This is a genomic window from uncultured Desulfovibrio sp. (assembly GCF_944324935.1).
Classification (GTDB): domain Bacteria; phylum Desulfobacterota; class Desulfovibrionia; order Desulfovibrionales; family Desulfovibrionaceae; genus Desulfovibrio.
The window spans coordinates 1-47,672 of sequence record NZ_CALUYG010000021.1; the positions used below are offsets into that span (position 1 = coordinate 1).

General features: G+C 63.6%; 42 protein-coding genes, 1 tRNA gene and 1 pseudogene. 18 read left to right on the forward strand and 26 right to left on the reverse strand.

Annotated elements, in window-relative coordinates; translation table 11 throughout:
* Positions 1-301: 301 nt before the first annotated feature.
* The 4 genes from Q0J54_RS06310 to Q0J54_RS06325 form a co-directional block, all read right to left on the reverse strand.
* Complete coding sequence (locus tag Q0J54_RS06310) at positions 302-2,833, reverse strand: flagellar hook-basal body complex protein (RefSeq protein ID WP_296304616.1); 2,532 nt, start codon at positions 2,831-2,833, stop codon at positions 302-304.
* Positions 2,834-2,909: 76 nt separating this feature from the next.
* Positions 2,910-3,794, reverse strand: coding sequence for a flagellar hook assembly protein FlgD (locus Q0J54_RS06315; RefSeq protein WP_296304617.1), 885 nt, complete (start codon positions 3,792-3,794; stop codon positions 2,910-2,912).
* Between the two features lie 24 nt (positions 3,795-3,818).
* The gene (locus Q0J54_RS06320) at positions 3,819-5,834 is read right to left on the reverse strand and encodes a flagellar hook-length control protein FliK (RefSeq protein WP_296304618.1); all 2,016 of its coding nucleotides are present in this window, start codon (positions 5,832-5,834) and stop codon (positions 3,819-3,821) included.
* A 146-nt stretch (positions 5,835-5,980) separates the two neighbouring features.
* Positions 5,981-7,372: a sensor domain-containing diguanylate cyclase gene (locus Q0J54_RS06325; RefSeq protein WP_296304619.1), complete on the reverse strand. Its 1,392-nt coding sequence runs from the start codon at positions 7,370-7,372 to the stop codon at positions 5,981-5,983.
* 432 nt (positions 7,373-7,804) lie between these two features.
* Between Q0J54_RS06325 and Q0J54_RS06330 the strand changes: the two genes are divergently transcribed.
* Positions 7,805-8,110 carry an Ada metal-binding domain-containing protein gene (locus tag Q0J54_RS06330; protein ID WP_296304620.1) on the forward strand — a complete coding sequence of 102 codons (306 nt, stop codon included), beginning with the start codon at positions 7,805-7,807 and terminating at the stop codon, positions 8,108-8,110.
* A gap of 118 nt (positions 8,111-8,228) precedes the next feature.
* Here Q0J54_RS06330 and Q0J54_RS06335 read toward each other — a convergent pair whose 3' ends face one another.
* From Q0J54_RS06335 to pgl, 5 genes are all read right to left on the reverse strand, one after another.
* Positions 8,229-10,880, reverse strand: a complete 2,652-nt coding sequence (locus Q0J54_RS06335) for a hypothetical protein (protein WP_296304621.1) — start codon at positions 10,878-10,880, stop codon at positions 8,229-8,231.
* A 566-nt stretch (positions 10,881-11,446) separates the two neighbouring features.
* Positions 11,447-11,522: transfer RNA gene (locus Q0J54_RS06340), tRNA-Ala, on the reverse strand.
* A 65-nt stretch (positions 11,523-11,587) separates the two neighbouring features.
* Positions 11,588-13,582, reverse strand: coding sequence for an adenylyl-sulfate reductase subunit alpha (gene aprA / locus Q0J54_RS06345; RefSeq protein WP_296304622.1), 1,995 nt, complete (start codon positions 13,580-13,582; stop codon positions 11,588-11,590).
* Positions 13,579-14,085: an adenylyl-sulfate reductase subunit beta gene (aprB, locus tag Q0J54_RS06350; RefSeq protein ID WP_296304623.1), complete on the reverse strand. Its 507-nt coding sequence runs from the start codon at positions 14,083-14,085 to the stop codon at positions 13,579-13,581. The genes aprA and aprB overlap by 4 nt, the downstream gene beginning before the upstream one ends.
* A gap of 62 nt (positions 14,086-14,147) precedes the next feature.
* Entirely contained in the window at positions 14,148-14,894 is a 747-nt protein-coding gene (gene pgl, locus Q0J54_RS06355) for a 6-phosphogluconolactonase (RefSeq protein ID WP_296304624.1), read from the reverse strand.
* 287 nt (positions 14,895-15,181) lie between these two features.
* On the opposite strand from pgl, the gene Q0J54_RS06360 reads away from it, so the two are divergent.
* From Q0J54_RS06360 to Q0J54_RS06370, 3 genes are all read left to right on the forward strand, one after another.
* A complete protein-coding gene (locus Q0J54_RS06360; protein ID WP_296304625.1) occupies positions 15,182-15,871 on the forward strand; it encodes a phenylalanine--tRNA ligase beta subunit-related protein in 690 nt (229 codons plus the stop codon).
* 38 nt (positions 15,872-15,909) lie between these two features.
* Positions 15,910-16,407, forward strand: a complete 498-nt coding sequence (gene tsaA / locus Q0J54_RS06365) for a tRNA (N6-threonylcarbamoyladenosine(37)-N6)-methyltransferase TrmO (RefSeq protein ID WP_296304626.1) — start codon at positions 15,910-15,912, stop codon at positions 16,405-16,407.
* Positions 16,408-16,769: 362 nt separating this feature from the next.
* Positions 16,770-17,273 (forward strand): MucR family transcriptional regulator, encoded by a 504-nt coding sequence (locus Q0J54_RS06370; protein WP_296304627.1) that lies wholly within the window; start codon positions 16,770-16,772, stop codon positions 17,271-17,273.
* A gap of 234 nt (positions 17,274-17,507) precedes the next feature.
* Here the strand turns inward: Q0J54_RS06370 and Q0J54_RS06375 are convergent, their stop codons facing one another.
* The 7 genes from Q0J54_RS06375 to Q0J54_RS06405 form a co-directional block, all read right to left on the reverse strand.
* Positions 17,508-18,524 carry a CapA family protein gene (locus Q0J54_RS06375; RefSeq protein ID WP_296304628.1) on the reverse strand — a complete coding sequence of 339 codons (1,017 nt, stop codon included), beginning with the start codon at positions 18,522-18,524 and terminating at the stop codon, positions 17,508-17,510.
* 330 nt (positions 18,525-18,854) lie between these two features.
* Positions 18,855-19,571 carry an aspartate/glutamate racemase family protein gene (locus tag Q0J54_RS06380; protein WP_296304629.1) on the reverse strand — a complete coding sequence of 239 codons (717 nt, stop codon included), beginning with the start codon at positions 19,569-19,571 and terminating at the stop codon, positions 18,855-18,857.
* Positions 19,572-19,783: 212 nt separating this feature from the next.
* A complete protein-coding gene (locus Q0J54_RS06385) occupies positions 19,784-21,217 on the reverse strand; it encodes a sodium:solute symporter (protein ID WP_296304630.1) in 1,434 nt (477 codons plus the stop codon).
* Positions 21,218-21,278: 61 nt separating this feature from the next.
* Positions 21,279-22,691, reverse strand: coding sequence for an FAD-dependent oxidoreductase (locus Q0J54_RS06390; RefSeq protein WP_296304631.1), 1,413 nt, complete (start codon positions 22,689-22,691; stop codon positions 21,279-21,281).
* Positions 22,688-23,005 carry a (2Fe-2S)-binding protein gene (locus Q0J54_RS06395; RefSeq protein WP_296304632.1) on the reverse strand — a complete coding sequence of 106 codons (318 nt, stop codon included), beginning with the start codon at positions 23,003-23,005 and terminating at the stop codon, positions 22,688-22,690. The genes Q0J54_RS06390 and Q0J54_RS06395 overlap by 4 nt, the downstream gene beginning before the upstream one ends.
* 29 nt (positions 23,006-23,034) lie before the next feature.
* Positions 23,035-24,147 carry an FAD-binding oxidoreductase gene (locus tag Q0J54_RS06400; protein ID WP_296304633.1) on the reverse strand — a complete coding sequence of 371 codons (1,113 nt, stop codon included), beginning with the start codon at positions 24,145-24,147 and terminating at the stop codon, positions 23,035-23,037.
* Between the two features lie 10 nt (positions 24,148-24,157).
* Positions 24,158-24,538 (reverse strand): RidA family protein, encoded by a 381-nt coding sequence (locus Q0J54_RS06405; protein WP_296304634.1) that lies wholly within the window; start codon positions 24,536-24,538, stop codon positions 24,158-24,160.
* A 276-nt stretch (positions 24,539-24,814) separates the two neighbouring features.
* On the opposite strand from Q0J54_RS06405, the gene Q0J54_RS06410 reads away from it, so the two are divergent.
* Positions 24,815-26,719: a sigma 54-interacting transcriptional regulator gene (locus Q0J54_RS06410; RefSeq protein ID WP_296304635.1), complete on the forward strand. Its 1,905-nt coding sequence runs from the start codon at positions 24,815-24,817 to the stop codon at positions 26,717-26,719.
* A 78-nt stretch (positions 26,720-26,797) separates the two neighbouring features.
* Here the strand turns inward: Q0J54_RS06410 and Q0J54_RS06415 are convergent, their stop codons facing one another.
* Positions 26,798-27,547, reverse strand: a complete 750-nt coding sequence (locus Q0J54_RS06415) for a translation initiation factor 2 (protein ID WP_296304636.1) — start codon at positions 27,545-27,547, stop codon at positions 26,798-26,800.
* A 27-nt stretch (positions 27,548-27,574) separates the two neighbouring features.
* Positions 27,575-28,810 carry an HD domain-containing protein gene (locus tag Q0J54_RS06420; RefSeq protein WP_296304637.1) on the reverse strand — a complete coding sequence of 412 codons (1,236 nt, stop codon included), beginning with the start codon at positions 28,808-28,810 and terminating at the stop codon, positions 27,575-27,577.
* Positions 28,811-29,088: 278 nt separating this feature from the next.
* Here Q0J54_RS06420 and rplM point away from each other — a divergent pair, with 278 nt between their 5' ends.
* The 3 genes from rplM to Q0J54_RS06435 all read left to right on the forward strand — a co-directional run bounded on the left by rplM (position 29,089) and on the right by Q0J54_RS06435 (position 32,025).
* Complete coding sequence (gene rplM / locus Q0J54_RS06425) at positions 29,089-29,523, forward strand: 50S ribosomal protein L13 (protein ID WP_296304638.1); 435 nt, start codon at positions 29,089-29,091, stop codon at positions 29,521-29,523.
* Positions 29,524-29,535: 12 nt separating this feature from the next.
* On the forward strand, positions 29,536-29,928 hold the full coding sequence (gene rpsI, locus Q0J54_RS06430; protein WP_296304639.1) for a 30S ribosomal protein S9: 393 nt from the start codon (positions 29,536-29,538) through the stop codon (positions 29,926-29,928).
* Between the two features lie 318 nt (positions 29,929-30,246).
* Positions 30,247-32,025, forward strand: a complete 1,779-nt coding sequence (locus tag Q0J54_RS06435; RefSeq protein WP_296304640.1) for a YcaO-like family protein — start codon at positions 30,247-30,249, stop codon at positions 32,023-32,025.
* A 257-nt stretch (positions 32,026-32,282) separates the two neighbouring features.
* On the opposite strand, the gene Q0J54_RS06440 is transcribed toward Q0J54_RS06435, so the two are convergent.
* The 6 genes from Q0J54_RS06440 to groES all read right to left on the reverse strand — a co-directional run bounded on the left by Q0J54_RS06440 (position 32,283) and on the right by groES (position 36,604).
* Entirely contained in the window at positions 32,283-32,732 is a 450-nt protein-coding gene (locus Q0J54_RS06440; protein WP_296304641.1) for a hypothetical protein, read from the reverse strand.
* Positions 32,729-33,277: a hypothetical protein gene (locus Q0J54_RS06445; RefSeq protein WP_296304642.1), complete on the reverse strand. Its 549-nt coding sequence runs from the start codon at positions 33,275-33,277 to the stop codon at positions 32,729-32,731. The genes Q0J54_RS06440 and Q0J54_RS06445 overlap by 4 nt, the downstream gene beginning before the upstream one ends.
* Complete coding sequence (locus tag Q0J54_RS06450; protein WP_296304643.1) at positions 33,274-33,789, reverse strand: hypothetical protein; 516 nt, start codon at positions 33,787-33,789, stop codon at positions 33,274-33,276. Before Q0J54_RS06450 ends, Q0J54_RS06445 begins: the two co-directional genes overlap by 4 nt.
* Before the next feature lie 117 nt (positions 33,790-33,906).
* Positions 33,907-34,482, reverse strand: a complete 576-nt coding sequence (locus Q0J54_RS06455; RefSeq protein ID WP_296304644.1) for a FlxA-like family protein — start codon at positions 34,480-34,482, stop codon at positions 33,907-33,909.
* 144 nt (positions 34,483-34,626) lie between these two features.
* Positions 34,627-36,273, reverse strand: coding sequence for a chaperonin GroEL (groL, locus tag Q0J54_RS06460; RefSeq protein ID WP_296304645.1), 1,647 nt, complete (start codon positions 36,271-36,273; stop codon positions 34,627-34,629).
* 46 nt (positions 36,274-36,319) lie between these two features.
* The gene (groES, locus tag Q0J54_RS06465; RefSeq protein WP_296304646.1) at positions 36,320-36,604 is read right to left on the reverse strand and encodes a co-chaperone GroES; all 285 of its coding nucleotides are present in this window, start codon (positions 36,602-36,604) and stop codon (positions 36,320-36,322) included.
* A 910-nt stretch (positions 36,605-37,514) separates the two neighbouring features.
* On the opposite strand from groES, the pseudogene Q0J54_RS12200 reads away from it, so the two are divergent.
* A pseudogene (locus tag Q0J54_RS12200) lies at positions 37,515-37,703 on the forward strand (hypothetical protein); the annotation flags it as partial.
* A 50-nt stretch (positions 37,704-37,753) separates the two neighbouring features.
* Positions 37,754-38,113, forward strand: coding sequence for a magnesium transporter (locus tag Q0J54_RS06470; RefSeq protein ID WP_296304647.1), 360 nt, complete (start codon positions 37,754-37,756; stop codon positions 38,111-38,113).
* Positions 38,114-38,270: 157 nt separating this feature from the next.
* Here the strand turns inward: Q0J54_RS06470 and Q0J54_RS06475 are convergent, their stop codons facing one another.
* Positions 38,271-38,855 (reverse strand): DJ-1/PfpI family protein, encoded by a 585-nt coding sequence (locus tag Q0J54_RS06475; protein WP_296304648.1) that lies wholly within the window; start codon positions 38,853-38,855, stop codon positions 38,271-38,273.
* A 178-nt stretch (positions 38,856-39,033) separates the two neighbouring features.
* Between Q0J54_RS06475 and Q0J54_RS06480 the strand changes: the two genes are divergently transcribed.
* From Q0J54_RS06480 to recJ, 7 genes are all read left to right on the forward strand, one after another.
* Positions 39,034-39,300 (forward strand): zinc ribbon domain-containing protein, encoded by a 267-nt coding sequence (locus Q0J54_RS06480; protein WP_296304649.1) that lies wholly within the window; start codon positions 39,034-39,036, stop codon positions 39,298-39,300.
* A gap of 175 nt (positions 39,301-39,475) precedes the next feature.
* Positions 39,476-40,357, forward strand: a complete 882-nt coding sequence (locus Q0J54_RS06485; protein ID WP_296304650.1) for a YicC/YloC family endoribonuclease — start codon at positions 39,476-39,478, stop codon at positions 40,355-40,357.
* A 3-nt stretch (positions 40,358-40,360) separates the two neighbouring features.
* On the forward strand, positions 40,361-40,618 hold the full coding sequence (locus Q0J54_RS06490) for a DUF370 domain-containing protein (RefSeq protein WP_296304651.1): 258 nt from the start codon (positions 40,361-40,363) through the stop codon (positions 40,616-40,618).
* Positions 40,615-41,232 carry a guanylate kinase gene (gene gmk / locus Q0J54_RS06495; RefSeq protein ID WP_296304652.1) on the forward strand — a complete coding sequence of 206 codons (618 nt, stop codon included), beginning with the start codon at positions 40,615-40,617 and terminating at the stop codon, positions 41,230-41,232. The genes Q0J54_RS06490 and gmk overlap by 4 nt, the downstream gene beginning before the upstream one ends.
* 242 nt (positions 41,233-41,474) lie before the next feature.
* A complete protein-coding gene (pyrF, locus tag Q0J54_RS06500; protein ID WP_296304653.1) occupies positions 41,475-42,158 on the forward strand; it encodes an orotidine-5'-phosphate decarboxylase in 684 nt (227 codons plus the stop codon).
* Between the two features lie 11 nt (positions 42,159-42,169).
* Positions 42,170-43,177: a lipopolysaccharide assembly protein LapB gene (locus Q0J54_RS06505; RefSeq protein WP_296304654.1), complete on the forward strand. Its 1,008-nt coding sequence runs from the start codon at positions 42,170-42,172 to the stop codon at positions 43,175-43,177.
* Positions 43,174-44,898 carry a single-stranded-DNA-specific exonuclease RecJ gene (gene recJ / locus Q0J54_RS06510; protein WP_296304655.1) on the forward strand — a complete coding sequence of 575 codons (1,725 nt, stop codon included), beginning with the start codon at positions 43,174-43,176 and terminating at the stop codon, positions 44,896-44,898. The genes Q0J54_RS06505 and recJ overlap by 4 nt, the downstream gene beginning before the upstream one ends.
* Positions 44,899-45,234: 336 nt before the next feature.
* Here the strand turns inward: recJ and Q0J54_RS06515 are convergent, their stop codons facing one another.
* Positions 45,235-46,611 (reverse strand): MiaB/RimO family radical SAM methylthiotransferase, encoded by a 1,377-nt coding sequence (locus tag Q0J54_RS06515; protein ID WP_296304656.1) that lies wholly within the window; start codon positions 46,609-46,611, stop codon positions 45,235-45,237.
* 61 nt (positions 46,612-46,672) lie between these two features.
* Here Q0J54_RS06515 and Q0J54_RS06520 point away from each other — a divergent pair, with 61 nt between their 5' ends.
* Complete coding sequence (locus tag Q0J54_RS06520) at positions 46,673-47,587, forward strand: M15 family metallopeptidase (protein ID WP_296304657.1); 915 nt, start codon at positions 46,673-46,675, stop codon at positions 47,585-47,587.
* The last annotated feature ends 85 nt before the right edge of the window (positions 47,588-47,672 follow it).

A 47,672-nucleotide genomic window follows, 5' to 3' on the forward strand; every position in this document is an offset into this window, starting at 1 on the left:
TGTAGAGGGGCCAGCCCCTCTCACCCCCTGCCCCCCGCCGGGAGGCGACCCGGCCCGGATGCCGGGCAAAAAACGGCGGGCCGGAGCGCGGCAAAAAGATCCGCGCGACGCATGTTGCCCGTACCGGGCGGCGGAGGGGGGCGGGGGAAACCTTTGCCCGAAAGGCCAAATGTAAAGAGCGCCAGCCCCAACGGCCGACGCCCTGCACGGAGGAAACGGGATTCTCTGCGAGAAGATCGTGGAGAAAGCCTCGGATCGGGCGGGAGGCCCGTGAGCCCCCCGCCCGAGGAGTTGTGTGGGATTACCGCTTCATGTTGATGACGGTTTCCAGCATGGTGTCAGTGGTGGTGACGCCCTTGGAGTTGGCCTGGAAGCCGCGCTGGGTGGCGATCATCTGCACGAATTCGGTGGTCATGTCCACGTTGGACTGTTCGATGCTGTAGGCGACGAGGGAGCCGAAGCCGTTGTCGCCCGCTACGCCGAGCATGGCATTGCCGGAGTCGCTGGTGGCGGAGTAGAGGTTGCCGCCTTCACGATACAGGCCCTGATAGTTTTCGAAGTCGTAGATGCACAGCTGCCACATGGGCAGGGTCACGCCGTTGTTGTAGGTGACGTAGAGGACGCCGTTTTCGTCAAACTGCATGTTGCTCATGCGGCCGGAACCGTAACCATCCTGCGCGGTCTGGTCCACATAGGTGTCCTTGTTGGCCACGATGGCGTTGTCCTGCTTTTCCGCGGCCGTCATGGTGGCGGCATTGGTGTTCAGGTTGACCGTGGCGCTGTAGGTTCCGTCGGCATTGCGGTTCAACTGGGTCATCAGACTGGCAAGGGTATTGCCCTTGGTGTCCGTGGCGGGCGTGATGGGCACAGGGGCAACCTTGGTCGTGCCGTCATGATCGTAGACGCCCGCGATGGTCGCTCCACCAGCGGGAGCGGAATAGTTGGTCGTTACGTTGGGATCGTTCAGGCCGTCGGCGACATCGACTCGGCCAGTGTCATTGTTATAGTAATAGGTTCCTGTAGCTGCATCATACAGGAGGGCGCGCGTCTGGGGGGTTGATGCACCAGACGTATCGGTATAGACACCATACACCTGATCCCCGGCTTGAGCGCCGCTATGGGCCGCAGTGATCGTCGTCGCCGTTGCTACGGTGTAATACTTGTTGTTGGCACCCATGTTCAGCAGGTTGGTACCATCAGTGTACTGGTATGCCGTACCATCGTCGGCAACGACCACATACTTGCCGCCGCTGACGGTAATATCTTGGTTGCCGCCACTGGTTGCCGCCACAGTACCATAAATCCGGTCGGTATCATTACCCGTCTGGGAAGTATAGTAGCCGTACTGGTCACCGTAAACGCAGTCTTGAGGGTCTGTCGCATCGCCGTAGACGAGTTCCCCAGCCCAGTTGCCGTTCGTGGACACATAGTAGTAGCCCAGAAGGGAATCCGTGCCCAGTTCCTGAACTACGCCGTTGGCATCCGTGAAATAGGGCTTGTTGTTCTCATTGAGCAGCACGGAATTGGCTTCCGCATTTTCCCAGGCCGGCTGGGCCACCTGCTTGAGGCCCATGTTCAGTTCGATGATGTATTCCTCGGCCTGGCTGTAGGGAGTCACGCCCGTGGCGGAGGTCATGGTTTCGCTCACGCTGTTGGCCAGCGGCTGCCCGGTGAAGTTGGCCGTGAAAGTGGGGTAGCCGTTGTTGGAGATCTTGGTGGGCTGCCAGGCGTTCTTGCTGTCCGGACTAAGCGCGACCTGATCGTTGGGGTCCGGGTTTTCCGTAGCGCCGAAGGTGTAGGCCGTCTGATTGATGAGGTTGCCCGCGGAGTCGAAGATCAGGATGCCGCTGGCCAGCACGCCGGCATTCTTGCAGGTCCCGTTGACCGGGTCATTGTAGAAGCGGGTGGGCTCCTTGCCCCAGGATTCGCTCTGCACATCGTAATCTTCCCCACCATAGGAGCGCATATCCTGATCCGGGGGAATGGTGACGAGATATTCGTACACCTTGCAGCCGGCGGGCAGGCCTTCCAGCGAATAGCCCACGCTGCCGTCGCTGCTGTTGCGTTCCAGCGCCACGGCGTCATAGTAGATGGTGAGCTCGTGCGTGCTGCCGCCTTCGTCATAGACCTTCATGGAGGAGGACTGCGCGTAGGCGCTGCCGGCCAGGGGCGGTTCGGCATTGGCGTTCCAGCTGTCGAACAGGGCGGTGAGCGGGCTGGTCATGGACGTGCTCTTGTCCTGATTGCTGATGTCGTTGAGCAGGCCCGTGCCGGCGGTGGAGACGTTGGTGGTGCGCTGGGCATTGATGTTCCAGCTTTCGAAAAGGACGTCCTGCGGGGAACCGCCGCCCACATAGGCGGACTGCACGTCGGTGGTGGTGCCCATGTCGGTGACGCCGTTATTGAAGGTCAGGCGCACGGTATTGTCCACGGGACGGCCCTGCACCACATAGCCTTGCGGATTGACGAACTGTCCCTTTTCATTGAAGTAGAAGTCCCCGGCGCGGGAGTAGCTGATGGCCGTGGAGTTGGGGTCGCGCACCCCGAAGAAGCCCTTGCCGTCGATGGCGAGGTCGGAAAAGCTGTTGGTGGATTCAAAGGAACCCTGCGAGAAGTCGCCGAGCAGGGCGTACACGCTGGTGCCCGCGCCCATCTGCACGGCACCGCTGGCGCTGGCGCCGCTGGTGTACAGATAGTCGTTGAAGTCCATGCGCTGGGCCTTGAAGCCGATGGTCGAGACGTTGGCAAGGTTGTTGCCCACGACCTGCATCTTCTTGCTATGAGAAAGCAGGCCGGAAACGCTGGTCCACATACTCGCAGAAAGACCGCTCATGATTTTCCTCCGTATTGATTCGTGCGGTTATATGGTTCTGGCGGCCGTGCACCGCCATGTGTGGCAAGAAAACTGATCAGGCGCTCTGGCTGGCGTCGGAGCTGCCGGAGCCGTCGGCATTTTCGGAACCGTCGGAGCCTTCGGTGTCGCTGTCGCCGCTGCCGGAGGCGCTGTCGTCCTTGTCGTCGTCGTCCGCGCCGGGCACCGTGCTGATCTGCGGATCCGCTTCGGAGACCTGTTCCACATCGCCAAGGGACATGTACTGACCGCCCTGGAGGCGCAACATGATCTCCGTGCCGTTGCGGAGCACGTCCGTCACCTTGTCGGCCACCAGCTGGGTCCCCACAAGGACGGGGTTGCCGCTGGAGTCCTCGCCGGTGACGGTCACCTTGTAGGTGCCGTCGGCGGCAAGCTGCCCGTCGCTGTTCATGCCGTTCCAGGCGAACTTGTAGACCGCAAGCGTGCCGTCGCCGTTGTACTGCGACATGCCGCCCAGCTGCTCGGTATAGACCACCTGGTTGGTGTTGGTGTCGAACACCTGGATGGTGGCCTTGGAGACGTCGCCGTTGAAGGTGTAGTAATACGGCGTGATGGTGGACGAGGTGGTGACCTGTCCATCAGCGTCCGTGGTGGACGAGCTGGTCTTGCCGATGACGTTGCCGGACGTGGTCACATACTTGCCGATGTAGCTCGTGGCATTGAACATGGACTGGTTGTTGACGGCATCAGTGATGCCCTGCATGGTCTCGTTCATGTTCATCATCTGTTCGAGGCTCGAGAACTGGGCCATCTGAGCGATGAATTCCGTGTCTTCCATGGGGTTCAGAGGATCCTGATACTGGAACTGGGTGACCAGCAGCAGCAGGAAGGATTCCTTGTCCAGATTGTTTCCCTTGTCGCTCTGATTGGCGAGGGCCTGACTGAACTCGTTGCTGACCTGGGTGATGGAATTGACAGCCATGACGTACTCCGTGCCGGCGTTTCCTTAGGCCACCACATGCAGGGAGCGGGTGGCATATCTTGCCGTTTCACCAAGTATATGCATAGGCTGTGCCAAGTCGTTTTCTTCCGGGTAGAGCCTTGAATTTCGCAGAGTTGAAAGGTTTTGCAGATGGGCGAGCTCTTCGCGACGGGCATCTTCTTCCTGTCGGGCGTTGTGCTGCTGCATATTTTGCCACTGATCGGCGCTGCCTTCGGCCAGATCCTTCCGCTGATTCTGGAGGCCCACTTCCAGCTTGTCGACCTTGAAGCCCTGCTGTTCCAGATTGATACGGATGGTTTCCAGCTGCTGGCTGACGAGTTCGGCGGTCTCGCTCTTTTCGGAGCGGATATTCGCGCTCACTTCACCATTGCGCATGGTGAGGGTCAGGGTGATGGCTCCCAGTTCCGCCGGGTGCAGCTCCACGTCGAGGCGGCGTACATTGCCGCGCATGGCCTGAAGGAAGCCGTCCTCCACCTGCTGCCCCACCTGACGGGAAAGGGGAGCCTGCTGGTCCTGCCGGGCGGCATCAGGGCGCGCCGCCTCAAAGCGGGGCGTTTCCTGCCGCGCCGTCAGGAACTGTGCGGAAAGATCGTTCGTCCTGTCCTGTCCGCTGTGCGGATTGCCGCCAGGATCGTTCTGCGCGGACTGCTTCCGTCCGTCACCGGAAGCGGCGACCGCATGGCGGGCATCCTGCACAAGGCCGATGCGTTCGGCGTCGGTCTTGCCGTCGGTCCGGGCGGCATCGCCGCTTTCGTCGGCAAGGCCCTGCCTGGCCAGCTGGAGACGACGCAGGCCGTCTTCATTGGCGGCGGCTTCGCTGTGTTCGCCGTACCGCATGCTCAGGCCGGTAGTGTCGGCCGCATCGCCGCGGCGGGCGTTGGCCCGGGCCGTATGCTCATCCGCGCCGGCCTTGCCCATGCCGGTGGCGGAAAGCCCGTTGTCCGTCTTGTTGATGACGGCGCTCTGGCGAGCGTCGGCACTGCGGCCTCCGGCTTCGCTGAAGCGGGCGGCCTGTTCGCGCGCGGCGGCTTCCTTCTGGGAAGCGTCAAGCGCGGCTTCCAGATTCTCGCGGGTCTGCTTCTGCACCGTGCGGTCGATCATGGCCTTGCTCTGCTGCACTTCACGGCTTTGCAGGGATTCGGCCTGCGCTTCCTTGTCCATGCGCTCGCGGGCCTTTCTGACGACCTGCCGTACCGTCTGGGCGGCGGCTTCATCCAGCTTGGCCTGCTTGCTTTCCCGCTCGCCGAGATAGGCGCGCGCGGGATTCATAAGGTTGCCGAACTGATCGCTGTTGCAGCGCAGGCCGCCGGCATTGCCGAACATGCTCTGGAGCTGCTGCTGGACGGATTCGGGCAGGCCGAGGCCCTTGGCCAGGGTCGCCATATCCTCACGGGAAATGTCGATGGTGCCGTTGTGGGCGGCGTCATTGAAGGTGCGCTGGATGAGCGCGAGGGCTTGCAGGCCCTTGCCCTGCTGCATGAGATCCATTGAGCTGGCTGCCAGCTCGCCGGAAGGATCGATCTGATTGAGCAGGCCGGTGAGGGTATCCATGTCGCTGTCGCTGAGCTTGACCGTGCTGTTCAGGTGCAGACTGGCCATGACCTGCGCCAGCATGGCGCCGTCGGGCGCCTGTATGAGAGCGTCGAGACCGCTCAGGGCGTCTTCCGGCGCGCCGGCCTTGACGAGGGAGGCGCGCAGTTCCTGGAGTTCCTTCTTGGTGAAGGTCACTTCATCCAGCGTGTAGAGCACGCCGTTGAGCGTATGGCGGCTGTAGGGCGCGTCCACCAGCGGGCCGGTGTTCTCATCATCGTCCAGGGCTGCCTTGACGTTCTCGGCCTCACCCCGATTGACGGCATTGATGGCGGAGTGCACGGATTCCAGAAAGTTCGCCACCGGGTCGGTTTCGTCGGAATTGAACGAATTCTGGAAAATGCCGGCAAAGTTGCCGGAGGCGGACGCCGCGACGGCTGCGCCCGTGTCCTGCGGCAGGATGCTGTAATCGGAAGGAAGAATTTGCATGGCAGACTCCTTGTGCCCCTTTATATTCAAGGAGTATGCCAATTTTGACAGATTTTTTTATTCCGTGGGGTTGTCGTGAAAAAAATCGGGGAGACGGCAAGGCTTTCCCGGCAAAAACAGCCTGTCCGGCCGTCAGGCGGCTCCCCTCAGTTCGCGGGCCGCTCTCGGGACAGCCTCGCCTTGATGCGCATCTTTTCCTGATACATGAGCTTGTCGGCCCGCTGGACGATCTCGGCGATGTCGCGGGGGGCTTCCTCCCAGAGAAAGCCCAGAGCCAGCCCGCCCGGATAGGCGGCCTCGCATTCCTTGCGCATGTTTTCCAGCTTGAGCTGGAAGGTATCCTCACGGATGTTCTTGCAGATAAAGACGAATTCGTCCCCGCCGATGCGGAAGATGTCCTCGCTGCGGAAATATTGGGTGAAGATGGCGCTCATGCCCTGGATGAACGCATCGCCCGCCTCATGGCCGAGAGTGTCGTTTACCTCCTTGAGATTGTTGAGATCGATAAATATGATGCCCACCCTGCGCGCCGGGGCCGCGGAAAAGGCCTGGCAGGCATCGAGGTAGGCGTTGCGGTTGGCCAGACCGGTCAGGCCGTCCCGCAGGCCGCGCATGGCGTACCCCTGGATAACCTGATCCCTGGATATGGCTTCGCCGATGAAGTGGGCAAGGGATTGCAGCAGAGAGAGGTCATGGCTGTTGGCGCGGGGATTGTCCACGCCGACAAAGCCGGTAAGCACCCCCTTGATGCGGAGCGGGACCACGTAGATCCCGACGATGCCTTGGGGTTTGAGCAAGGCGTACAGATCGGGGTGAGCGTCCCGGATGGCTTCAAGGTCGCCGACGGATACGTGGTTTTGCCTCTGGAACGCGGCGAACCACGGCGCGAAAACGGCATACGGGACGTGCTGCATCCCACCCTTTTCCTGAGTGACGCCTTTCTCGCACCATTCATGCGTATTGGCGACGATGGCCTCATTCGCGGCGCTCAGCCGCACCTCAAAGACATAGCAGCGATCCGCCTTGTAAAGCTGCCCGGCCAGCTGGAGGGCATTGTTCACGACCTTGCCGAACTCCTCGTCCCTCAGCAGCGTCCGCACGCAAGCCACAAGGGCATCCGCCATGTCAAGCTTGGTCTGGAGAGCGGCGTTCTCATTGCGGAGGTCGGTGATGTCGGTGGCGAATTCCAGATGGAGCGGCCTGCCCCTGAAAGAGATCAGCTTGTCTTTGACGCGAAAGGTTTTTCCCAGATGCGCGTTATGGTGTTCCCAGACATAAAATGAAGAGTGGGTAAGCTTCGGCGTTGGACAAAAGGGACAGGGAGCGTCCAGCCCCTGGAAGACCTGATGGCATTTCCGTCCGATCAGTTTTTGCCCGGCGGGGAAGTATCGCAGACAGACTTCGTTGTGCCAGAGGACTTCGTACGTCTCGATATCGTTGACATAGGCAATGCCGTCTAGAGAGGAGGCGACGATATCGGAAAGGCTTGCCTCTGGTCCGGCAAGGCATGGCGTCTCATGAAAGAAGCTTCGGCACATAGCGCTCTCTCTCTCTCTCTCTCTCTCTCTCTCTCTCTCTCTCTCTTGGCATGCAGCCGCCGGGCATCAGTATTCCATGTTTTTTGCGGAGAGCGTCTGACCATCGCGATGCCACTCCCTGTCGTTCTCGATATGGGTCATACTGGAGAAAAAACTTGCTGGTATGCTAATCTTCCGGAAGCGTCAAGTCAATTCCAGATGTGGGGCGGATGGACAGCTTTTTCGGAACCAGTGGGGATAATATCGGGGGATGTCGGGCAATATGGCGGAAAGAAGGAGGGCGCGCCATCTTCGGGCGGATCCCGGGGAGGGGCTGTATGCCCGGCTGACAGTCCGCGGCTTTGGGTATATGCTCCACCGTCATGGGGCCTGAAACCGCCATATCCGGCGGCACAGCCCGTCAACGCCATATGAAAAAGAGGAAGTTCACGTATGAAAAAACACGTTCTGGCCACTCTGGCGGCACTCGCCCTGCTGACGTCCCCCTGCCTTGTTCCCGCCGCGCAGGAGGCCGCGCCCGCTCCTTCCGGACCCGCGCCCGCCGCCGGGGCCGCCCCGGCCGCACGCGAGGCCGCCGGTCAGCAGATACACGGCAATCCGGGCAGCAAGGTCTATCACCTGCCGTCGTGCCGCTACTACAACAGCAAGGGCGCAAGCAAAGTCTTCAAGACGGCGGAGGAGGCCGGTGCCGCCGGGTACCGTCCGTGCAAGACCTGCGGCGGCAAGGGGGGCGCGTAGCCGCGCCGCTGCCGGGAAAGAGGGTGAAAAAAAAGAGAGGGGGCGCAGGGATATGCTCCCTGCGCCCCCTGACAGAGGCTTCGCCTCGTGTGTTGCCTTTTTCCATGGAAAAAGCGCGCTAAAACGTATAGACCAGCTGGAGGCGGCCGCCGATGCTGCGGCGCGTGCCGGCGGCCGCCTCCAGTGCCAGATCCAGCCGCAGCGGCGCGGTTTGCGGCGTCACGGCAAGCCCCAGCTCAAAAAGGGCGCTGCTGCCCGCCATGCTGGTGGAAGGGATGCGGATATCGCTGCTCCGGGAGGTCGCGCGGGCCGTCCCGAGACTTTCGTATTCCCAGCCCGCTCCCATGTAGACGGAAGCGGAGGGGAGGATATCCCCTTCAAGCCGGGCCCCCAGCCGCACGCGCGAGGAGTCCACGGCGTCAAAGTGGATGGTGTCGCCGTGGATGGTCGTGTCCTGCCCGTCCTGATGGGCGAAGAGATACTTGCCGTACACGTCCAGCGTCCAGTCCTCGCTCAGCGGCAGGAGCCAGCCCAGGCCGGCGTGGCCGCCATAATAGGGAGTGACGAGATCGTAGTCCGCGGGACGATCCATATTGTCCTGCAGGTCGTCGCTGTACCAGGAGGTATTCACCTGCCCGGCGCGGCCGCTGGCCTCGATGTAAAGGCCGCGCAGAAGCCCCTGGGTAAGGTCGATGCGTGCGAGCAGCCCGCCGCCTGTGTAGTGGGTGTCGCCATTGCCCGTTATGGTTTCGCCCGCCGCTTCCCGCGATGTGTTCAGGTTGCCGTAGCCCATTTCAAAAAATGCGCCCACCAGCATATCCATCCATGCCGTTTCGCCATGCCGGGCAAGACCGGTCACGAGGGACATGCCCTGTGTCGTCACGTCGGTATCCGTCGTCAGGCTCGCCGCGCCGCCGTAAAGAGTCGCAAAGGCCGCCCATCCCGTGGTATCCGTCTTCCGTGCGGCGGCACGCGCCTCGCGCACGCCCGCGCCGGCAAGCAGATCGCCGCCCTGATTGAGCATGCCCGCGGCCCCGATGCGGGCCTCGGTCAGCGCGCCTGCAAGGGGGTTGGCGCGGGAGCCGTCGATGCGGATATAGATGGAGTCGTCATTGCGGAAGATGGCCCCGTCATACAGGACGGCGTAGCCTTGCTGCAGACTGATGAGGCTGGAAACGTCCGCCTTGGCGATGGCCTGACTGTCGTCATGCACGAGCTCGAAGGTCTCGCCGAGGTGAACGTTCCCGCCGGTGATGATGTCCGGCAACTGGGCCGTGACCGTCGTGCCGTCGAAGTCGTCGTTCTGCGCGCCGCTCACGGTCAGCATGGGGACGCCCGCCGCCGCTGTCCCCGGCGCCGGAAGGACGAAATGCAGGTTGGCGAAACCCGCCGCACGGGCGACCGTCCCCTGCCAGCTGTCCACAAAGAGGGTATTGCCGCTGCCGCGCGCGGCCACGGCCTTACCGCCGACCTCGCCGCCGAAAAGCCGGATGCCTGCCGGCAACGTCGCCTGACGGCCGATGATGATGCTGTTGCCGGTCGCGCTGCCGCCTGCGCCTGTCTGTCCGCCGTAAATATCGCCGTTGACGCTGCCGTTATTGACCAGAAGGGTATTGTACGAGGCGCTTCCGGCTCCGGCAAGCATGCCGCCCACCAGATCGCCGTCCACCCGGCCGCCTTCCACCACGGCGATGGTGTTGTCGCTGGCGCTGCTGCTGCCGTTTGTGTCCCGAGCGTCGCCGCCGTGGACCGCGCCCGTCACCCGCGCCCCGCTGCCCACCACGATGGTGTTGCCCTGCAGAAAGGACGGCACGGCGGTATTGGTTGAATACGCGCCCGTAACATTGGTGACGGTGGTGTCGCTCAGGTAAATCGCGTTATCGGTGGCGGAAGCCCGCGTGGCGTTGCTTTGCACCGATGCGGCAATGATATTTTCATGGTCGCCGCCGGTTATGGAGATCACATTGCCGTCGGCCACGGCGTCGCCCCCCGCGCTGAAGGCGCTTGCGCCGACGGTCGCCGTGACCGAGCCGCCGGAGATGCTGATCGTGTTGCCGGAGGCCTCGGCCGAGCCCTTGCCGGCAGCCGAGCCGCCGTAGAGTTCGTCCACGCTCCCTCCGGCGATGCTGACAATGTTGCCGTAGGCGGCGGCGACCGCCGCTTTGGCGCTGTGGGCGCTGACTCTGCCGCCGAACACCTGGAGCAGATGGGCTGTGCCGTCGAGGCTCACCCGGTTGTTTGCCGTCATGAACAGGCCGTCGTCGCCGCCATCGGCATACGCATACCCGCCGTAAGCGGATGCCCACGCCCCCAGCTCGAGCGGTCCGCGCAGGGTCAGGGAATTGCCTGCGGCACTGGCGCTCGTCCCGCTGTGGGCGTATCCGCCGTAGATGTCGGGGCTGTCGCCGCTCAGGCCGCCGCTGATGGTGACGGCATTGCTGCCGGCCTGCGCCGTGCCGTTGTCGCTGCGGGCATAGCCGCCGTAAATGCTGCTGCCGATCGAACCGCCGCTGATGGTGACGATATTGCTGCCGGCCCGCACCGTGCCGCCGGCGCTGCGGGCATAGCCGCCGTAAATGCTGCTGTCGATCGAACCGCCGCTGATGGTGAGGCGGGCTCCTTCGGCCTGGGCATCACCGGTGCGCGGCTGTTCTCTCAGCCCGTAGACGTAATTCCAGCTGCCGCCGGAGATCGTCAGCTCACCGTCGCCCACCATATCCTGTGCCCGGGGGAGTGCGGAACCGCCCAGCAGAAGCAGCAGTGACAGCACGATCCCGGATCCACATCCATGAACACGACAGCAGTGCGGCATATCGACCTCCTGCGCGTAAGGGATTGACCTGAAACGCAGCGTCGTCGTGGCGGCTGCCATTGGTGAGACTGCCGCGCAGCGTCCCGTCGCGTTTCCCGGCAAAGAGGACACGGCCCATGTGAAGCATCATACGGAGAAGTCTTTCAAAAAAAGTATACGATCACTTTCGCAAGAAAGCAACATTTATATAAAAAGATACGTTGTGCTGCGTCCATGCGGTCGACCGCGGCAGGGGGGCGGCACGCAGGAGAGGGAACGAGACGTGCGTCGCTCCACGTCACGCCGTTGCCGGTCTCCAGGCAGCGCAGGTCACATGGTACGCGTCATGCCAACACTGCGCGGGCATTGCAATCCGCGAACACGCATGTCCCACGTTCATGGGGGACAGCCAGGCTGCCGGCCGCCGAGGAGATGGCGGGCGATCCGCGTCCGGCAGCATGCGCAAGCCGACAGGGCGAGACGGTGGTGAGGGACGGCAGCAAAAGAAGGGGTCACGGCGCTTGACCGTGCCCCCTTGTGCATTCTGGTGGAGAAGAGGAGACTTGAACTCCCGACCCCCGCCTTGCGAAGGCGATGCTCTCCCAGCTGAGCTACTTCCCCTTTTGTGCGTTCACACAAGAACGATATCTAGCCGAAACGCGGGAGCGTGTCAATCTTTTTTCCCGCTAACCGTTCGCCTCGGGGACAAGCTGGATGTAGGGACGCTTGAAGAGGCGCGTTTCCCCGCTTTTCGGATCATGTACGGAGTTGACGAAGCATTTCCAGGCGGCGTCGTCCAGCGGCATGTGGTCGCTGCGGTAGTAGAAGCCGGGGTAGCGGGTCTCTTCCCGGAAGGCCATATGCTGCATATGCAGGCGGACCGTCCAGAGGCGGTGGTAGTTTTCCCAGCAGCGCAAGAGCTCGTGCAGATCGCGGGCGGCCAGGCGCGCGGAGTCTTCCTCCAGCATGTCCAGCAGCTCGAAACCGCGTTCCAGCATGGCCTGCGAAGTGATGTAGAAGGTGGACACGCCACCGCCGTATTCGTCCGTGCATTTCATAAGCCGCAGCATGAAGTGACGGGGCGTGAGCATGTGAGGGTTCACCTCAATGTCGGTGGTGGCGTCCTTGTAGGTCTCGAAGGTGCGCCACGGCGCATAGATCATGTCGGCCAGGGCCTGCGGCGTCTGTGCGGGCACGGGCGTTTCGCCGGCATGGTCCACACACCAGCGCACCATCTGCTTGCCGGCGATGCGGCCTTCGGCATGTGACCCGGAGGAGAACTTGTGCCCCGAAGCGCCCACGCCGTCGCCGCAGGTGAACAGGCCCTCGATGGTGGTCATGCGGTTGTAGACCTTGCCGTTGGCGGCCCGGATCTTGTACTCCGCGGGGACCCAGTCTTCATCGGGCCCGGAGACCCAGATGCCGCAGCAGCCCGAATGCGAGCCCAGGAGGTAAGGCTCGGTGGGCATGATCTCCGAACCGCGTTCTTCCGGCGCGGTATTGGTGCTGGCCCAGAGATTGGCCTGGGCCACGCACATGTCCAGAAAATCTTCCCAGGCCTCGCTTTCCAGTGCTTTCTGCTGTTTTTCGTCAAGCGAGGCGAAGGTATTGCGCAGGGCCGTACGGGTGTCCATGAGGATGGGGCCGCGGCCTTCGCGCATCTCCCGCAGCATCATGTGGTTGCGCAGACAGGTGGGGACCACATGACCGCGCGCGTAGCCGCGTTCCTCATAGGGGCGCAGCATGCCCTTGTTGTTCTCGCAATAATCGTCGCCCAGGGCGTTGACGGCCTTGGCCCGGAACAGCAGGAACCATGCGCCCACGGGGCCGTAGCCGTCCTTGAAGCGCGCCGGCACGAAGCGGTTTTCCATCATGGTCATTTCCGCGCCGATCTGGGCGCTCATGGCGTAGGTGGAACCGGCGTTCCAGACGGGATACCAGGCCCGGCCCAGTCCCTCGCCGCAGGAGCGGGGGCGGTAGACGTTCACCGCGCCGCCGGCGGCCAGCAGAACGGCCTTGGCCCGGAAGACGTGTACTTCATTACGCCGGACGCTGAAGCCCACCGCCCCGGCGATGCGCCCGGGGTTGTCCTTGTCCGTCAGGAGGCGGACGATGAACACCCGTTCGAGGATGCGTTCCGGTCCCAGCGCCTTGCGGGCGGCCTCCGCCACGATGCACTTGTAGGATTCACCGTTGATCATAATCTGCCAGCGGCCGGAGCGTACGGGCTTGTCGCCCTTGCGCAGGGATTTCCCGGCAGCCCTGGCCTCGGCGCCGTCCAGGTTGTGGCCGTCATCCCCCTTGATCCAGCAGGGCAGGCCCCAGTCTTCGAAAAGATGGACGGAGTCGTCCACATGGCGGCCCACATCATAGATGAGGTCTTCGCGCACCAGGCCCATGAGGTCGGTACGCACCATGCGCACATAGTCTTCCGGGCTGTTGTCGCCGAGATAGGTATTGATGGCGGACAGGCCCTGCGCCACGGCGCCGCTGCGTTCCAGGGCGGCCTTGTCCACCATGAGCATCTTCAGGCCGTGGCGGTCTCCCCAGCGCACGGTTTCATAGGCCGCGCCACAGGCGCCCATGCCGCCGCCGATGATGAGCATGTCCAGATCGTGTTCGATGATGTCGGGAGCGGCCAGCGGCAGGCCGGCCTGCTGGTGGGATGCGGTATGGCTCATGCTTCCTCCCGGCGGGGGCTGTGGGTCCGAAATATGCGCTGTTTGTCCGGCTCGCTGACCGTGGCCCGTACCGGAGCGGCAGGGGCGGGGAGGACGGCCGGGGCTTCTTCCGTGCTCAGGCGGTTGTCTTCCAGCGAGGCATCCGGCCCGAGAGCCGCGGGCAGCTCGATGGAGTCTTCGGCGGTGGTGCGGATGGGGAAGCTGAAGCGTTTCTGCAAACCGTTACGGAAGCGGACGGTCCAGGAGATCTGCTGCGAACCGCGCAGGGGCAGGCAGACGCCGCCCAGCGGGGCAAAGTCCGCATAGGGACGGACGGAAATAGCCCCCTGCGGACAGATCTTGACGCAGGAATAGCATTCCCAGCAGGCGTCCGGTTCCTGGTTGAAGGCTTTCATGCTCGTGCTGTCCAGCAGCATGAGGTCATTGGGACAGACGTACATGCAGGCGGTGCGCTGACCACCCTTGCAGCCGTCGCATTTGGCGGGATCGACATAGGTCGGCATGGCGGCTCCTGTGTAAAAAGAAAAACCGTCGGGCATTCCGCGCCGCGAAGGGGAACGGGCTGTTACTCGCCGGTGGCGGCGGCTTCGTCCACGACCCAGATAAGGTCGCCGACCGTGGGCCGCACGAACTGGGCGGGCAGGGTCGGTTCATCCAGCAGGTTGAGGGCCTTGCTCAGCACGGCGTGCTTTTCCTTGCCGGTGACGAGGAACATGCAGCAGCGGGAGTTGTTGATGACCGGCAGGGTCAGCGTCAGGCGGTCGGCCTTGCGTTCCGGCACATATTGGTCGATGACAAGGCGTCTGCGCTCCACCAGCGCGGGGGAGTTGGGGAAGATGGAGCCCGTATGGCCGTCATCGCCGACTCCCAGCAGCATGAAGTCGAAGCGGGGGACCTCTGTGGGGCCGATGTTGAAATCAGCGCGGATCTGTTCCTCATACATGGCGGCGGCTTTGACGGGGTCAAGTTCGCCGCGCATGCGGAAAAAGTGCGTTACCGGCAGATGCGAGAGCATCTCGCGCCGGGCGAGGCCGTAATTGCTGTCCGGGTGATCAGGCCCGACACAGCGCTCGTCCACCCAGAAAAAGGTGATCTTGTCCCACGGCAGACGATCCGCCCAGTCATGGGCGGTCAGCAGACGAAAGAGCGGGATGGGGGTCTGTCCGCCGGACAGGGCTATCTTGAAGACGCCGCGTTCACTGACCGCCTCCTCACAGGCGGCGGCCAGGATGTGTGCGGCGCGTTCGGCCATGGCGGCCGGATTTTTATGGATATGTACGGAAAGATGTATGGAACGGCTGCGAGCTTGCATAAGGGGGACTCCTTCTGTTACGGAGGCGAGTATGCCACAGGCCGCAGGTGGAGAAAAGGCTTTTTTGGGGCGTTTGGCCGGCTTCGGACGACATGGCAGGAGGAAGACGGGCCGCTCCGGCGAATGCCGCCGGCCGTGATGGGAGCTTTGTGCCGGCCTGCCGTCGCATTTCCTGTTGAAGCCATATGCCTGATGACGTAAAAGGACCGAAAGGGCAGCGCCGTGTCCGGCATGCGCATGCCGCGCGCAACGGGCCCTTGCGCTGCACGTCTATCCAGGAGATGCCCATGCTGCCCGCCATTCATATCGACCCCGCCCTGCTGGAGCGCTGCCCGCACACACGGCTGGGCTGCCTTGCCCATATGGTCACGGTGGAGGAGTCCCGTGAGGATCTGCAGACCTATCTTGGCGGCGTGATCGCCCCCTTCCTGCGGCATATGCTTGAAACGACGCCGCTGGCGGACATCCCCAACCTGCGGGAGTCCCGCGCCGCCTACAAGGCCTTCGGCAAGGATCCCGGGCGCTGCCGCATCTCTTCGGAGGCCCTGTACCGCCGCATCCGGCAGGGCAAGGAGCTTTACCGCATCAACAGCATCGTGGACGCCAACAACCTCGCCTCCCTGGAAACGGGTTTTTCCATCGGCTCCTACGATCTCAACGCCATCAGCGGCGACATCGTGCTGCGCCTTGGCCGGGAGGGCGAAGCCTATGCCGGCATCGGCAAGGACAGCATCGACCTCTGTCACCTGCCGTTGCTCGCGGATGAGCAGGGGCCGTTCGGCGGCGCGACCAGCGATTCAACGCGCGCCATGATCACCGCAACGACGGCCGCCTGCCTGACCGTCATCTACGGTTTTTCCACCCTGGAACGTCTGGAGGAGGCCCTGGCTCTGACGGCCGGTCATTTCGCCGCCTATACGCAGAGTCGTCCTCTGGTCGCGCCGTTCGTGGTGCAGGGGGAAGTCTCCCGGTCCTGAGCGGAGGGCCGCGGGCACGCGTCCGTGCAGGAGCAGCCATGCAGCAGGCCTTTTCCTTTCAGCCCATCGGCATCGTCCGCAGCCGGCATCATCTGGCCGCACAAACGCCCATTCAGCCCGTCTATGCCGCCGACTTCCCCGGCACGGTGGAAGTATTTCCCGCCTTTGCCCCCGGGCTGCGGGATCTGGACGGCTATTCGCATATCTATCTGATCTATGTCCTGGACAGGGCCGGTGAGCCCCGTCTGACGGTCAAGCCCTTCCTGCAGGATGTGGAGCGCGGCATCTTCGCCACACGCGCGCCCTGCCGTCCCAACCCCATCGGCATGAGCATCGTGCCGCTCCTGCGGGTGGAAGGGAACATCCTGCATGTGGGGGCGCTGGACATCCTGGACGGCACGCCTCTGCTGGACATCAAGCCCTATTCCCGGCGATTCGACTGTCTGACCGCCACGCGCAACGGCTGGCAGGACGAGGTGGACGAGGCGGACGCCCGCATCCGGGGCCGCCGTGACTGCCCCGCCGGCACTGACTGATCATCGGCGGGGCTCGCGCTCCGCGATGGCCGCAGCGCGCATGCGTCCCGGGGCATCCCGCGTCGCCTGCCGTTCTGTTTCGTCATCTTTTTTCTCTTCTTTTTTTCTGGCAGCCGGCGGAAAAGCCGTGCACGGAATGGCGTCCCCCATAGGAATGGGGGATGCGGAAAAACATACATTCTTGTGTGTATTTATCGTCGTGCCAGCCTGAGTTGTCATGTTGCGGATAAAAGAGGTTTTGCATCAGGAGCGTTTTTCTTCAAAAAGGAATACTTTTTTTAAAAAAAATTATTTTCCAAAAAATACTTGAGATTCAACATTGTCTATGTAACCTTTGCAAAAAAAGAAGAGGAGAAGTGAATATGGCTCTTGATGACAAGGATATCCTCAATGCTGTTTTTGCACGATTCAATGATCAACCTGTTGAATTCATCATGGCTCAGTATGAGATCGCCAAACGCATGAGCATGGATATCGAACGCCGACTGGCGGGCATGCCGGCGGATGAGCCCGCAAGGATCTCTCCGCAGGGGGCGGGGGCAATGCCCGCACCGGAAGCGGAAAACGCGGAGGAAGCTCCGCGGCGGAAAAAGTTCGGCCGTAAGGATCTGATCTGCAAGCCGGAAGAAGCCATAACGGAGGACTTCATCAAGTGCTGTCTCTGCGGCAAGGAAAGCTCCTCCCTGACGTCCCGGCATCTGGCACAGCACGGCATCAGTGTGGAGGAATACAAGAGATTGTGCGGATATGCCGAGGATCAGAAGCTCATGTCCGGCAAGTTCGAACAAAAGATGCTCCATAACGTCCAGCGGGCCCAGCAGGTGCGCATGAAGAACCTGAAGGAGAAGGAAGAGAGCGCTTCCTGACGGCAGACCGCTTTTTGCCGCCTTCTTCCGGGAAAATACGCGGTTTTTGCGGAGGGAACGCGCATGCGTTCCGACCACGAGGCAGGGCGGATCATGGCGTGTGCGACGGCCTCCTTTTGCGTGCGGCAAAAGGGGGCTTTTCCATATCGTCTCGTCCGCTTTTCGTCATCCGCCGGTCGCAGGCGGGCTGCGCCGGGGCGAAATGGCCCCCTGCGCGGTACGCTGTCCGTTCTTTCAGCGGGACAGTGACGGATGTCCCGCCCCTGTCGCCATGCCCCGCTCCCGCGCGTCATGTCCGCCGACAGGATGGCGGTCTGGAAAACCCTGCTGGACGCCGCGGGCCGGATAAAAGGAAAACCGCCAGTTTTGCGTGTGGCCCAGCAGCCAGACCGCGTCCTTGCTGCCGTCGTCCGGGTTGATGCGGATGCGCAGCAGCCGGACGTCCCTGTGGTTTTTCCATTTGCGGTTGCCGCCGAAAAGGAAGTTGCCCAGACTCCAGGCCACCAGCGTTCTGCGCGGGCTGTCCTGAAGGATCTCCACCCCGCCGTAGAGGTGGCTGTGCGCGAACAGCAGCACATCGGCTCCGGCGGCGGCAAAAATGGTTGCCCACTGGCGTTGCCGGGGCGTAGGCGCAAGCTGCGTCTCCATGCCGTCATGGGAGTAGACGATGATGAGGCTTTCCGGTACGGCCTGCCGCAGGGCATGGATCCACTGCCGGAGCAGGGGATAGTTGAGGGTGACGATCTGCGGGCCGCTCCCGCGCTGGGACATGGGCGAACCTGTCAGCAGGTAGACGGGGACAGGGCTTGCGGGCGCGAGCGGCAGCGGCGCATACCGGCCGCGCGGATGCAGGCCGTTCTGGGGAATGCCGCTTTGCTCCAGCAGTTGCAGCAGGGTCCGGGCCCCCTCCTCATAGCCGTCGAAGACATGGTTGTTGGCGGTACAGGCTGCGCCGTTGGCAAAGCGCATCTCAGGAAAAAAGGTCGCGTCGGCATGGAAAACGTAAAGGTTGTCCTTGGAGACGGATGACGGGCCGGCGCTTTCGCAGTTCCAGAGGAAGACATCGGCCTGTTCGATGCGGCGGCGGGCCTCCGGCGCGATGAGGCTGGAAGGCGGAGGGACATCCCGCATGCCGCCGCCGAGGATGACGTCGCCGGCTGCCAGGATCTCCAGAGCGCGGCCATACGTCGGATGCGGACACAGGAAAAGGAGGATGACGAGCAGAAGGGAGGAGCGGCGGCAAGAGGGCATGGCGACCGGGCACGAAAAGGTGAGAGGGCGCAACAACGGCAACGTCCGTCTGTCTGCTCTTGCATACTTGGGCGATCAAGGCAAGTCTTTCCTGCCGGAGCATTTTGCCTTTGCAAAAGGCATGACGCGAGGCGGCGGTACGGCGCCGCCAGGCCCGACCCAGGCGGAACGCCGCGTTTTTTCCGCGAAACGTCAGATCTCGTATGGGGGGAGCGCAACACGTCTCACACGGGAACTGCGGTAAGGAAAAAGGGCTTTCCCGCGTGAGAGGGAAAGCCCGTGGAGGACGGGGGCGAAAGGGGGTATCCGCCGCCCGGGAAAGCGTTGCGCTTACAGATAGTCGTGGCGGACGACGGCTGAAGCCGCATAGGCCACGAGGGTGTTGATGTCATAGACGGGTATGCCGACGGCCCGCTGTACGGGAGCGGCAAAGGCGGACAGGTCCGTGCATTCCAGCAGAAGGGCGTCCAGCTTTTGGCTGGCGACGAAAGCCGCCGCCGTGTCCACGACCTCCCTTTGCAGACGGTCCAGGTCGAGGCTGGTACGCTTGCTTTGCAGGATGGTCTCGGCAAATTCGGGATTGTTCTCCATGCCCTGGATGCAAACGCTTTGCATGTCGGTCATGCAGTTGCCGAAGTGATCCTGCGTCAGGGAGGCCGCACTGGCGGTCAGTACGCCGATGCGTGCGCTCTCACCGTGCAGGAGGCGCAGAAGAGGCAGCTGCACAAGGCTGGAAAGCAGCACCGGTATCCGCACTTCGGCCGCTATGCGCTGCTGGAAGCGGGCCATGAAGCCGCAGGAGCCGGCAATGGCCAGTACGCCCTGACGTTCCAGCTCGCGCGCGCCTTTCAGAAAGGGTTCGATGAGTTCCGGCGTGGGGTTGAAGAGCATGCGGGGCACGTCCACGCCGCGGATGAGATATTGCACCGTGGGGAAAGGATAGGTCAGCGGATTACGCAGATGACCGCGCGGTTTGGGGAACTGCGAATCCAGGCAAAGGATGCCGACCGGAGTGTCGTAGTAGAGTTTTCCGCCCTGAAGGATCATGCTGGTTTTCTCCTGTCACAGTGATGGGGAAAAGCGGGGGAGCGCCGCAAGAGGCGTCAGCGGCGCTCCCCTTGCCTCTTCTACCGGGTCTTGTGCTTCAGCTCGCGTATCCATTGAAGGATGCCGAAAAGGACCCAGACACCGCAGGCAATATTGAGGGCAAAGGAAAGCAGGATGAATATCTTGAAGAATTCGTGCATGGTGAGCGTCTCCTACAGAACTTCGGGGGCATAGGCGCCGGAGGTCGGCACGGACCGCTTGGTCATCTGGTGGACGAGGAAGAGCGTCAGGCAGTTCAGGCTGATGCCCACAAGGTTGGCCGGGATGCCGAAGGGTTCGCCGAGGATCTTGTCGCTCCAGATGAGGAAGGCCAGACCGCCGACGACCATGGCCGGCGCGCCGGCACGGGGCGAGACCTTGCCCCAGAAGATGCCCAGCAGCAGCGGCGGCAGCACGGTGGACGGCCAGAACTTGAAGATGTAGAGCATGAGGCCGAAAACATCCTGGAAGAGGATGGCTACGACGATGGCGCCGCCGCCAACCAGCAGGGTGGACAGCCGGGACTGACGCAGCATCTCCTGTTGCGACGCGCCGGGATGGATGAACTTGTTATAGATGTCGCGCGTATAGGCGACGCTGGCCGTATTGATGAAGGCCGCGGCGCTGGACATGACCGCCGCCAGCAGGGCCGCCAGCACAATGCCGGTGACGCCGATGGGCAGCACGTCGCGGATGAGGTTGGTGAAGGCCAGGTCGGGCTTGACGTCGGGTTGCAGGGCCATGGAGGCAAGGCCGATGCCCGCGGTGGTGGCGAGGAAGAAGAGCCAGTGTACCGAGAAGATGAGCACGCCGGTCTTGCTGTCCTTGGCGGACTTGGTGGAGGCATAGCGCTGGATGAAGTAGGGGGCGCAGAATTCCCCGAACAGGAAGCCGAAGAACAGGCCGGCGAATTGGATGACGCCCCAGTCGGCAAAGGGCTTGAGGTTGTTCACATACTGCGGCATGGACTGGAGTTGAGCGATCATGGCGTCATAGCCGCCGGCCCGCTCGATGCCCAGATAGCCGCAGAGGCTCACCCCCACAACAATGATGACGTACTGGATGGCGTCGGTCATGGTGACGCCCAGCATGCCGCCGGCCCAGGTATAGGCCAGTGTGATGGCGGAGGAGATGAGCGCCGCCGGGATGAGGTCTATGCCGGTGGCCGTCTGCAGGATGGCCCCCATGGCCAGGATCTGCACGCCGAACAGGCCGAGACAGAACAGAAAACAGACGACGCTGGAAACGAGGCGGCCGGCCCGGCCGTAATACATGCCGCAGAGGTCGCCCACCGTGTAGACGTTGGGGATGGAATGGACGCGTCCGGCAATGCAGAGGCCGGAAATGATCTGATTGATGACCACGCCCATGAGCCCGGCAAAGACCACGACGCCCGTGGTGTGCATATAGGCCACGCGACCGATGGTGGCGCCGCCCCCGCAGAGAGTGGCGGCGATGGCCGCAAAGAAGATGGCGAGCGGCATGCCGCGACCGGCCACGGCATAATCGTCAAAGCTGGAAACTTTCTGCATGGACCACCAGCCGATGTAGACGATCACGAAAAAGTAAAGGATGATGATGGAATAGTCTAGCCAATGAATGGGCATGGGGAACCTCCTGAAATGCTGTCGTAGCTGGGGAAAACCTCTTCCTTGTTCACGGACGCGGTTACGCTGTATGATTCTCCTCGTAGCCGAGGCCATTGAGCGTGCAGTATTCATTGAGCAGGACGGGGCGGAAGGGCATGCGCACATGCAGCATGTCCACCTGGCGGGGAGGCAGGCCGGAGGCCTGGGCGGCCAGTTCGGCCAGCGCCGGGCCGCACATGCGTCCCTGGCATGGCCCCATGCCGCAACGGGTGAAGCGCTTGATCTCGTTGACGTTGGTGAAGCCTTCCCGCACGGCGGCACGGATGTCGCCGGCGCTGACGTTCTCGCAACGGCAGATGATGGTATCGTCCGGTACGGCGAAGATGTCGGGATGCGGGGCGAAGATGTGGCGCAAAAAGCCGCGGGCCCACTCCAGCCGGCGCAGTTCCCGCAGTGTCCCGGCGCTCCTGTGATCGGCCTCCGCTTCGCTGATGACGTGCAGGCGGCGTGCCGCGTCGATGCCTGCCAGCGTCCCCTTGAGCAGGCTGGCGTCGCCGCCGTGCACATAGGCGCTGTCGCCGGCGATGGAGATATGCTCGCAGCTCGTGCGGCCGCGGATGTCCGTGGTGGGATGCCAGCAGCGCTGCACCTCGTCCCAGGTCATGGCAAGGCCCAGCGCATTGGGGATATGCGTGCGGGGGATGATGCCCTCATGCCGCAGCAGCATACCGGCGGGCAGGCTGTGTTCGCCCTTGCCGTCCGTGTAGCGGACACGCTCCACATGGCCGTCTCCTTCGGCCCGCAGGCTGCGTACGTTGCGGATGATGGGGATGCCGGAGGAGAGGACGCGCCGTGCCATACGCAGCCCCTTGGCCAGGTAGGGCCGGTCGCCCAGGGCGGCGGGCATGTGGGGCAGGGCGGCCAGCCGGCGCAGGGTATCGCCCGTATCCAGCCAGGCGGCCACGGGGGCTCCGGCATCCAGCAGATGGCAGGCCAGCAGGAGCAGCAGCGGGCCGTTGCCGCAGAGCACGACGGGCTCCTGCCGGCTGAGCTGCGGCAGGCAGTCCGAGCGCAGCAAAATGTCCATGCCGCCCGCGCCCATGACGCCGGGCAGCGTCCAGCCGGGGAAGGGCACGGGACGTTCCATGCCGCCGGGAGCAAGGATGATGTGCGAGGCGGTGATGCGTTCCGATACGCCGTTACGGGAATAGCTCACGGCCGTGCCGTCGATGGCCCAGACCGTCGAATGCGGACGGTAATCCGTGCCGCCGGCGCGGAAGCGGGCCACCAGATCCAGTCCGGTTCGCCTGTCCTTCTCATCCAGCAGGCGCTGGGCAAGGGGGGATTCCACATTACGGAAAAGCTGACCGCCGGGAGCGGCCTGCTCGTCCAGCAGGGCCACTTCCAGCCCGCAGTCCCGGGCCGCGCAGGCGGCCGCCAGCCCGGCAGGGCCGGCGCCGATGACGATGCAGTCGAAATTAGTGACGTTCATGCCCTGTCTCCCTGATCCGAAAGGCCGTTTTCTCCGGGAACGGCGGGGCGCTTCTGGGTGTTGACCACCATGCCTTCGGCCACCTGCACCATGCAGGATTGCACATTGGGCCTGCCGTCGATCTCCAGCATGCATTCAAAACAGACGCCCATGAGACACCACGGGGCGCGTTTGCTGCCGTCCAGGCTGTGTTCGTAAAAATGCCGTTCATGGCTGTGGCCGAGCACCGCAGCCGCCACGCTGACGCCTTCGGGGACCTCGACGGACGTTCCGTTGACGATGATATGCACGGTTTTACCGGGGGTGTTGCTCATCTCTGCTCTCCTTTGCAGGTCAAACCGCGCTAACAGGTGAAGCCGAAGCGTTGCAGCGTCATGCCGCGGGCCGTTTCCGGGAGATTGCCGCCCAGCAGGAAGGGGGGCAGGAGGCGGGCATGCGCGGCCGCCATGGTGACGGCGCTGTGCGTGTTGATGAGATAGGCGTTGGCATGACCGGGCAGGCGGCTGTAGATGGCCATGCTGTCGTTGGGCATGACGCGCAGCCCCGTCCAGGCGCGGATGACGCGCTTGCCGGCCAGTTCGGGCCAGACGCGCATGGCCCACTGTCCTTCGCCGGAAACGCCTTTCTGTTCGATGGTCATCCGGTGGCCGGCATTTTCGTGCCGGAAACCGAGGATGACGGTACCGCCGAACGACTGCGTGGCCCCCAGCACCGGGATGGGCATGACATAGGGCAGGCGCTCCACCAGCAGTACCTGCCCCAGGTCGGGATAGACCGGCAGCGACGGCAGGGCGAAGCGGGCAAAGCGCCTGTTGGCCAGCCCCGCGGCCAGGATCAGCGTGCCGCCCTCGTAGATGCCGTTGTCGGTGGTGACGCGGTAACCGCCGTCGTACGGCTGCACATCCAGCACGTCGCGATCCAGGAGTTCGACGCCCTTGCGCGGCAGCGCCTCCCGAAAGGCCCGCAGCAGCGCCAGCGGGTCGATGACGCCGTCCTCCTCGCACCAGGCCGCGCCGACGACTTCTCTGCCAAAGCGTATGCCGGGCAGCAGAGCGTCCAGCTGCGCGCGGTCGATCATGTTGCCGCGGTATTCGCCCAGCGTGTCGCGCAGCTTGTCGATATACTCTCCGCGCTGCTGGTATTCCGCCTCGCTCAGCACGGGGATGAGTCCGCCCCGGAACTGCACGGGGATACGCAGGCCGGTGAGGGCCTCCAGCTCGCTCACCAGTTCGGGATAGGCCCGGGAGGACAAAAAGCCCCAGCGGGCGTAGTCCGGCAGATGCAGGAATTTCGACTGCACCCAGATGAGCCCGACATTGGTTCGCGAGGCTCGGTTGGTGGGCGTCTGACGATCGAGTACCGTGATGCGACGACCGGAGCCGGCCAGGCCGTAGGCCAGCGCCACACCGGTTATGCCGCCGCCCACGATCAGGATATCCTGTGCATGCGTTGCCATGAGGTTCCCCCTAGGGCTTCTTGTACGCCACGCAATCCACTTCCACGCGCAGATCGCTCATCATGGATGCCTGGACGCAGACGCGGGCCGGGGCGTGTTCCGCCGTGAAATACCGGGCATAGACCTTGTTGAAGCCGGCAAAGTCCCGGGGATCGTCCAGGTAGACGGTGACGCGCACCACATCGTTGAGGCTGTATCCCGCCATCTCAAGGACCTTTTGGAGATTGTCGAGGGTGACGCGCGCCTGGACGCTGATGCTGCCGCTGATGATCTCCCCGTCGGCATCACGGGGGACCTGACCGCTGACGTACAGCCAGCCGTCGGCGGCGACAGCCTTGGAAAAGGGCAGGGCGCCCGGTGCGGTCGGGGTTCCGAAGCGTTGAATGGACATGGCATACTCCTTTTGCAGGCGTCAGCGCCTGCCGCTACTTTGTCTGCGGGAAAAGCAAGGGGTGTGCCTTTTTTGTTTTCTTATTTATTTTCAATATGTTATACTGTTTACCGCACGGCTTGTCGGGCGAGATTGTCCAGAATATGTAATATTTTATTACACTTCTATGCCGGACACGGCCGTAAAAAAAGAAAACATGACAGTGATTTTATCAGCTTGCGCTCATCGGGCACGTAGTGTAATGTTATGAAACACTGTTTCAGGATGTTACATGCTATGCAGATAACCCCCTTCCTGCCCGAGCTGGATGCCGTCATCAGGCGTTCGCTTGCCCGTTCCGCCGCCTACGGCATCGATCCCCTGCATGACGGCGCTCCCGAAATGACGCGGATCGGTCCGGCCGCCCTGCGCCGCCGGATCGCCGCACAGCAGGAATTTTTCCTACTGGCGCGGGAACAGATAGACAGCCTGTATCGTCTGCTCAAGGATACGGGCTTCTGCATGGCCCTTGCCGACGGGGAGGGATACGTCCTCTATGTGGTGGGCGATGCCGACCTCATGGACCACTTTACGCGCAGGCGCTGCCTGCCGGGCTACCGCTGGACGGAGCGGGATGTGGGCACATGCGCCATCGGCCTTGCGCTGGCTGAACGCATCCCGGTCTTCCTGCCGGGCAGGCTCATGTATTCCGTGCCGGCGCGGGACATCAGCAACGCGGGCGCGCCCATCTTCTCGCCGGACGGCACGGAAGTGCTGGGGGCATTGTCCCTGAGCGGACAGTCCAGCAGGATGCATGTGCACACGCTGGGGCTGGTACGGCAGGCGGCGGAGACCGTGCGGGCCCAGCTGCGCGAGCGCGGCCGTTTCCGCGAGCTGGCCATCAAGCGGCAGTCTCTGCGGGCCATCATCGACGCGGACTCGCGCGGCATCGTCACCATCACGCCCGATGGGCGCATAGCCGAATGCAACCGGCGTGCCCGTAGTCTGCTGGGGCTGCCCGCCGCCTGTGAGGGGCAGGCGCTCAACGGCTACATGGAGTCCGGGGAGCTGCTGCATTGCCTGGCCTCGGGCAGCAGTTTACGGGCCAAGGAGGCCGCGGCCAGGCAGTCGGGCGCCATCCATTTCGTCTCGCTTGATCCGTTGCGCATGCCGGGCGGAGAGGTGGTCGGGGGCCTGCTGACCATCCAGGAGCGCAAGGAAGTCATGCGCATGGCCGTGGAGGTCACCGGCAACGTCGCCCATTTCACCTTTGATGCCATCCTCGGCAAGAGCGAAACGCTGCGCCTTGCCGTGCACCATGCCCGCATCGCGGCGGGGGGGAGCGCGCCGGTGCTGCTGTATGGCGAAACAGGGACCGGCAAGGAGCTTTTTGCCCAAGCCATCCACAACAGCAGCAAGCGGGCCCATCAGCCTTTCGTGGCGCTCAACTGCGCCGCCATCCCCAAGGAGCTGCTGGAAAGCGAGCTCTTCGGCTATGAGGAGGGCTCCTTTACCGGCGCACAGCGGGGCGGACGGCCCGGCAAGCTGGAGCTGGCCGATTCCGGGACGCTGTTTCTGGATGAGATAGGCGACATGCCGTTCGACATGCAGGTCAAGCTGTTGCGGGTGCTGCAATCCGGGGAGATACGGCGGGTGGGCGGCCTGCGGACCATTGCCGTCAATCTGCGCATCATTTCCGCCACCAACAAGGATCTGCGGCAGGCCATCGCCGATCACAAGTTCCGTGAAGACCTGTATTACCGCATCAGCACGCTGACCATCGACATCCCGCCCCTGCGCGAGCGCCCGGAGGACATCCTCCTGCTGGCCGGGCATTTCATCCGCCGTCAGGCGCAACTGCTGGACCGTCCTGTGCTCCCGCTGCCGGAAAGGACATGCCAGGCGCTGCTTGCCTATGCCTGGCCGGGCAATATCCGGCAGCTGGAAAGTCGTGTGGAGCGGGCCATGCATCTGGCCGAAGGCAACGAACTGCTGCCGGAACACTTTTTCGGACAGACGGCGCAGGAAGAGGGCCCGCCGGACATCCTCGACGGGGGCAGTCTGGCGGAAAGGGAATTGCGGCTTATCCAGGACATGCTGGAAGCCTGCGAAGGCAATATAAGCCTGTGCGCCCGCCGTCTGGGCATCAGCCGTCCGACCCTGTACCGCAAGCTGCGGAGCGGCAGGGCCGACAGGCCATAGGCGCGGGACCGGGGAGCCGGGGGCGGACGTCTCCCGCGGGCATCCCGTCCCGGCGGGGGAGAGCGGGACGGGCGGGGATCAGTGCAGCATGAGGCGCAACGTCCTTGCCTCCGCGGGTTCTTTCGTCGTCTTCAGCGCCTCTTCCACGCAGCGTCGCACCAGCGCGTGCCGGGGAGTGAACTCGTACAGGCTGGCCGCGGCCTGCCGGCAGAGGTCGAAATCGTCCTCGTACTGGCGTCCGTCCGCCGCAAGGCGGGCATAGCGGCGGGAGGCGTCGATGACGGCCTCCACATAGGCCGTGTTGCCGCTGGCCATGAAGGCCGTCCAGTACATATGCAGCACGCTGCTCTCCGAGGTGACCGTCCAGCGCAGCAGGGGGGTCGGCGTGGAGAGGATATGCTCCCGCAGGGTCAGGTCGGCGCGGCTGGGCAGGAGCTGACGCACGAGGGCGGGCGCGTCGCGCAGCCCGGCCAGATGCACGGCCCAGGCCAGTGTGCGCCGCAGATCGCGGCCGGTCTGCTCGCCGGCCTGCGCCTGGGCGCTGGCGACCATGCCGCGCAGCGAGGCGTCGTTGCGCAGGCATTCGCCCAGAAAGGCGGCGACCAGAAGGCGTTTTTCCCCGTTGGCCAGCAGACCGGCGCCCTCCATCCGCTGCAAAAGAACGGGCAACAGCCGCGGTTGCGGCTTGCGGTAATAGTACTCCATGCTCGCGGCATAGGCCGCAAGGCCTTTCTCGGCCAGCGTGGCCGCATGGGCCGCCTGCCGCATGTCCGGCAGCAGCGGCACGATCAGGCAGAGCGACAGCAACAGGAACAGGCTGCGCAACATGAAAAGACGTCCTCCCCGGGCCGCCCGTCAGTCGAAATCCGCCAGCAGGGCGCCGAGATGCAGACAGTCCAGCGGACTGTTGACCAGATCGCCCTTGAGGCGGGCAAGGGCTTCCTGCAGATGCGGCGAAGAGACGCCGTTGCGGATGGAGCTGTGCGCTTCCAGAAAGGCGGCCAGCTTGTCGCATTCCTTGATGAGGCGTCCGTCCTTGGGCTGGAGGGCGTCGGCATTATAGCTGTCGTGCAGAGTGGCGAAATTGCTGATCTTTCTGGCGTGTCCGTTCTCGAGGATGGTCTCGTCGAATTCGGAGCCCGTCTCCATGCCCAGATAGTAGGAGAGCAGGCCGACCAGCTCTTCCAGCCCTTCGGCCCGCAGGGGGGCGAAGATGCGGCGCTCCAGTTCCTGCTCCTCATATTCGCGGATGATCTCGGGCAGGCTCTCCACGGACTGCTTGACCGGGGAGATGATGTCGCGCGTCAGCAGTTCCGGCAGGTCATGCAGCAGGCCGCAGAAGAAGTCGTTGACCGTCCGCGCCCGGCAGGCCCCGATGGACTGGCTGAAGAAATAGGCATAGGTCGCCACGATGAACATGTGCCCCAGCACGGAGGTCGCCGGGATGCGCGGGGCCTGCGTCCAGCGGATCTGGAAGCGGAGCTGCCCGCAGAGATTGGCGAAGCGGGCCAGCGCCGTATTGCCCTTGACGATGTCCGGCATGCCGCGCACGTCGCCGAAACCCGCAAGCCGTTCCCGGAAGGACACGTCGATCTCGTCCATTTCCTCGTCAAAGCCGTTGAGCGGCTTGATGAGTCGGAATTCCCACTGCGAGGCATACAGATGGGCCGCGGTGAGGATGCGCCGGGCGAGGCTCTCCGCATCGTCGGTATGCCAGGCCTGCATGCGTTGCCAGAAATCGCCCAGCGGGGCAAGCGCCGGCTCGAGCCGTTTGAGCACATGGCTCGTGAGCTGACGGAAATGCTCCTTGTTCTCCTTGATGCGGTAGAAGACCGGCGGCTTGATGTCCGTGATGATGAGGCGGTAATAATAGTCGAACAGCCCTCCCTCGATGATCTCCCGGGCCAGGGCAAGGCGTTCCTCGGCGGGGAGGTGGCGGCTGTTCTCGTGCCAGAGGGCGCAGGCCACCAGCATCTTGTGGGCCTGCTTGTCGATCTCCACCAGCTCGGCAGGCCGGAGCTTGTCGTTCCAGCGCAGCAGATAGGCCCCGGAAAAGGTGAGCTGCAGCAGGCTCTTGCGGATGGACGGCATGGGAGACTCCTTGCGGAACGCTGCGCGGGCAGGGCGTTCGCGCGAAAGCGGTGAAAAAAGTGCTGGCATTATAGGAAAGAACAGGTTAATGCTCAAGCGCGCACGAAAAGGGGCCGTTTCCGTGAGTGTGGCGGGAGACGGCTTGACATTTTGCGCGTGAAAGGCTATGAAGCCTTCTCTTTGCAGCGATATTGTCGTCACCCCCGTTAGGCGGCACGTCGCATGAAGGATTTTCCGCCGCATTACGGCTACTGTATTTTGCAGAGGAGTTCATCCCCATGAAGACGTTCAGCCCTACCCCCAAGGACATCAACCGCCAGTGGTATGTGGTCGATGCTCAGGATCTGGTGCTGGGCCGGCTGGCCAGCCAGATCGCCCATCGCCTGCGTGGCAAGCATAAGCCCGAATTCGCCCCGCATATGGATCTTGGCGACTTCATCGTCGTGGTCAACTGCGACAAGGTGAAGGTCACCGGCAAGAAAATGCAGGACAAGAAATATTACCGTCATTCCGGCTGGGTCGGCGGCCTCAAGACCACCGTCCTCTCCGACATGATGGCCGAAAAGCCCGAGCGTGTGCTCATGGCCGCCGTGCGCGGCATGCTGCCCAAGAATCGTCTGGGCCGCGCCATGCTGAAGAAGCTCAAGATCTACGCGGGCGCCGAGCATCCCCATGCCGCCCAGAACCCGCAGCCGCTGACCCTGCCTTACTAAGGAGTGCACGCCATGAGCGACAAATTCGATTACGGTACCGGCCGCCGCAAGACGGCTACTGCCCGCACCCGCATCTATGCCGGTTCCGGCAACATCACGGTCAACGGCCGCTCCTTCGAGGAGTACTTCCCCCGTAAGACCCTGCAGATGATCATTCGTCAGCCCCTCGTGCTGTCCAAGCTGGCTGAAAAGCTGGATGTGCGCGTCAACGTGGCCGGCGGCGGCGTCAGCGGTCAGGCGGAAGCCGTGCGCCACGGCATTTCCCGCGCGCTGCTGGTGGTGGATCCCGCCCTGCGTCCTCTGCTGAAGAAGGCCGGCTTCCTCACCCGTGACGCCCGCAAGAAGGAACGCAAAAAGTACGGTCTGCGCGCCGCTCGCGCTCGTTACCAGTACTCGAAGCGTTAATATCCTTCGGGATTGGGATACTCAGGGGCAGGCCTGCGGGCTTGCCCCTTTTTTTATTGTACGCATCCAGGCCCCGCGGGCTTGCCTCTCAAGATATCCATTGAACGAACTGTGATTTCACTGTCTTCCTTGGTAAAAGCGCGCTGCGGAAGGGGTGGGGGCCCTTCCCCCAGACAAGCAGTGAAGAGTCTCTACAGGGCGTGGGCGCGGACGATCCGTCTCCGGCGGGCAGCCGTGCGCTTTTCGCCTTGCTCGTCTGCAGCCTGCCGACTATACTGCCCCCTGCCTTGCATCACCCTTTCAGCAGAGCGAGCAATCATGGATCATTCCGACGAGATGCTGGACTATACCTATACGCACAGTCAGACACAGGCCACCACCGGCTATTTTTCCTGCGAACCTCCGGCTTCCCTGACCTGGGAGGCCGCCCTCGACCGGCTGGAAACCTCGCCGCTGGACGATTTCCTGCACCAGCACTGTTTGCGTCAGGCGGCCCGGAAAGGGGCGGACTTCCTGAAGCGGCTGGCGCGGGACTGCTACGATGCGGAGGCTGATGCCTTCCGTCGGCCCGCCACGGCCTCTCTGGTGCTTGAATGCGCGTTGCTGCTGCCGGAGCTGGCCGAAGCGGCGGACGCTTTCCCGGCGGATGCCCCGCAGCGGCTGGCGCCGTTTACGCCGCTGGTCTACCTGCGGGTGGCGCTTTGTCCCGATGCCGCTGCGGCCCGGCAATGGAGCGAGTTCTTCCAGCGCAACATCATCGGCCACCATGCCTTGCCACGACCGGAAGACGTGGATTTGCCGCCTATTTTTTCGGATGAGGCGCTGGACGCCACCGCTGCCGCCATACGCCGGCAGGCGCAGGCGCTGCCGGACGCCCACGCGCGCGTCGCCGGCCTCCGGCTGCCCGCGCTGGAGCGTCCCCCGGCGCAGGAGACCTTTTTGCGCGCCATCGATGCCCTGCTGGAGGCGGGGATCCTGGCCGGGCCGGAAATGCGCCATCAGGCCTCGCTTTCTCCCATAGCGCTTTTGCGGACCTGGCGGCTGGACATCCGCGCATGCAGCGGATCCGGCGCGCGGGCCGTGCGCCACACCTTGCGCGGCGAAGCCACGGCCTACGGGCGGGGCTTGTCGCTGGCGCACGCACGGGCCTCCTACAGCATGGAGATCGTGGAGCGCTGCAGCGCCTATGTGGATATTCGCGGACCCGAGGGCCCGGATCGGCCGGGCGAAGTGGAGAACCGCAAGACGCCGTTGCCGGTGATCCTGGCCTCGTGTGACGAGCTTGCCGCCGCCGGGCGGGCCGCCCTGTCTCCCGCCCGCCTGCCGCTGGACGCGCCTTTTTCGGGCTGCTGCGGGCCTGAGACGCCGTTGCACTGGGTCCCGGCTCACGACCCGTCAGGCAACGAGGTGCTGGTCCCGGCGCAGGCCGTCTTCCTGTTCTGCGATCTGGCCGAGCCCTCGCTCTTTCTGGCGGCGGGTTCCACGGGACTTGCCTCCGGCAATACGCCGGAGGAGGCGAAGGTGGCCGCGCTGGTGGAGATCATCGAACGCGACGCCGAAGCGACCACGCCCTTCCGGCGTGAGCAGTGCTTTACGCTGCGCGCGCGGGACGAGCTCTTGCAATCCCTGCTGGACGATTATGCCGCGCGCGGCATCCAGGTACAGTTCCAGGACATGACCACGGAATGCGGCATCCCGGTCTATCAGTGTTTTGTTATGAGCCGGCGCGGCGTGGTGGTGCGGGCCACCGGAGCCGGGCTCAGCGGCCGCAGGGCCGCCCTGTCCGCCCTGACGGAAACGCCGTGGCCCTATCCCTACGGCGAGCCCACCGGCCCGGCCCTTTCAGCCCTGCCGCAGCGCTGCCTTGAGGAGCTTCCCGACTGGGATCTTGGTTCGGCGACGGCCAATCTGCGCCAGCTTGAAGAGATGCTGACCGCTCAGGGACGTACGCCGCTCTATGTGGATCTGACCCGCCGCGATCTGGATATCCCCGTGGTGCGCGCCATCGTGCCAGATCTGGAACTGACCGGCGAGCTGGACGACTTTTCCCGCCCCTCGCTGCGCCTTATGACGCGCTATCTGCGGCATGGAGCATAAGGCGTAAGGGGGCAGGGGCAGATAGTTCTGGGGGGGAAGGGGACCCCTTTGGCTCGCGCGCAAAGGGGGAGCTCTGCTGTCGATGCCCGTAACTTCCTGCGTCGTAACGGGCACGGCCCTGCCGGGCCGCCATTCGGTCGCTCCCTTCCCCCCAGTCCCCCCATCCCTCCCCAAACGCGCTTTATCGAGGAGGATGACGGGTGTCGGCGGCGTGTCGGCCTTCGCTTCGCGTGCGGGTCTCCCGGTGGTGTCGCTTTTTATGGGACAAGGCTTTCATCGTCGTACAGCATGCGGTCGATGAAGAGCATTTGCTCAGCCGTGGGCCGGGCGGCGGTACAGGCTGTCGCGTCAAAAAAAATGCCGGTGGCGGCTGTCCCTTCCATGAGAAAGCGTTCCCGCAGAAAAAGGAAAAGAGATCTTTTTACCCGACCCTCGCAGACCAGAAAGCTGCCCGGTTCCGCGCCGGGCTGTCCGTCCTCATTCAGAGCCCTGCCATGCTGGAAGCAGCGCAGGGCCTTTCCCCTGTACTGATCCCGGCACACGGAGATATCCACGACAAAGAAGGGTGGAGCATCGCCGCAGGCCCACATGGGATTGAAAAAGTACGCGACGCCGGGCGAGGAAATATCATGTTCTCCGGCCAGCGCCATCAGCAGACCCGCGGCAAGAAGAGCGCAGCACACGGCAAGGCGGAAATATTTTTTCATACCTGCTCAGGAGATGAGCATGCCTTGTCCGGCTGGGGGGCGGATGGTGATGTGTCCGCTGTTTCCGGCGAAGGGTAGAGCCTTTGCGCCAGCCGCCGTGTGCCGCGGATGCCCAGCAATGCACAGATGACGTTGTACGGGAAGGACAGCAGAATGATCAGCCAGCCGATCATAATCCCTTCCTCTGCGCCGTCTAGCAGCTTTTGCCACCAGCTGTCCGGAAAGTATCCTGCCAGCATGTCATGCAGATGCCAGAGCATGCCGCCCAGCGGCGAGGCAAGCAGGGGCGTGGCCAGCACGATCCAGATGGCCAGCGACGGCCGCCGGGCGATGCGCGGGGCAAAGGCGGCAGCCAGCAGAGCGTAGATCAGGCAGACAAGCGCGATATAGTGATTGGGATATATCCAATGGTAGAGGAACATGCGCGGCAGGAAGCCGAAGATGAGTAGCCCCTTCGTCAGCAGGGCCATCGCATGATAGATGAGGGCCGCGAGGCCGAAGGAGCAGCCGAAGAAGGCGAAAAAGGCAAGCAGGCGTTTTTTCATGGGATGTTTTCCTGAGTCGATGAGAGCGCATCTCCTGTGCTGGATGGCGCGACAGGGCGCTCCGCGCGTTTGGCTGAAAAAGAGGAGAGGTGTTCCGCCAGACGCCGTGTGCCCGACAGCGCCATCATGTAGGCGCAACAGGACAGGGGGAGGAACAGGAGAGCAAAGATCCCCCCATACGCCAGCCCATTGCCCGCAGCCTGAAATGTACGCCACAACGGCATGGCGGGAGGGTGACCGTATCCTCCTGACCAATCGTGCCACGCAAAAAGTATCCCTGCAAGAAGAGAGGAGAAGAGGAATGTTCCCGCCACGACCAGATGGGCCAGTGCCGGACGGCGGGGGATGTGCGGCCCTGCGGCGGCAGCCAGCAGGGCATACGTCAGGGAGGCGGCAAGGCTGACGGCAATGAGCCAGAGTGCCGGCCAGGTCCGGGGTTCGACCAGGTGGAAGAAGGGCAGGAGACAAAGTGCCGCCACATGCACGGCATGGAGAAAAAAACACTTGACCATGATACCCCGTGTGGGAGTGCCCGCCCCGGCACGCAAGAAGGGTACAGTACGGCCTGAACAGGCGACGAATGGGCTTTCATGGGGGACCTGCTTCCCCCCTCACCAGCAGCAAAAGGCCTACCCCTGCACCGCTGCGTCCGCCATGCGTTCACCCCGTTTCAGGGGCGTGAGCTGGGATTGCCGTTCCGAAATTTTTTTCTGGAGTTCCTGGGCGGAAGCTTGTTTCTGAACATCGGGCAGATCGGCTGCCATGACTTCCTCAAGTTCCCTGGTGAGGTCCCTTATCTGCCGTTCCAGTTTGGCGGTCTGGTTGCTGCTGTCGTCGCTGGAGCGTTCACCGCTTCCGGCTGCGGCGTTTGCCTGACCGGAAGATGTTTCCCCTGTCTGTTCAGGGGCGGTAAAAAGTCCCATGCCCCGGTATGCATTGAACTGCTTGCGATAGCGATCCTCTGCGGTGATCGCTTCGTCCACGCCAGCGGCATCGCCCTCCGTTTCGCCCAGCTTGTCCGTACCGTAGGTGCCGCAAAAGGCGGCGAGACGGTTTTGCCGGGCACGTTCAAGAGCTTCCGGGGACAGGCTGACGGTATCGTCATCCGGCTGTGCGCTGTTATTCTGCTGGCGGCGATTTTCGGAAATAGTCGAAAAATTTGTCGCGGAAAGTGATGTCACGGGGAAAATCGTGCCGATTTCCATCGCCTGTCACCCCCAACAGCAAAAGAGCAAAAGCCATACCACGCTGCAGCGGAAACAGGCGAGCGGCAAGGTGGGGGGAGGACGACATAAAAAAGGCTCCCGCCGGAGCGGGAGCCATATAAGGCAGTTGGAGGAAGGGTCGGCTTAGTACATGCCGCCCATGCCGCCCATGCCGTCCATGCCGCCGGGCATGGCAGGGGCATCCTTCTTGGGTTCGGGCTTGTCGCTGATGGCGCACTCGGTGGTGAGCAGCAGGGAAGCCACGGAAGCGGCGTTCTGCAGGGCGGTACGGGTCACCTTCTTGGGGTCGATGACGCCGGCCTTGAGCAGGTCTTCGTATTCGCCGGTGGCGGCGTTGAAGCCGAAGCCGTCCTTGCCCTGACGCACCTTTTCCACGATGATGGAACCTTCGAAACCGGCGTTGTGGGCGATCTGGCGCAGCGGGGCTTCGATGGCGCGGCGGATGATGTTCACGCCGGCCAGTTCGTCGTCGTCAGCGGGCTTGATGGAGTCGAGCACCTTGGCGACGCGGATGAGGGCCGTGCCGCCGCCGGGGACGATGCCTTCTTCCACGGCAGCGCGGGTGGCGTTCAGGGCGTCTTCCACGCGGTCCTTCTTTTCCTTCATTTCCACTTCGGTGGCGGCGCCCACATGGACGACGGCCACGCCGCCCACCAGCTTGGCAAGGCGTTCCTGGAGCTTTTCGCGATCATAGTCGGAAGTGGATTCTTCCACCTGAGCGCGGATCTGCTTCACGCGGGCGGTGATCTCTTCCTTCTTGCCGGCGCCGTCAACGATGGTGGTGTTTTCCTTGTCGATCACCACGCGCTTGGCGGTGCCGAGGTCGGTGAGGGCCATGTTTTCCAGCTTGGTGCCGGTATCGTCGGAAGCCACCTGACCACCGGTGAGGATGGCGATATCCTGCAGCATGGCCTTACGGCGGTCACCGAAGCCCGGAGCCTTCACGGCCACCACCTGCAGGGCGCCGCGCAGTTTGTTCACCACGAGGGTGGCAAGGGCTTCGCCTTCCACGTCTTCGGCCAGGATGAGCAGCGGGCGGTTGACCTTGGCCACCTGTTCCAGCACGGGCAGCATGTCCTTCATGCTGGAGATCTTCTTTTCGGAGCAGAGGATGTAGGGGTTATCCAGCTCGCACTGCATCTTTTCGGCGTTGGTCACGAAGTAGGGGGAGAGGTAGCCGCGGTCGAAGCGCATGCCTTCCACCACGTCCATGGTGGTTTCGAGGCCCTTGGCTTCTTCCACGGTGATCACGCCTTCCTTGCCCACCTTGGCCATGGCTTCGGCGATGATGTTGCCGATGGTGGCGTCGGAGTTGGCGGAGATGGTGCCGATCTGGGCGATCTCCTTCTGGTCGCGGGTGGGCTTGGCCAGGTTGGCCAGTTCACCGATGAGGGCTTCCACAGCCTTGTCCACGCCACGCTTGATGGCCATGGGGTTGCGGCCGGCGGCCACGAGCTTCACGCCTTCATGGTAGATGGCCTGAGCCAGGATGGTGGCGGTGGTGGTGCCGTCGCCGGCGGCGTCGGAAGTCTTGGAGGCCACTTCCTTCACCAGCTGGGCGCCCATGTTCTCGAACTTGTCTTCCAGCTCGATTTCTTTGGCCACGGTCACGCCGTCCTTGGTGATGACGGGAGCGCCGTAGGACTTTTCGATGGCCACGTTACGGCCCTTGGGGCCGAGGGTCACCTTTACGGCGTTGGCGAGCTTGTCCACGCCACGGGCCAGTTTTTCGCGAGCTTTGACGTCGAAGAGAACTTCTTTAGCAGCCATGATATTTTCTCCTTAAGGGATGATGCGATGTATGTGGAGGGGAGGATTAGTTGAGGATGGCGAGGATGTCGTCTTCGCGCATCACCAGGTGTTCCACGCCGTCCAGCTTCACTTCGGTGCCGGCGTACTTGTTGAACAGCACGATGTCGCCCGCCTTGACGGACATTTCGATGCGGTTGCCGTTTTCCACCTTGCCGGGACCCACAGCGATCACTTCACCCTTGGAGGGCTTTTCCTTGGCGGTATCGGGAATGAAAAGACCGCCGGCGGTCTTTTCTTCGGATTCAACGCGCTTCACCAGCACACGGTCGTGGAGAGGTTTCAGGTTCATGGTATTTCCTCCAAAAGAATTTGTTATCTCGGTGCAGCATCCGGGCTGCGGTATCGTCGAGCGGGAGGCAGGCGTCGCAGCCATCTTCCCCGCGTCGGCATAGTAGATAAGGCAGCCTGCCGGATTGAAAAGGGGCGGGAAGCGATTTTTTTTGATTTTTTTTATTCTTTATAAAAAAGGATAGTTAAATCATTCAGTTAAACAATTCCGCGCAGACGTTTTCCCCCGCTGTAACGCGGAACGGGAGCGCAGCGGCAGCGGCCGTCCGAACAGGGCCTGGAAGACGGCCCCTATCTCGGGCAGGCGACGCCTGAGCGTCATCAGGAGGGAGGCCCGGCCGGCCCGCCGTTCCTTTCCTCTTCAGCCGCCGTCGTGCGGTCATTCTGCCTGACGTCGGGACGACGTCCCCCGCTGAAAGACCGTCTGCCCGTACCGGGCATGCACGCGCCGTTCCGACGCTTTTTTGCTGAGGGAACGCGGTTGCGCCATGTCCCGGCGGCTTTCCGGCCCGGATCGTCTGCCTGTGCGGGGCCGGTCCCGGCCCTGGCCGGTTGCGCCGCTTCCGGTTCCTTCCCTGTTTGCGTCAACGGGCATGCTGCCCGTCATGCGTCATGGTCACATCAGTAAGCCAAGGAGAGTGTCATATGGACAGTCACAGTCACACGGGAACGCCGTTCGGGCATGTTCGTCTGTTTTTTCTGAAAGACAAGGAGCAATACCATGTTCTGCCTCTGGAAATCCTTGCGCCGCCGGGCCGGTAAGGACGATCGCGCCATCCGGGTGCATGCCGCCGTGCTTGTCGGGCGAAGTCGCGTCTCCTCTTCGCCCGTCGTGACGCCCGCATGGCGGGCTGAGTGCGGCAGTGTGCCGCCGTCCTTTTCCCCAACGCCTGACAGTAAGGAGACGCATCATGTATCGTGATCTGCTGTGCGCCACGCTCGTGGACTGCCTTGCCCATCCCCGTACCGCCGAACTTTCGGACGGCCTGCGTTCCGTCCATCCTTCCGATCTGGCCGAGGCCCTGCAAAGCCTGCCGGTCGGGCGGACCGTGCAGCTCTTTGCCGAGATGGAGGAGCAGGAACGCGCGGAAGTCTTCGTCTATTTTTCCCCGGAGCGGCAGAATGCGCTTCTGCCGGTCCTGCCGCGGAGATGGCGATCCGCCTTTTTGAAAGCATGGCCGCCGACGAACGGGCGGACCTGTATCAGCATCTGGATATCGAAAAGGGGCAGGATGCCGGCCAGCTGGCCCGTTTCGGGGGCACGGCCTCCGATGACGGTACGGATCTCGACATCCTGGCCACGCCCCTGCGCGCCATGTTTCGCATCAGAGTGTTCTGGCTGCTGCTCCTGACGCTGTTCGGCGTGGTGGGCGCGCTGTTGCCCTTCATGGCCCGTCGGCTGGGGACGGATCCGGCCACGCTGTCCTCGCCGCTGATCACGTCGGTGATGGAACTGGCGGGCGTGTTCGTCTATTTTTCGCTGACCTGCCTTTTTCTGGGACAGCGGTAGGAGAGAGGCGGCAAAGAAGGGACAGGCCCGCCCTGTGCGCCGGGCCGACGATCCCGCAGTCTGAAGGAAGCGCACGACGCGCAGGGGGGAGACTCCCCCTGCGCGTCTCTGACGACGCCGCGTGCGAGCGGCGGCCGAACGATCGGACAAGCTTCGGTTAGATGCTGATTTGTGCGCCAAGCAGCTTGACGAAGGCGGCGATCCAGGCCGGATGCGCGGGCCAGGCCGGCGCGGTGACCAGATGGCCGGACACCACGGCGTTGGAGGCCGTTTCGTTGCTGTCGGCCCAGGTGGCGCCCGCATCGACCACGTCAGGCTTGACGGCGGCGTAGCAGGTGCAGGTCTTGCCCTTGAGCACGCCGGCGGACACGAGGATCTGCGGGCCGTGGCAGATGGCGGCAATGGGTTTCTTGGCGGCGTCGAATTCGCGCACGATGTCCAGCACGCGGGCATTGAGGCGCAGATATTCGGGGGCGCGCCCGCCGGGGACCACGAGGCCCGCATAATCGGCCACGTTCACCTTGTCGAAATCATAATTGATGGCAAAGTTGTGGCCGCGCTTTTCGGAATAGGTCTGGTCGCCCTCAAAGTCATGGATGGCGGTCTTCACCATATCGCCGGCCTTTTTGCCGGGGCAGACGGCGTGCACTTCATAGCCCAGCATGAGCAGCATCTGAAAGGGCACCATCACTTCATAGTCTTCCACAAAATCGCCGGCCAGCAAAAGGATCTTTTTGCTCATTTTTTCAGCTCCTGAAAAAAGAAAATCCAGAGGGGGGCTCCTGTCCGGGGGGGCCCGCCCCGTACGGAACAGACAGGGCGGATCGCGACTTGCCTTGCCCCTTCTCGTGGTTATATAAGCATCAGCATGGCGGCCGCAAGGCCGAAAAGAGAAATTTTTCCCGAGAGGCTTGTCACCCATGCCCATGTTTGATTTTTACTGCCCCCAGTGCAAGACCATATTCGAAGAACTGGTGTTCGGCGATGAGACGCCGCCCTGCCCGCAGTGCGGCGCCGAGCGGACCGAGCGCCAGGTCAGCGCTCCCAGTCCGCTCAAGACCGGGGCTTTCCCCTTCAAGGTCGGGCCGGTGCATCCGCTGGCCTCCAAAATGGGCAAGGGCCTTGCCGGCTGCGGCGGAGCCTGCGGCTCGGGGAGCTGCCCGTCGGCCCAGGGCGGGAAGGCCTGAGCGCGAGGATCCCCGGACGCGCGCATGGACGACGCCCCGGCAGCGGCTGTCCGGGCGCGTCCATGATTGCAAACGGTTCAGGCATGGCCTATGCTGACGCCTGCTGTCGGACAGGCGTCGCCGTACGCCGTTGTGGCGGCCGAGGAAGGCCCTTTTTTTCTTTGGGAGCATGCACATGGTATTCAGCATGACCGGTTTTGGCCGCTGCCTTGTGGAGAGTGGCGGCGTGACTCAGCAATGGGAGATCAAGAGCGTCAACAGCCGCCACCTTGATCTGAAATGGCGTCTGCCGAGTTGCGCCCGCAGCCTGGAGCCCCGCCTGGAAAAGGTGGTGCGGCGGCACGCCTCCCGCGGACGGGTGGACATCAGCCTGCAATTGCAGTTCGCGCCGGACTGCCTGCCGCCGCTGAATTTCGACATGGCGGCGGCCTCGTCCATGCTGGACAGTCTGCAGGCGCTTGCCCAGCGGCGGGGCGACGTCTACCGGCCTGATTACAGCGCCCTGCTGGCGCTGGCCCCCCTGTGGGGCGACAGCGGCGACGATACGGACGAAGAGCTCGTCGATCAGCTGGAGAACGGCCTGGAGCTGGCCCTCCAGGACTGGAACGAGGCCCGCAGCAAGGAAGGGCATGCCCTTGCCGTGGACATGCAATCCCGCATCCTGCGCATGGAGGAATGGACGGGCCGCATCATGGAGCGTGCGCCGCAGATCAAGGAGGAGCGCGCCGCCCAGATGCGGGAACGCATCGGCGAGGGGTTGGCCGCGTATGCGCTGGAACTGGAGGAAGGCCGCTTCCTGCAGGAAGTGGCCATACTTGCCGACCGGCTGGACGTGAGCGAGGAGCTGACCCGCCTGCAGACCCATCTGGAGCGGCTGCATGAGCTGCTGGATGACGGCAGGGATGCGGGGCGGCGGCTGGACTTCACCCTTCAGGAATGCTTCCGGGAGATCAATACCTGCGGCAACAAGCTGCCGGATGTGCAGCTTTCGCGCATGGTGGTGGATTTCAAGAACGAGCTGGAAAAATGCCGGGAGCAGGTGCAGAATCTGGAATAGGGCATGGCCAGGGAAAAACTGATCAACATTGGCTTCGGCAATTATGTGCTGGCCGGGCGGGTGGTGAGCATCGTGAGCCCCGCTTCCTCGCCCATGCGGCGTCTGCGGGAGGATGCCCGCGCCGAAGGACGGCTCGTGGATGCGACGCAGGGACGGCGCACGCGTTCCATCATCGTCACGGATTCCAACCATATCATCCTTTCGTCCATCCAGCCGGAAACCATCAGCCAGCGCTTTGCGCAGGAAGGGAATGAATCATGAAGCGACACGGCATCGCGCTGGTCATCAGCGCGCCTTCCGGCGCGGGCAAGACGACGCTCATCACACGCCTGCGGGAGGAGTTCCCCCACTTCGGCTATTCCATTTCCTGCACGACGCGCGAGCCGCGCGCGGGCGAACGCGACGGGAAGGATTATCATTTCTGGATGCGCGCCCGGTTTGAAGCACAGCGCGATGCCGGTTATTTTGCCGAATGGGCCGAAGTCCACGGCAATCTGTACGGCACGCCGCTGGAGCCGCTGCGCCGGATGCTGGAGCAGGGACAGGATGTGCTTTTCGACATCGACGTGCAGGGGGCGCGTCAGATGAAGGCAAGCCTGCGGGAAGCGGTCTTCATCTTCATCCTGCCGCCCAGTATGGCGGAGCTGGAAAAGCGCCTGCACGGCCGCGGCCTGGACAGCGAGGAGACCATTGCCCGCCGCCTGCACAATGCCTGTACGGAGCTGCGCGAAGCGCCGTGGTATGATTATCTTGTGGTCAATGACGATGTGGAGGCGGCCTATGCCCGGCTGCGCGCCGCCTACCTGGCCGCGACGCTGCGCCCGGCCTGCCGTCCCGATCTCGTGCGGGCGCTGGAGCAGGGACGTCTGGACTAGAGCCGTGTAACGCAAATTTTCTAACTTGCAATAAATAATAAAGCCAAGCCATCACGCTCCGCTCTCCATTGGGGGTGAGGCTGTCCCGTGTCCCTGTTTCTTCACCCGGCAAAAGCGCGCTGGGGAAGGAATGGGGGGCTTGGGGGGCTTGGGGGAAGGATTGCGGGAACGCCTTTTTTCACTTCCCCCGAACAGGCAGCAACAGTGCCGACAGGCCCTAAGCGCGGACAAGGGAGGAACGCATGGCCGAACTGGTGGTCGCTCTGGATTTTCCCGATGCCGGCAGCGCGCTGGCGCTGGCGCGTCAGCTGCGCGGCGTGGCGCCGTGGTGCAAGGTGGGCATGGAGCTCTTCTGCCTGGCGGGGCCAGCCGTGCTGGAGCAGCTGCGGGAGATGGGCTTTCACGTTTTTCTGGATCTGAAATTCTACGACATCCCGAATACGGTGGCGCAGGCCGTCAGAGCCGCGGCCCGGAGCGGCGCGGAACTGCTGACCATCCATACCCAGGGCGGGGAGCGCATGTGCCGTGAGGCCATGTCTGCCGCCGCCGCCTGTGAACGGCCGCCGCTGGTGTTCGGGGTCACGGTGCTGACCAGTTTCGGTCCGGGACAGATGCCGGGCATCACGCGGACGCCGGCGGATTTTGCCGGCGAGCTTGCTGGCCTGGCCGACGGCTGGGGGCTGGACGGCATCGTCTGCTCCGGGCAGGAGGCGGCCGCCATCAAGGCGGCGTATCCGCGGCTGCGCTGTCTGTGTCCGGGCATCCGACCGGCATCCGCCGCCGCCGACGATCAATGCCGCATTATGACGCCCGCCGCCGCCGTGGCGGCAGGCGCGGACTATCTTGTGGTGGGGCGGCCCATTGCCCGAGCGGCTGATCCGCTGGCGGCCGCCCGCGCCATCCTCGATGAAATGCATACCTGCTAGACGGAGTTCCCATGTCTCAACCCACAGCTCCCCAGACCGAGGCCACGCGTCAGCAACAGCAGCCGGAAGTCCGCGGCGTCTTTTCCACACAGGAGATCCGCAAGGTCGGCACAGGCACCACGACCCGCAAGACCGTACAGAAAACCTTCTGGTTCGTGGAACAGCACGGCAATGATATCGAGTGTCAGCCGCTCAATACCAACTATGTGCCCAGCGGCCCCAAGCGCAAGATCAGCATGGAGGACCTGATCAACAAGTTCTCGCCGGAGCCGGAATTCTACATGAATTCCGTCTATCCCAAGATGCAGGAACTCCAGTATTCCGTCCGTCAGGGAGACAGATACCGGGAAAACGGCGAGAGCTTCGCCGCCGAATACGAATATTCCCGTGCCCTCAAGGTGGACGAGGACAATGTGCGGGCCAACTTCGGCATCGGCCTCACCTACCTTGAACGCGGCGACGCCAGCAAGGCGCAGGACATCTTCGAGCGGCTCGTCAAGCTGGATGCTGCCTTTGAGCCGCAGCACAAGCATCTCTTCAACGAATTCGGTATCAGCCTGCGCAAGAACAAGATGCTCGCCGAATCCCGCGAATACTATGCCCGCGCCCTCCAGCTCTCGCCCAAGGATGAGAACCTGAACATGAACATGGCGCGCGTGCTGCTGGAATCCAAGGATCTGGAAGGCTGTGTGGACTATCTGCTGGAAGCCCTGCACCTTGCGCCGCGCCATGAGCAGTCGCTGAAGTTTATGAGCTGGCTCATCCAGAAAAATCTTGTTCCGGCCGACAAGATGGAAGCCGTCAAGCAGGCCCTTGCCGCATCCCGGGCCGCCGCTCCGGCCACCGCCCAGGCAGCCGCCGCGCCGGCCGCGACCGCTCCGGCATCCCCGGAAGGGGAGGATGCCGCTCCGCCGGCAGACGGACAGGAAGATACCGCCGTGCCGCCGGAAGACGCCCCGGGCGCCACGGTCGCCCCGACGGCTGCGTCGTCGGATCCCTTCATCGATACAACGGCATGAAGAACTGGCTTTACCGTCAGCCGCCCGAGACCCCGTGCCCGGACTGGGCCGAGGCGCTCTCTATCTCGCCCCTGCTGCTGGACGTGCTCTGGCGGCGTGGCTTCACCTGCCGTGAAAGCATCGACGCCTTTCTTTCCTCGCGCCTGCAGCAGCTGACCCCCCCGCAGGACTGGCCGCAGCTGCCCGAGGCGGCCGCGCTGTTGAGCGATGCCCTGCTGGCCGGAAAAAAACTTGCTGTCTGGGGGGATTACGATGTGGACGGCATCACGTCCACCGCGCTTGTGCTGGATGTGCTGGAGCATCACGGCGTGGAGGCCGTCAGTCATATCCCCGACCGGCGCAGCGAGGGCTACGGGCTCAATACGGCCGGCATCGAGGCCCTTGCCGCCGCAGGCTGCGGCATCCTGCTGACCGTGGACTGCGGCATTTCCGATGCCGCGCCCATAGCCCGCGCCCGGGAGCTGGGCATGACGGTCATCATCTCCGACCATCATCTGCCGCCTGACGACCTGCCCGCGGCGGACGCCATCTGCAATCCGCGCCTCATGGCCGAAAGCGACTGCCCCTGTCCGCATCTGGCCGGCGTGGGGGTGGCCTTCTTCCTCATGGCGGCGGTCAATGCCCGGCTGGCGGCCCGGACGGGTAGACGGTTCCGCATGGATGAGGTGCTGGATCTGGTGGCGCTGGGGACGCTGGCCGACGTCATGCGGCTTACCGGCGAGAACCGCATCCTCGTACGGGGCGGGTTGCAGCGCATGGCCATGACCACGCGGCCGGGCATGGCGGCCCTCAAGGTCGTCAGCAAATTTGACGCCGCGGCTCGGCTCAGCGCCGGCCAGGTGGTGTTTCGCCTTGCGCCGCGCATCAATGCCGCCGGCCGTATGGGGCACGGGCGCGTGGCGCTTGATCTGCTGCGCAGCAAGGATCATCTGGAAGCCGCGGCCCTGGCGCGCGAGCTGGATGCCCTCAACAGCGAGCGGCAGCAGAAGGAAGAGCGCATGGTGCAGGAGGCCCGCCAGCAGGTGCGGGAACTGCTGGCCGTGCGGCCCCGCGCCGGCCTGGTCCTCTATGGGGCGGACTGGCATCCCGGTATCGTGGGCATCGTGGCTTCCAAGATCGTGGAGGAATTCTACCGGCCCACCATCATCCTTTGCGAGGATCAGGGAGCCGTCAAGGGCTCCGGGCGTTCCATCCGGGAGTTCGACCTCTACGAGGGCCTCGGGCAGGCCTCGGCCCACCTGCTGCGCTTCGGCGGGCACAAGCTGGCGGCTGGCGTGCGTCTGGAGCTGGCGCATCTGGAGGATTTCCGCCGGGATTTCGAGCAGGCCGTGGAAAAGGCGCTGGGACCGGAGCCGCTCGTCCCCAGCCTCGTGCTGGAACGCGAGCTGGATTTCGCCACTGCCGGCGACCTCTGCTTCCTTAAGGAACTGGAGCTGCTCCAACCCTTCGGGCCCGGCAATGCGGAACCCGTCTTCGCCTCGCCGGAGCTGGTCATCAGGGACAGACGGCCGCTGGGCGCCAATCGTGAACACGTCCTGCTCAAGGTGCGGGACACGCTTTCCGGGGTGACGCTGACGGCCAAGGCCTGGCGCATGGGAGAACAGTTCCCGCCCTCCTGCGTGGGCAGCCGCGTACGTCTGGCCTACACCCCGCGCATCGATACCTACAACGGCATTGCCTCGGTGGACATCGCCATCAAGGACTGGAAGCCCGCCGACTGAGATTCTTTACTTCTCTGCTTGTTTGGGGGGAAGGGGAACCCCGCGCCTAGTGCGGGGTTCCCCTTCCCCCCAAGCCCCCCATCCCTTCCCCAGCGCGCTTTTATCAGGGGAAAAGTCAGGGGCACGAGGCGATGCCGCCCTTGGCGCATTTTCAATACGCTCTGGCGTTTCGCGGAAAAAACGCGGTTTTTCCGCTCACTTTGGGCCGGGCGGCGCAGTGCCGCCACCTCGCATATTGCCTTTTTTCAAAGGCAGCATGCGCTAACAACGAGCGAAACGCATAGGTTAAATTTTATTACCTGTTGAAATGATTTATAATATTTGTTCAGGCAGGCTCTAAAGCGTCCCGGCGGGCTCCACCAGCAGGCCGGCGGCGTCAAGGCCCGTCGGGCGGACAGGCACAAGCCCCGACAGCGGCATGGCGGGGACCGGCGTCAGCAGGCGGCAGGGCACATAGAACTCGTTGACCCCCCGGATGCCTGCCGTTTTACGCGTGCCCTGTCCCTCCGACACGTCCGCCGCCAGCAGCATGGCGGGCAGGGCAAGCTGAGCCTGGCGGAAGACGGCCTGCTGCCGGGCCACGGCTTCACGTACCCGGCGGGCGCGCTCCTGCTTTTCCTGCGGCGCGATGTGTCCCGCAAAGGCGGCCGCCGCCGTTCCGGGACGGACGGAGTAGGGGAAGACGTGCGCGTAGGAAAAGGACGTGGCCGCCACGAAGTCCAGCAGGCAGTCCACATCCGCTTCCGTTTCGCCCGGAAAGCCGAGGATGATGTCCGCGCCCAGGCCCATGATCGGCCACTGGGCGGCGAGCGCCCGTACGGCGTCCTGCAGGGTCTCGGCCCGGTAATGTCCGCGCCCCATGCGGCGCAGCATATGTGGCGAGGCGTGCTGGAGGGAAATATGCAGATGCGGGCAGACGAGACGGCAGGACAGCAGACTGTCCACGCCGCGGGCATCGAGCTGCCCCGGCTCCAGCGAGCTGATCCGCAGGCGCGCCTTCCCGGCGAATTCCGGCGCGAGCTCCCGGTCCAGCCAGACAAGCAGGGACCAGAAATCCCCGTATTCGGGTTTGTCGCGGCCGTACTGGCGCAGATTGATGCCGGAGACCATGATCTCCGCATGGCCGGCCCGCAGGAGACGTCGGGCCTCGGCCAGCACGGCCTGTGGGTCGCGGCTGCGACTGCGGCCGCGTGTCAGCGGCACGATGCAGTAGGTGCAGCGATGTTCGCAGCCGTCCTGTACCTTGAGTACCGGACGGGCCCGCCGGAAACCGTCGATGGCAAAGGGCGGAAATGTCTGTGCCGCGTTTGCCGCCGCATGCGGGACCTGCTGACCGCCTTCCGCCGGGAAGGGCATCAGGGCATCCAGCAGACGCGCCTTGTCCGCCTGCGGGATGATGTAATCCACCGTAGGCCGGGGTTGCTGCGCATTGCGCCGGCGTACGGGGGCCAGCACGCCGGGCAGCTGGGCGGCGCAGCCGGTCAGGACGAGCCGCGCCTGGGGGGCTGTGCGCCGCAGCCGCAGCAGCGCCGCGCGCGCGTCACGTTCCCCCTTGGCCGTGATGGCGCAGCTGTTGACGCAGACGACATCCGCCACGGACGGATCGTCGCACTCCTCGCCGCCCTGCCGCTGCCAGGCTTCGCGCAGGGACTGGCTCTCGTACTGATTGACCTTGCAGCCGAAGGTCAGCAGATGAAATTTCCATGTGCTCATGCCGTGTTGTAGGCAAAGGCGTGACGCTTGACAAGCTGCCGCAGCCGGATAGGCTAGACACATGTATCACTTTCTTCCCAAAGCCCTGCTTTTCTGCCTGCTGCTGGGGGCCGCATGCTCCATCGCCGCTGCCCGGGCGGATGCGGCAGGGCGGCCCGCCGACTCGTCCCTGCCCGTCGTGGCGGCCTGCACGGGGGAGGACGTCATTTTTCCCCAGGGAGAAATGCTGACGGACTGGCAATGCCTCCGGCAAGCCTATCCGCAGGTGCATTGCCTGCGGGCGGATGCGGCAGGCCGTCTCTGGCTGGAACTGGCCGACGGTACACGATCTCTCTATGACGGCGGGCAGCCCTTTGCCGCCGGACAATGGGATGTCGACGTGCGGGCCAGCATGGCCCAGCCCTATCCCCTTGATCCGCAGCGCCCGCCCACGCCGCCGGGGATCTCGCCGGGGCGGCGGCGCTCCTATGCGCTGCTCGGGCTTTTGTACGGCACGTCGGCAGCGGCCGTCCGGCCGCGCCTCAGGACAGGCACGTTTTTCGGACAGCCCGTACGCATGGAAGCCCGAGCCCTGGCCGCCCTGCACTGTGTGGAGGCGCGCCTTGCGCCGATTGTGGCCCGGCAACCGCAATTGCGGGCCTACCTCAAAAGCGCCGGAGGCTTCCTCTGGCGCGGCATCGCCGGAGAGAGCGGCCGCCTCAGCCCGCATTCCTTCGGCATCGCCATCGATCTCAGTCCGCACAAGGCCCCGTACTGGCGCTGGAGCCGCATCTCCCCGCATCCCCTGCAAATATCCTATCCTCAAGCCATCGTAACGGCCTTTGAGGCCGAAGGCTTTGTCTGGGGCGGCAAGTGGCATGAATACGACATCATGCACTTTGAATTTCGCCCGGAGATCCTCTGCAAGGCCCGCAGGAGAGCGCAGGCTCCCGAGGCCGGGGGAGAGATCCCCTCCCCGGACGTGCCCGTGCGCTAAACGATTTATTTGGGGGGAAGGGGAACCCCTCCGCCGGCGCGGGAGGGGTTCCCCTTCCCCCCAAGCCCCCCATCCCTTCCCCAGC

Excerpts from the sequence above, each read along its gene's own strand:
- Q0J54_RS06310 (WP_296304616.1), bottom strand. The coding sequence starts at position 2,833 with ATGAGCGGTCTTTCTGCGAGTATGTGGACCAGCGTTTCCGGCCTGCTT.
- Q0J54_RS06315 (WP_296304617.1), bottom strand. The coding sequence starts at position 3,794 with ATGGCTGTCAATTCCATCACCCAGGTCAGCAACGAGTTCAGTCAGGCC.
- Q0J54_RS06320 (WP_296304618.1), bottom strand. The coding sequence starts at position 5,834 with ATGCAAATTCTTCCTTCCGATTACAGCATCCTGCCGCAGGACACGGGC.
- Q0J54_RS06325 (WP_296304619.1), bottom strand. The coding sequence starts at position 7,372 with ATGTGCCGAAGCTTCTTTCATGAGACGCCATGCCTTGCCGGACCAGAG.
- Q0J54_RS06330 (WP_296304620.1), top strand. The coding sequence starts at position 7,805 with ATGAAAAAACACGTTCTGGCCACTCTGGCGGCACTCGCCCTGCTGACG.
- aprA (WP_296304622.1), bottom strand. The coding sequence starts at position 13,582 with ATGAGCCATACCGCATCCCACCAGCAGGCCGGCCTGCCGCTGGCCGCT.
- aprB (WP_296304623.1), bottom strand. The coding sequence starts at position 14,085 with ATGCCGACCTATGTCGATCCCGCCAAATGCGACGGCTGCAAGGGTGGT.
- pgl (WP_296304624.1), bottom strand. The coding sequence starts at position 14,894 with ATGCAAGCTCGCAGCCGTTCCATACATCTTTCCGTACATATCCATAAA.
- Q0J54_RS06360 (WP_296304625.1), top strand. The coding sequence starts at position 15,182 with ATGCTGCCCGCCATTCATATCGACCCCGCCCTGCTGGAGCGCTGCCCG.
- tsaA (WP_296304626.1), top strand. The coding sequence starts at position 15,910 with ATGCAGCAGGCCTTTTCCTTTCAGCCCATCGGCATCGTCCGCAGCCGG.
- Q0J54_RS06370 (WP_296304627.1), top strand. The coding sequence starts at position 16,770 with ATGGCTCTTGATGACAAGGATATCCTCAATGCTGTTTTTGCACGATTC.
- Q0J54_RS06375 (WP_296304628.1), bottom strand. The coding sequence starts at position 18,524 with ATGCCCTCTTGCCGCCGCTCCTCCCTTCTGCTCGTCATCCTCCTTTTC.
- Q0J54_RS06380 (WP_296304629.1), bottom strand. The coding sequence starts at position 19,571 with ATGATCCTTCAGGGCGGAAAACTCTACTACGACACTCCGGTCGGCATC.
- Q0J54_RS06385 (WP_296304630.1), bottom strand. The coding sequence starts at position 21,217 with ATGCCCATTCATTGGCTAGACTATTCCATCATCATCCTTTACTTTTTC.
- Q0J54_RS06390 (WP_296304631.1), bottom strand. The coding sequence starts at position 22,691 with ATGAACGTCACTAATTTCGACTGCATCGTCATCGGCGCCGGCCCTGCC.
- Q0J54_RS06395 (WP_296304632.1), bottom strand. The coding sequence starts at position 23,005 with ATGAGCAACACCCCCGGTAAAACCGTGCATATCATCGTCAACGGAACG.
- Q0J54_RS06400 (WP_296304633.1), bottom strand. The coding sequence starts at position 24,147 with ATGGCAACGCATGCACAGGATATCCTGATCGTGGGCGGCGGCATAACC.
- Q0J54_RS06405 (WP_296304634.1), bottom strand. The coding sequence starts at position 24,538 with ATGTCCATTCAACGCTTCGGAACCCCGACCGCACCGGGCGCCCTGCCC.
- Q0J54_RS06410 (WP_296304635.1), top strand. The coding sequence starts at position 24,815 with ATGCAGATAACCCCCTTCCTGCCCGAGCTGGATGCCGTCATCAGGCGT.
- Q0J54_RS06415 (WP_296304636.1), bottom strand. The coding sequence starts at position 27,547 with ATGTTGCGCAGCCTGTTCCTGTTGCTGTCGCTCTGCCTGATCGTGCCG.
- Q0J54_RS06420 (WP_296304637.1), bottom strand. The coding sequence starts at position 28,810 with ATGCCGTCCATCCGCAAGAGCCTGCTGCAGCTCACCTTTTCCGGGGCC.
- rplM (WP_296304638.1), top strand. The coding sequence starts at position 29,089 with ATGAAGACGTTCAGCCCTACCCCCAAGGACATCAACCGCCAGTGGTAT.
- rpsI (WP_296304639.1), top strand. The coding sequence starts at position 29,536 with ATGAGCGACAAATTCGATTACGGTACCGGCCGCCGCAAGACGGCTACT.
- Q0J54_RS06435 (WP_296304640.1), top strand. The coding sequence starts at position 30,247 with ATGGATCATTCCGACGAGATGCTGGACTATACCTATACGCACAGTCAG.
- Q0J54_RS06440 (WP_296304641.1), bottom strand. The coding sequence starts at position 32,732 with ATGAAAAAATATTTCCGCCTTGCCGTGTGCTGCGCTCTTCTTGCCGCG.
- Q0J54_RS06445 (WP_296304642.1), bottom strand. The coding sequence starts at position 33,277 with ATGAAAAAACGCCTGCTTGCCTTTTTCGCCTTCTTCGGCTGCTCCTTC.
- Q0J54_RS06450 (WP_296304643.1), bottom strand. The coding sequence starts at position 33,789 with ATGGTCAAGTGTTTTTTTCTCCATGCCGTGCATGTGGCGGCACTTTGT.
- Q0J54_RS06455 (WP_296304644.1), bottom strand. The coding sequence starts at position 34,482 with ATGGAAATCGGCACGATTTTCCCCGTGACATCACTTTCCGCGACAAAT.
- groL (WP_296304645.1), bottom strand. The coding sequence starts at position 36,273 with ATGGCTGCTAAAGAAGTTCTCTTCGACGTCAAAGCTCGCGAAAAACTG.
- groES (WP_296304646.1), bottom strand. The coding sequence starts at position 36,604 with ATGAACCTGAAACCTCTCCACGACCGTGTGCTGGTGAAGCGCGTTGAA.
- Q0J54_RS06470 (WP_296304647.1), top strand. The coding sequence starts at position 37,754 with ATGGCGATCCGCCTTTTTGAAAGCATGGCCGCCGACGAACGGGCGGAC.
- Q0J54_RS06475 (WP_296304648.1), bottom strand. The coding sequence starts at position 38,855 with ATGAGCAAAAAGATCCTTTTGCTGGCCGGCGATTTTGTGGAAGACTAT.
- Q0J54_RS06480 (WP_296304649.1), top strand. The coding sequence starts at position 39,034 with ATGCCCATGTTTGATTTTTACTGCCCCCAGTGCAAGACCATATTCGAA.
- Q0J54_RS06485 (WP_296304650.1), top strand. The coding sequence starts at position 39,476 with ATGGTATTCAGCATGACCGGTTTTGGCCGCTGCCTTGTGGAGAGTGGC.
- Q0J54_RS06490 (WP_296304651.1), top strand. The coding sequence starts at position 40,361 with ATGGCCAGGGAAAAACTGATCAACATTGGCTTCGGCAATTATGTGCTG.
- gmk (WP_296304652.1), top strand. The coding sequence starts at position 40,615 with ATGAAGCGACACGGCATCGCGCTGGTCATCAGCGCGCCTTCCGGCGCG.
- pyrF (WP_296304653.1), top strand. The coding sequence starts at position 41,475 with ATGGCCGAACTGGTGGTCGCTCTGGATTTTCCCGATGCCGGCAGCGCG.
- Q0J54_RS06505 (WP_296304654.1), top strand. The coding sequence starts at position 42,170 with ATGTCTCAACCCACAGCTCCCCAGACCGAGGCCACGCGTCAGCAACAG.
- recJ (WP_296304655.1), top strand. The coding sequence starts at position 43,174 with ATGAAGAACTGGCTTTACCGTCAGCCGCCCGAGACCCCGTGCCCGGAC.
- Q0J54_RS06515 (WP_296304656.1), bottom strand. The coding sequence starts at position 46,611 with ATGAGCACATGGAAATTTCATCTGCTGACCTTCGGCTGCAAGGTCAAT.
- Q0J54_RS06520 (WP_296304657.1), top strand. The coding sequence starts at position 46,673 with ATGTATCACTTTCTTCCCAAAGCCCTGCTTTTCTGCCTGCTGCTGGGG.